The following is a 56,045-nucleotide window of genomic DNA, read 5'->3' on the forward strand; positions in this document are numbered from 1 at the left end:
GTAAGGTGTTCGATCAGGGTCATTGGGTTACCTCTCAGAAAGTGAGGTGCGATTAGATCACAGTAATTCAGCAGATTCAATCTTTGTTAACAAAGTGCGATCCCGCCCTGTGGATCAATGAGATGTTATTTTTTAATGTTCTCATTTTAATGTAATAAATAAAGGCCTTTTTTTATATTATTTCAATGAACTTAATATATTAAGTTTTATTCTATTTCTGTATTTTCGAACAAAGATATACATTGTTTAATAAAATGTTTTAGTTGTGTACGTTGTTTTAATTTAAAGGGTGTGAATGTTTATTTGGTTGCGTTTATTGTCTTTTAATATTTAAAAATAAAACAAACAAGAACAAGATTTTTGTCTTTATGAAAAATGACATAATAAAGAAGATAAAAATACGCTGTGTCGAAATTTTTGTTTTGATTGTTTTTACAGATTGCCCTATATTACCCCGTGGAAAAAATAAGGGCTTTAAATAGGGTTTTTAATGGATCTACAGCGTGTTTGTCTAGTGCTTTATTAATGTCGATGCTGAGCGGTTATTGCTTTAATCCTATTGAAAACAACATCTAAAGATAATCTTTCGATGTTTTTTTTGTATTTTTAATGGGAGCTTTACACTCTAGTGTAAATATTTTGTGTTTACTGTTGTTAATTACCTATAAGGAAATAAAGTAAATAACATTAAAGGTTAAAATAGATAAATAAAATGACACACCAAACAGCAATATACAGAAGTTATCTTTCTGTCCTTATTAGGTTTAGGTGTGCGTACTCTTAAAACTTTCTAATCGAGTTGTAAAATGAATATATGTAAAAAATATATTTTTTGGTTAACAATACCATTAACTATGCTATTAAGTGGTTGTAATATGGGGACCCTTGATCCAAAAGGTCAAGTGGGCGTCGATGAAAAATCACTGATTATTACTGCAACATTACTCATGTTAATTGTTGTGATCCCCGTTCTTGTTATGACCTTTGTTTTTGCTTGGAAATATCGAGAAAGTAATACCAAATCAACTTACTTACCGAATTGGTGTCATTCAAATAAGATTGAATTCTGGGTGTGGGGGATCCCTTGTGTCATTATTTTGATATTAGGCACAATTACTTGGCGTACAACTCATGAATTAGATCCATATAAACCCCTTGTGAGTGATGTGAAGCCGATAACGATTGAAGTGGTTGCATTGGATTGGAAGTGGTTATTTATTTATCCAGAACAGCAGATTGCCACGATTAATCACATTGAGTTTCCTGAAAATGTGCCGATTAATTTTAAAATCACTTCTGATGCCCCGATGAACTCTTTCTTTATTCCAAGACTCGGAGGACAAATTTATGCCATGGCGGGAATGACCACCTTGTTGCATCTCATTGCTAATGAGCAGGGCACTTACCGTGGTTTGTCGGCCAATATTAGTGGGGAAGGCTTCTCTGATATGAAATTTACTGCTACCGCAACCTCTCAGCAAGGTTTTGATGATTGGGTGAATAAAGTGAAAGCCTCTGATCAGTATTTAGATAAAGCTAAATACAACACATTATTAAATAAGAGTATTGCAGATCCTATTCAATATTTTTCTGATGTTGAACCGAATTTGTTTGGTCAAATTGTGCATAAGTACATGATGCCAGGCATGCAAGATGAAGATCATAAGTTTATTTTAAGGCAGGAATAACATGTTTGGTAAATTAACCTGGGATTCTATCCCTTGGGATAATCCGCTACCGATGGGCGCAGTCGCGATGATGGTTGCGGTTGTAGTGATCATTGGTGTGCTTATTACACGTGCGGGTAAATGGAGCTATCTCTGGCATGAATGGATAACCTCAGTCGATCATAAAAAAATCGGTATCATGTATATGCTCGTGGCGTTTGTCATGATGCTGCGTGGTTTCTCTGATGCCATTATGATGCGTCTGCAACTGGCGATAGCTTCTGGTAATGAAGGTTATCTGCCGCCAGAGCATTATGATCAAATCTTTACCGCCCATGGCGTGATCATGATTTTCTTTGTGGCAATGCCACTGGTGATCGGACTGATCAATATTGTTGTTCCACAGCAAATTGGTGCACGCGATGTGGCTTTCCCATTCCTTAACTCTTTAAGCTTTTGGTTATTCTTTGTCGGTATGGCATTGGTTAACATTTCTTTAGGTGTGGGGGAATTTGCAAAAACCGGTTGGTTAGCGTATCCACCTTTATCAGAACTCGGTACGAGTCCGGGAGTGGGGGTCGATTACTACATTTGGAGTTTGCAAATAGCCGGTGTGGGGACCTTGATGACGGGGATTAACTTCTTTGTCACCATTATGAAGATGCGTTGTCCTGGCATGACATTAATGCGTATGCCTATTTTCACTTGGACGGCATTATTTACTAACATCCTCATTATTGCGGCATTCCCAGTACTGACCGTGACATTAGCCTTATTAGCATTAGATCGTTACATCGGTACGCATTTCTTTACTGCTACCGCTGGCGGTGACCAAATGATGTACGTTAATCTGATTTGGATTTGGGGTCACCCAGAAGTTTATATCTTAATCTTGCCTGCTTTTGGTGTTTTTTCCGAAGTAGTCAGTACTTTCTCTCGTAAGAAACTCTTTGGTTATACCTCTATGGTGTATGCCTCGGCTGTGATCGCGATACTTGCTTTTAGTGTGTGGTTACATCATTTCTTTACCATGGGATCGGGGGCCAACGTTAACGCCTTCTTTGGTATAGCCACTATGATTATTTCCATTCCAACCGGGGTGAAAATATTCAACTGGCTATTTACTATTTTTCGTGGCCGTTTGAAAATCAATCTGCCTATCATGTGGACACTGGCGTTCTTATCCACCTTTACTATTGGGGGAATGACAGGGGTATTATTATCCGTTCCTGGCGCAGATTTCTTATTACACAACAGTTTATTCCTTATTGCTCACTTCCATAATGTGATTATTGGTGGTGTGGTGTTTGGTATGTTTGCGGGTTACAGCTACTGGTTTCCGAAAGCGATGGGTTACACGCTGGATGAGAAATGGGGTAAACGTGCGTTCTGGTTATGGGTTTCGGGCTTCTACTTAGCCTTTATACCATTGTATGCACTTGGCTTTATGGGCATGACGCGCCGTTTAAGTCACTATGATCCATCAACGGGTTGGCAGCCATTGTTATTGGTTGCATTATCAGGTGCAGTATTGATCTTATTTGGCGTTCTTTGCCAAGTGACTCAATTGTACGTCAGTATTCGTGACCGTCATATCAATCAAGATGTCACAGGCGATCCATGGGATGGTCGTACGCTTGAGTGGGCCACGAGTTCACCGCCAGCAAACTATAACTTCCCTTTCACCCCTGTGGTTGAGGATCGTGATTGTTTCTGGAGCGAAAAAGAGAAAAATAATGGACAACGTCCTAAAGAGACACGCGAATATGTTGACATTCATATGCCGCGTAACACGGGTGCGGGTGTCATTATTTCAGCGTTCTCTTTGGTGTTTGGTTTTGCCATGATTTGGCACATCTGGTGGCTCGCAGGGTTGGGTTTACTGGGGATGTTTGTGAGCTTTATACGACGTTGTTTTGAAACGGATGTGGATTACTACATTCCAGCAGCTGAAGTTGAAGCGACTGAAAAATTGAGGGTACATAATGTCTAGTGTAGCAGTGGACACACAACAGCATCAAAGTGATCATGACCATGATCACGAACATGATGAAAGTTCAAGCACCGTTTTTGGTTTTTGGATTTACATCATGAGTGACTGTATTTTGTTTGCAACCTTGTTTGCAACCTATGCCGTACTGAGCAGCAACACCTTTGGTGGGCCTGCGGGTCATGAAATCTTTAGCATGCCTTTTGTGTTGGTTGAAACCTTTTTATTGTTAACCAGTAGCTTTACTTATGGTTTAGCCATGCTGGCCATGCATAAAGATAAATCTAAGCAAGTGGTGAGTTGGCTGGTTGTGACCTTTATTTTGGGCTTCGGCTTTATCGGCATGGAGCTGTATGAGTTTCATGAGTTGATCACAGAAGGTCACAGTTGGCAAACCAGTGGTTTCTTATCGGCTTTCTTTGGATTAGTCGCGACCCATGGTTTACATGTGAGTTTAGGTCTTATCTGGATGGTTGTGATGATGTATAGCGTATTACGTTATGGTCTGACTAAGCAGGTTAAGACGCGTCTGACATGCTTGAGCTTATTTTGGCATTTCCTTGATATCGTTTGGATTTGTGTTTTCACTGTTGTTTATCTGATGGGGGCGATTACATGAGCAAGTCAAATGTCACCAGTAGCGGCGCCGATCATGGCACCTTAAAATCCTATATTATTGGGTTTATGCTGTCTATTTTGTTGACCGTTATTCCTTATTATTTGGTCGTAGAGAAAAGTGTACCGACGGTGACACTGATTTTATTAGTGGTTGCTTTTGGGCTTGTTCAGCTGTTAGTGCAATTGGTTTTCTTCTTGCACTTAAACACTAAATCTGAAAAAGGCTGGAATTTTCAATCGTTTGTGTTTACCGCGTTGGTTGTTGTCATTCTACTAGCAGGCTCATTATGGATCATGTACAACCTCAGAATAAACATGATGCATTAAAATTAAGCTCACTTATTTCAGTGACTAAGCCCGGGATTATCTTGGGCAATCTTATCACTGTCATAGGCTGTTTTTTTCTTGCATCAAAAGGAGAGTGGCACGGTGATCTCCTGTTTAAAGTCATTATAGGGATAAGCTTGGTCATTGCTTCTGGCTGTGTATTTAATAATTACATAGACAAAGACATTGATAAGCTTATGGAGCGAACGCAGGGCCGTGTTATGGTGCTAGGTTTGTTGCCTGATTGGTTTGCGTTGAGCTACGGTCTGTTACTGGGGGGATTGGGCTTTGCTTTTTTAGCGAGTATTAACGTGTTAACACTCGTTATGGGAGCCATTGGCTTTATTTTCTATGTAGGGATTTATAGCCTGTGGGCAAAGCGCCATACTGAATACGGTACGGTGATCGGGGCAGTATCGGGTGCGATGCCGATGGCAGTGGGTTATTGCGCGGTCAGTAACCATTTAGATGCGGGGGTATTAACCTTGATTGTGATCAGCATCTTATGGCAAATACCTCACTCTTACGCCATTGGTGTGTTTCGCTCAAAGGATTATCGCAGTGCGAGTATTCCTATTTTATCGGTGACTCGGGCTATTTCGACGGTAAAAGTGCATAGTTTGGCGTATATTGTTGCCTTCAGTGTCGCCTGTGTCGCGCTTTATGTCTTAGGTTATGCAGGAGTTATATACTTAACCTCGATGCTGCTATTGAGTGCTTGGTGGATGAAGTTGGCTTGGGCTGGCTTTTCAGCTGAAGATGATAAAAAATGGGCGAAGAAGATGTTTTTCTTTTCCATCATTATTATCAGTATTTTCAGTTTGCTCATTGGGTTGGGTTTATAAGGTTAAATCGTATCGATTAGCTCCATTAAAGCCGATTAAAAAAGGAATGAAGTTCATCACTTCATTCCTTTTTTATTATTTGCGATTGTTTGACTCAAAATATCAATTATATAGTCGTTAATTTGCGTATGAATTAAATACACTTAGCGGGTTTGGGTAGGCCAGCAATTTTCGTGGCTTGCTTAGCGGGCCCGAGGGGGAAAAGGGTATATAAGTATTTAGAATTGCCTTTTTCACTGCCTAAGGTTTGACCAATGGCTTTGACCAGTACCCGTATTGCAGGGCTGGTTTTATATTCAAGGTAAAAATCACGTACAAAATTAACCACTTCCCAATGCGCATCCGTAAGCAGAATATCTTCTTGCTTGGCAATGATCTCACCTAGCTCAGGGCACCAATCGGCCACATTGATTAAATAACCTTGATGATCGACGGTAATATGTTGGTTGTTAAATTCAATATGGTTTACCACGTGATGACCTTTTCATGTGTAAGTGTTTGACTGATAAATTCATCATAATCGATCATCTTAAAGGCTGATAATCGTGATGATAACCCTCTTGCCATGACATCTTCTTTTAATAAATACAGGCTATAGCCCGTTAATTGGACTTGCCAAGCGGGGAGTAAGAGTGAGTAAAGTCCATTACCACTTAACAAGATGCTGTCTTTGCTGGCAGCGTAGCGAAGGCAAGTGCCGAGGGCGTTGTCTTCACTGGCTGAATGTTGAATGTGATGTAAAATCATTAAAATACCCAAACTTGATCGGCAGATTGCAGTTGTTGTTGAATGACATCGGCTGCACAGAGTGTGATGGGAATGATGAAATCTTCAGGGACTAAGCCAAGCGCTTGCATGGCGTCTTGGCAGACAAAGACCGAATCGATATCGTATAAAGGCAGGGCTTTAAAAGTGGCGATATAATCTTTACAGCCAATACGTTCAGGTGCTTGGTTTGAGAGTAAGTTAAATAGGCCATCAGCCGTGAAAACTAAGCTGACTTCTTGCTCATAGCTGGCACTGAGCAGGGCAAGATCGAGTCCTTCTCTTCCGGCGGCATTGTCGTGGGGACCGCGTCTAAAAATAATGGTCACTTTTTTCATGATTTTTCCTAAAAACGTCCTTGACTCGCTGTTGCAGATGCGTTGCTGGTTACAGATTGATCTGATCGTGGTGCTGTTAAATTTAGATGTCTTTTTTAGAAGCTCAGCAGTCTATCTGCTGCGTCAAGACCCGTGACTAATTCCCCTAGGCCTGCCATGGTAAAAGGGGGCTGCATGTTCCAGTTGTCATAGCCATTTTCTTTCGCTTCGGTTTCAGACTGTACGCCACGTCTGAGGGCCGCAGAAGCGCAATTGACCAAAGGAATCGCATATTCTTGGGCTAATGCTTGCCAAGCCGCATTGAGGTCAAATTCGTCATTAGCGGGAGAGTTAAGCTGGTTACTGTTAAGGACACCGTCTTGATAAAAAAAGACGTGTATGACCTCATGTCCGGCCGCTAATACGGCTTGGGTGCAGCGATAAGCACGATAGCTGCTGCTGGTACTGTAAGCAGAGGTATTGACCTGAATGATAAATTTGCTCATGAATAAACAGTTTGCTTAAAAATAATCTGTCTATGGTAACGCAAAATACGCAATGAGGGGGGGTTTTTGCAGCCTGAGCCCCTCATTGTTGATATCCAGCGCTGTTATTATTGATAACGATTGAGCTTCAACGATTGATCGCTTTCTTGCTATTGTTAACGGCGTCAGTAATATTCTCGACTTCTGCGGGCATGAGCTTACCTAAATGAATAGTGCCTACGCGAATGCGAATGAGCCTCAAGGTCGGAAAACCGACTGCTGCAGTCATTTTACGTATTTGTCGATTTTTACCTTCACTAATACAGATTTTTATCCAACTGATGGGGCCGTGTCTGGCATCGCGGATGTTACGTCCTCTTGGCGGCAACTCAGGCTCTGTGTTTAGTTTTTGGACATGGCAAGGTCGGGTGAGGTATTTTTCGCCTTTAATGCCTATTTCTACGCCGGTTTGCAATGCAGTGAGTGCTTCTTGGTCAATCGTACCATCGAGCTGCGCGACATACTCTTTTTCTACGTGTTTTCCGCAGATATTATAACTGTACATGCCATCGGTGGTCAGCAGTAATAACCCTTCCGAGTCATGATCGAGCCGTCCAACGGCCATGGTGTTAGCCGGAAAAGGATAGAGATCGCCTAATACTTGTTTGCGTCTTTTGGCTTCTTGTACAAACTGGCTCAGGCAGCCATAGGGTTTAAACAGTTTAAAATACTGATGATCGTGCGGGCTGGTTGGCTTTTTATGTGAGAGCTCTGAGCTAGATAGGTCTGTTAAAGGGTTAGGCATGGATATCACAAGAGGTCAGTTTGAAGGAAGGTGAGATAGGGCAAAATAAAAAAGGCCCACTGAAGGGCCCTTTAAAGGGGATCCAAGCCCATGGAAGATTGCTCTTCAACGGGTAGAATACTAAACGATAATTAGTCGTTATTACCGATCCCCATTAAGTTAAGCAGGGCGATAAATAGATTGATAAAATCTAAGTATAAAGAAACCGTTGCACGAATATAGTTGGTCTCGCCGCCGTTAACAATTCGGCTAGTATCGTATAAGATAAAACCGGTCATTAATAAGGCAATGCCAGCGTTCATTGCCATGAATACCGGGCCACTACCGAGGAAAATATTAACGATTGAACCGACGATGACAATCACAAGACCTGCGACTAAAAAGCCTCTCATGAAAGAGAAGTCTTTTTTAGTGGTGATCGCATAACCTGATAGTGTGATAAAAATGAGTGAGGTTAACCCTAAGGCTTGCATGATAAGCTGCGGCCCATTGGCCATGCCCGCATAGTGATTAAGGATGTAACCCAGTGAAGCACCTTGCATCCCCGTAAAGGCAAACACCCAAAAAATACCCGATTGTGAATCGGCTTTCTTTAATGTGACAAAAAGTAATACTAATCCACCAATCGATAAGCCCAGTGATAACATCGGCCCTATCTGCATTGCCATGGCCAAACCTGCACAAACGGCTGAAAAGGCCAGTGTCATTGACAATAACATATAGGTATTTTTTAAAAGTTTGTTTACTTGCGTTCTTGACTGATCAGCAGAATAAACCGTTTGTTGTGACATATCTTTCTCCAAAAAACAGATTGATTAAGCAAGGACTGTGCATTAATACAACGTGGACGCGTCCTAAAACGTTGTTATTTTGCAAAATCACCCGCTAATTAGTTAAATCATACCTTAGCCAGCGACAAGGTTAAAGAGAACTTGATTAAAGTCTATACAAAAATGGCAGAAAAAGCGGCTTTGTTGCAATGAAAGTGTGTTAAATTTCAATTTTAAGCCGCTATAGGCTCTGTGCTTGTCTTTAATTTAGCCAATCTTTATGGAGTTTTTTACTGTCGCCTAAGTAATTTAATACCCAAGCCATGGCGGGGGATTGATTGGTGGCATTCCATGCTAAGCAGCAGGGACTCGGCGCTTTTGGCCGCTCTAATTGTTTTTCGATTAATGCACCGGTTTTAATGAAGGGTGCGGCAAAATGCATCGGCATATAACCGATCCCTAAGCCTTCACGAAAACAATTAATGGCTCTGATCCAATCGGGTACGACTAAGCGGCGTTGATTTTCCAGTAACCACGTCATGCGTTTCGGGATTTCTCTGGAGGTATCTTCTAAACAAATGGAAGGATAGGGGCGCATTTCATCATCAAGCAATGGGCGATGAACATGGGCTAATGGATGATTATGGCTGACAAGAAAAGCCCACTTGATTTCGCCCATGTCTTTAAAATGAAAGTCGCCTCCGACGGGGATTGCGGTGGTTGCGCCAATGGCTATATCGCTGCGTTTTGTCGCAATAGACTCCCAAACACCATTGAAGACTTCAATGCGAATAATGAGCTCGATATTTTTAAACGTACGATAAAAATCAGCGATTAACGTGCTGATTTTGTCGGCTCTGACAATATTGTCAAAGGCGATCGCTAAGGTCGGTTGCCAGCCATTAGCAATGCGTTTGGTATCACTGCGCATTTCAGCCATATTGGTGAGTAAACTGCGTGAGTGCTTCACAAAATACTCGCCCGCAGCCGTTAAGCTGACGCTGCGATGGTGGCGCTCAAATAATATCACGCCTAATTCTTCTTCGACTTGTTTAACGGCATAACTGACCGCAGAGGGGACTTTGTGTAATTTATTCGCAGCAGCGGTGAAACTACCGACACGAGCGACCATATCGATAAGTTGTAGTGACTGTTCTGAGAGCATTATCGGCAATTCCTTGCTATGAGATTATTTGATAGCTAAGTTCAAAAATAAACGTTTCACAAGCTTTTAGCAAATGATTAAACTACGACGCTATATTCCTTTGTGTTGATTTTTTAGTTTATGAATTCAGTTATCGATGTTAAATACATATTGTTTCTCGCTTATCTTGCATTACTGAGCATGTTAGGTTTTATTGCTACCGACATGTATTTACCTGCATTTAAAGCAATAGAAACCACTTTTACCGCCACTCCAGGCAACGTGGCGATGTCGCTGACCAGTTTTTTAGCCGGATTGGCTTTGGGTCAATTACTTTATGGCCCGCTGGTACAACGTATGGGTAAACGGGGTGCATTAATTCTAGGATTAGTGATTTTTGGCGCCGCAAGTCTTTGGTTAGCCAACAGTGAAACAATCTTAAGTTTTAATATAGCACGTTTTTTCCAAGCATTGGGCGCGTGCAGTGCCGGTGTGATTTGGCAAGCGATTGTCATTGAAAAATATGATGCCGAACAAGCTCAAGGTGTGTTTGCTAATGTGATGCCGTTAGTGGCCTTATCACCTGCGCTGGCGCCGATTTTAGGGGCTTTTTTGTTAAATATTACGGGTTGGGAGGGGATTTTTCTGACGCTAACAGGTTTAGCGGTTGCCCTTATTCTCCTCACTTGGGTATTAGTGCCTAGCGATAAACATGTAAAAGGCGCGGTAAAACCGCAACGTATTTCCTATTTTTCGATTTTAAAAAATAATCGTTACTTGGGTAACGTGCTAATTTTTGGTGCGTGTTCTGGTGCTTTCTTTGCTTACTTAACCCTTTGGCCGATAGTGATGGAGCTGCATGGGTTCGCGGCGACAGAAATTGGCTTAAGCTTTATTCCACAAACCATTATGTTTATTGTGGGCGGCTATGCCAGCAAAATCATTATTCGCAAATTGGGTGCAGAAAAGGCATTAAAAGTATTATTAAGCTTATTTGCACTCTGTGTTGCTGGGATTGCAATCTGTACTTTAGTGTTTCAAGGATTAAGCTTGTATCCGCTATTGATTATTTTCTCGGTATTGGCGGCGGCGAATGGCGGTATTTATCCCATTGTGGTGAACAGTGCCCTGCAAGAGTTTCGTCATAACGCTGCTAAGGCGGCAGGGTTACAAAACTTTATCCAGATCAGCATTGCATTTGGTGCCTCTAGCATTGTAGCCATGTGGGCAGCGAAAGGGGAGATGGCGATTGGCGCGGGCATTACTATTTGTGGTTTACTGGTGCTCGCGGCCTATAAGCTTCGAGGCTATAAAAGTCAAAGCCAAGATAAAGACGGGCCGTCGTTAGCGGTAAACCAAGAGAGCTAAAGCGGTTGAGCGTATATGGCGATTGGCGCGGGCATTCCCCTTTGTGGTTTGCTGGTGCTCGCGGCTTTTAAGCTTCGATGTTCTCAAAGAAAAGTCAAAGCCAAGATAAAGACGGGCCGTCGTTAGCGGTAAACCAAGAGAGCTAAAGCGGTTGAGCGTATATGGTGATTGGCGCGGGCATTCCCCTTTGTGGTTTGCTGGTGCTCGCGGCTTTTAAGCTTCGATGTTCTCAACGAAAAGTCAAAGCCAAGATAAAGACGGGCCGTCGTTAGCGGTCAACCAAGAGAGCTAAAGCGGTTGAGCGTAATATGGCGATTGGCGCGGGCATTCCCCTTTGTGGCTTACTGGTGCTCGCGGCTTTTAAGCTTCGATGTTCTCAAAGAAAAGTCAAAGCCAAGATAAAGACAGGCCGTCGTTAGCGGTAAACCAAGAGAGCTAAAGCGGTTGAGCGTATATGGCGATTGGCGCGGGCATTCCCCTTTGTGGCTTACTGGTGCTCGCGGCTTTTAAGCTTCGATGTTCTCAAAGAAAAGTCAAAGCCAAGATAAAGACGGGCCGTCGTTAGCGGTAAACCAAGAGAGCTAAAGCGGTTGGGCGTAATATGGCGATTGGCGCGGGCATTCCCTTTGTGGTTTGCTGGTGCTCGCGGCCTATAGGCTTCGATGTTCTCAAAGAAAAGTCAAAGCCAAGATAAAGACAGGCAGTCGTTAGCGGCCAACCAAGAGAGCTAAAGCGGTTGAGTGAATATGGCGATGGGCTCATGCTGACGGTAAAAAGAGAATAGATTAACGGCTCTAAAAGGTTATTAATGTGAATAATTAAGTAAAGTGATGATAAAGTCATCACTTAAATCTTTTTTGAACGTTTTGGCTTTACAAGGTGTCACTGAGCTTATATTATTCGCTCCATTGGAGAGATGGCAGAGTGGTCGAATGCACCGGTCTTGAAAACCGGCATGGGTTTATAGCCCATCTAGGGTTCAAATCCCTATCTCTCCGCCAAATAAAGAGAAATACCGTTGAGAAATCAACGGTATTTTTTTGTCTGTACTCCAATCGCATTGACATGGGTTTATAGCGTGTTGATGTAGGGTCAAATCCCTATCTCTGTGCCAAATAAATAAAAAAACCGCTAATTTTATTAGCGGTTTTTTTATGCCTGAATGTCCAATAAGATAGGTATGGGTTTATAGCATGTCGATGTAGGGTTCAAATCCCTATCTCTCCGCCATATAATACAAAAAAGCCCATCAGCAATGATGGGCTTTTTTTACATGGTTCAAATCAAGTGAACACTTTTGTCACGCCATCAGACTTCGGATGAGGCACATCTAGTGTGGTTAGATCACCATCATTAAGCTAAAATCCGGAACTAACATTTTTATTGATCAACTCAAGAGCAGTACATGCAAAAACGTCTATCCCCAGAATGTCAGGCAGTCGATTAGCCAGCAAGCTATCTCCGGAAGCAACATATATTATATAGCTAAGCAACTAGCGTTTGTCGCAACATATCGATGCAGTTCGATGGTTGAGAACGTTAACAGAGGACTCCGCCCCTACCTATGTGCTCGTAAGTAGATCACCTCTGAGAGTCTCGATCTCATCTGCTTTTACCTGAATCATCAGCTCTTTCTCAGAAGCCTGCACGACGACATACAAGGCAAACCCTAACGGGATCAGGCTATCCAAATTAGTTGGATATGCTCGGATTTTGGCGCTTCAAGAGAGTCGATCTAGTCGCTTGATCTAGCTTTGATCTAGCTTTGATCATTATAGGATTAATATGGAAAGGTTGGGAAGTATATTATTTAGTCACTATTTTTAGATGATTATCTCGTTGGACCCAGTTGGCTAACGGATCCTTTTAGTCCCCCCCCCCCAACTTTCCGATAATGGATATTAACGTGTGATTAATAGGTTACGCTGGTAACAGACATATCATCTTTTTTGTTGAGATCATACTTTAGCTGAGCAGAATGTGAGCTGATTAATATTCGTGGTATGAGTTGTAAATTAGAATTGGCGGCTGTCACGAATCGAAAACATGAAAGAGGTGATGTGTGGATAACCCGTTGCTGAGTTTTTGTTGTACTCAATATGGATTGAAAAGCTCCAATGATCACCTCTCATCCTATTATTTTAACAAGCTAAAACATTACAGTCCCTTTGGTTGGTTTTATACGGCTGGGCAATTTATTGCCCAGATCGAGCAATAAGTTGCCCAGTTGGGCAATAAATTGCCCGCAAGCTGAGTATGAAAATAATACAAACCCTTTTAAATCAATTGAATAAAAATTGGCACGTTTCGTGCTGTTAATTATACGTAATTAAATGACTTATTAGGTTAATAAAGAGATGCTAATGAGTTTTAAATGTTTACTTTTTGAGTTGGTGCTCAAAGGGTCGACAGAAAATACCTATCATTATTGACGACAAAAGGAATTAAATAATGCCAACACCATGTTATATCTCAATCGAAGGCCAAACACAGGGTAATCTTACAGCAGGTGCATTCACTTCTGATTCAGTCGGTGACATCTTTGTTGAAGGTCACGAAGATGAGATGCTGGTTCAAGAATTTAAGCATGTAGTCACTGTCCCAACGGATCCACAATCAGGCCAACCTTCTGGTCAGCGTGTGCATAAACCGTTCATTTTCACCGTGGCATTAAACAAAGCGGTACCGTTAATGTATAACGCATTGTCTACGGGCGAAAAGTTAAACAAGGTTGTACTGAACTGGTATCGCACCTCTATTGAAGGCAAGCAAGAGCACTTCTTCTCAACCTCATTAGAAGGCGCTACCATTGTTGATATCAATTGTCATATGCCGCATTGCCAAGACCCGACTCAGTCTGATTTCACTCAATTAGTTCAAGTGTCATTGGCCTATCGTAAAATTGATTGGGATCACACAAGTGCAGGCACATCAGGTTCTGATGATTGGCGTAAACCGACAGAAGCTTAAGTGATCACTTAAGTTTTAAAGCTTGCTCGAAGCCATGAGTTATCAGCTCTGCTTTGAGCGAGTTTTTTATTGATGGGCTGTTATACCTAAGCCAGTGAATAGACGGGCTTTAGCTGGCTTAGGTATAACTTTCCTGTATACGGAATAATAAAAAAGGATTTGAGTATGACACTTGCAGGCTCTGGATTACGTTATCAATTTACCAGTAAAGGGCTAGATGAAGACAGTTTTGATGTGGTGAATTTTCATTTTACAGAAGCGCTCTCTACTCCCTTTATGGTTGAATTAGTGTTATTGAGTCGCAAGAGTGATCTGACCCCTGAGTCCATTGTGGATCAGTCTGGATTATTATCTTGGGCGATCAATGGCGAAATCACCCGCCAAATTAATGGGATTGTGAGTCAATTCACTAAAGGCGACACCGGTCATCATCACACCCAATATAAAGTGACCCTCGTTCCCGCGTTGTCTCGACTTAAGCTCAGGCATAACAGCCGCATCTTTCAAGCGCAAAGCAGCTTGGCGATTATTAAGACCTTACTCACCGAGATGGGCATTACGGATCATGCCTTTAATTGCGATCCCAGTTTAGACAAAAGGCTGCGCGAATATTGCGTGCAGTATCGTGAATCTGATTTTGACTTTATCAGTCGCTTAGCCGCAGAAGAAGGGCTGATTTACCATTTTGAACATGAAAAAACCAAACACACCTTAGTGTTCAGCGATAGCACTAAAAAGCTGAGTAAATTAGGCCTGCCTTTTCCTTATAACGTCATCAGTGGCGGGGTCTCGGATGTGCCTTTTGTTAATCACTTTGAGCTTCAACATCAAGTTAGAGTGGCTAAAGTGGCGCTCAAAGATGCCAGCTTTAAAAAGCCTCAGTACAGCTTCTTACAAGAAAGTACCGCAACTGATATGGAGTATCAAGCGCAAAGCTACCAACATTTTGACTTTCCCGGTCGCTATAAAGACGATGAATCCGGTAAGCCTTTTACTCAAACGAGGCTGGAGTATTTAAGGCGTGATGCCCTCGATGCCAGCGGTTCGAGTAATATCATGGCGGCCAGTGTGGGGTATAAATTTGACCTGATGGAGCATATCGATCAAAGCTTTAATCGCGATTGGTTACTCACCCAAGTCACGCATAGGGGAGTCCAAGGGGCCAGTGCCGAAGAGGCCAACTCGACGACGCCGACGACATACAATAATACCTTTCATGTTATTCCCGCCAATACACCGTGGCAGGCCGCGCCCAAGACCAAGACTAAGCCATTAGTGAGCGGGCCACAGTCGGCAGTGGTGGTGGGGCCCAAAGGGGAAGAGATTTTTTGCGATGAACATGGACGCGTGAAGCTGCAATTTCCTTGGGACCGTGAAGGGAAAAGTGACGAACAAGCCAGTTGCTGGGTACAAGTGAGTCAAGGCTGGGCGGGGGCACAATATGGAATGACGGCGCTTCCGCGTATTGGTCATCAGGTCATAGTGAGTTTTTTAGAAGGGGATCCGGATCAACCCATCATCACCGGCCGCACTTTTCACGCCACCAATGTACCGCCGTATGTATTGCCGTCTCATAAAACCCGTACGGTGATTAAAACGCAAACCCATAAAGGTGAAGGCTTTAATGAACTCAGGTTTGAAGATGAAGCCAGCCGTGAACAAGTGTTTGTCCATGGTCAAAAAGATCTCGACATTATTGTGCGCAATACGCGCCGTGAGAATACCGGCATGGATCATCATTTAACGGTCGAAAATGAGCAGTTTGCCATCGTTAAGCAAAGTAAGCACAGTACGGTGGGTAAGGATTTAATTGAAGAAGTACGTGGTGATAAACACCAAGCCATTGGTAAAAATTTCATCCAAAAAGTCACTGCGGGGCTAAAACGCATCATCGGTGGCGGCATGGTGACGCAAGTCGATGGGGCCCATAGCATGTCGATAGTGGCTTCTGAAGAAAAAACCATTGGCGGCGATCAAAAAATAGAAGTCAATAAAGACAGTTACTTAAAAGCCAGCAACATCGTTTTAGAGGCGGGAACAGCATTGACGATTAAAGGCCCTGGCGGTTTTATCAAAATCGATTCTGGTGGCGTGACCATTTCGGGTAGCAAGGTCAAAATCAATGAAGGGGGTTCGCCCGGTAAAGGCAGTGCGCCTAAAGCGGCTAAGCCGGAAGAGCCAAACAAGCCAACACTGCCAGAGCCAGCAGATAAGCGCTAAGCCTGCCGATAAGTGTTAGGGGTTGGCACTACAGCATGAAAAATAATAAAAGCATAAAGCGTTAGCAAGGTTAAAGAGGGGAGGAACTGATTAGTGTTCCCCCCAATGACCCTGCACATGGATAAGCAGAATAAAGAAAAGGAACCAGTATGCCAAAAGCGGCGAGATTTGGGGACACGGCCGCAGGTCACGGCTGTATGCCAGCTACGCCTATTTTAGCGGGCAGTGGTGATGTGAGTATTAATGGAAAGCCGGCAGCGCGAGAAGGTGACATGGTGCTGCTGCATATGTGTCCGTGTCCAAACATGCCTCATGGCATTCATATGCGTAGCATTAAAGCAGGCTCATCCAATGTCAGCATTAATGGCAAACCTGCTGCTCGCGTTGATGATGCGATTGATTGTGGCGGTAAAGTGGCCGCAGGCTCACCCGATGTACTCATTGGTGATACGCCTTATCAATCGCCAGCGCACAAATGCGCCGAAGGCGCGGCTAAATCCCATGCGCCTATGCTGCAGTTTGAGCCCATGCTGGCGCCGCTAGCGGGTACGTTTGGAGCGGGATTAGATTTTATTGAGCAAGGGACACAGACTGATACAAAGAAAACCAAGGACACGATTGCCAAGGAAAAAAATGCTACTGAGCCAGTCGTGAAGGCGACTCAGTGTGAGGGCGATCCTATCGATATGGCCACTGGCAATGTGGTGGAGTGGCGTACCGACTTCACTTTGTCTGGATTAGCACCGCTTATTCATAAACGTTTTTACCATTCTGACCAAGATAAAATGACGGGTTTGCTGGGCCATACGTGGCGCAGTTATTGGGATATGTGCCTAGAGGTTGATAATGGCATCGTTACTTTTATCGATGATAAAGGCGCCAAAGCCCATTATCCCTTGCCTGCCGATGGTGAGGAAAAGCGTGCAGCCCATATGCCAGCATGGCGCTTAATGCGTCAAACCGGGCAGCTTGTCATGCGTCACCTCGATGGCACGTATTTGGGGTTTGATAGCGAGCAGCCGATTTATCCAGTTGAGGATGAAGATGATGACAGCGATATCAATACACTTGCTGAGAGTGGGACTGTTGAAACATTAGAAAAGCACCACTTATCACTGAGCCATATTCGTGATAGCTATGGCCATGAACTGTGCTTTATTTATGATAATGGCAAGCTGGAGTGGGTTAAACTCAGTGATAACAAACAACAGGTTAACGTCGAGTCACAAGATGGCCTTATCACCAAGCTCATTTTATGTGATGAAAACCAGCAACCGTTAAAAACCTTAACCCGTTTTAACTATAACCGTGCAGGGCAACTCATATCGGTACGTAGCGATGCGGGTAATAATTTTGATTATGAGTACGACAAGCAAGATAACTTACTTAAGTGGTCTGATTTAGGGGAAACCTGGGTAGAGCATACTTATGATGAGTTCAATCGCGCCTTAAGCACGCGAGCAAGCAACGGTCGCTGGCAAGATCAAATTCGCTATGACGATGACAATGCAATTGTTTATTATAAAAACCCGCATAAAGGTATTCAGTGCTATTACCGCGATGAGCGCAATAACATTGTTAAACATATCGATGCTAAAGGGTATGTGACCTTATCCCAGTGGCAAAACAATCAACTGATCAGTGAAACCAATGCGCTGGATGAGCGCACTGAATATGTTTATGATGACTGGGGGCAAGTCAGCAGTATTATCGCTGCCGATGGCAGTGAGCATGTGTATGAATATGATGATAATGGTCAGCTCATTAGTGTCACTAACCCCTTAGGGGCTCGTTGGCAATATGAATACGATACACAGCAAAACCTGATCAAATCAAGTGATCCTCTCGGGCGTCGTTGGCAGTTTGAGTACGACAAGCAAGGCCAGTTAACCCGACAAACCCAGCCCGATGGCCTGCAAACGCAGTTTAGTTTTAATGAAAACGGGCAAATGAGCCAAGTGATCCCCCCATTTGGCCATCGTTTGCGTTTTCAATACGATGTATTAGGGCGCTTAACAGAACGCAGCACTCACTTATCCGACCCAGAGCCTTCAGCTGCTCTTAATGAAGCAGCGTCTCAGCAAACCTTAGTTAGGCGCTGGCATTACGAACAGGATAAGCTTCAGCCGAGTCATGTGGTGTTTGAAGATGGCAGTGAGCAGCGTTTTGATTATGACGTTGAAGGCAACCTCATTAAGGTGGTCGATCCCTTAGGCCAAGTTTATGGTTATGAGTATGGTGCCTTTGACAGTTTAATGGCCACAACGGATCCACTTGGGCATACCACGCGTTATCTGTATAACGGTGAAGGGCAGTTTGCCGGTGTTATTAATAGCCAAAACCACCAATGGCGCTACCATTACAACGAATTAGGTCAAATAACGGAAGAGCGGCATTTTGATGGCCGCAAGACACAGTTTGAATACGATCCCTTAGGCCGAGTGGAAAAACGCATTGCCCCCGATGGTGCACAACTGCTTTTTTATTACGATGTCCTTGGTCGCCTAACGCAAAAGCAAGCGCTGCAATTGCAAAATACGCATAAATTGGCTAGCAATAACAAAGTTGCAGCAAGCCAGTTAGCACTTGAAAGTGAGTATCGGATTACCAGCAATACCTTTTTTGAATACGATGACGCCTCGCAGCTGATCAAGGCCACGGTGGATGATAGTCGCTATAAAGGTGCCACAGCTTCTGAAAGAAACGCTCCACAAATAGAGACTGGTCCATTAGAGGCTGAAAAAAGTAAAAAAGTGGTCGTTGAGTATGAATACAATCTTGGGGGGCAACGTATTCTCGAACGGATCAACGGTCAAACCATCAGCAGTGAATATAGTGCCAGTGGTGAGCGTGTCGCGATCAACAGCCTTGAGCGGCCCTTAGATAATGACAGCCCTGAGCGTTCACTCATAAACAGCCCCTATCAAATGCAACTCACGCATCAACAAGGCTTACTCACTGGTGTACAAATTAGCGATCATCAAGCGTTGCAATTTAAACACAACAGTCAAGGCTTTGAAGTGTCCAGACAAAACCAGCAAGGCTTTCATTTAGCCCAAGCGTGGAGTCTGGGCGGCGACTTACTCACTCAGGAATTGGCCACGCAGCAATTGGTGGCGGGAGGCTCTGAGGCCAACAAGTTCGCAGAACAAGCTGATGCCTATTATTTAGGGCCAACCAAGCCCCAAGGTGCGCGGACATTACAGCGCCACTATCAATACGACGCATTGGCACGCATCAGCGCCATAGATGAAACCCATTGGGGCAGCAGTCAATTTACCCACAACGCTAATGGCCAAATTACCCACCAAGCAAGCATGCCAGAAGCGGCGACGGCACAAAGTGCAGCGCCACTCGATTCTGTAGAGTCCTCAGCGGCTCTTAGAAATAAAGAGCCCTCAGCCCAGTCAATAGTCGTTAAGCAATTTGACTATGATGCGGCGCAGAACTTAATTGAAGTTAACCAGCTCACGCCTACTGATAAAACCGTTCAGCAAGCATCAAATAACATTATTGATTTCGCATCCAAACGGCTTGAAAAGCAGCTTAAGTATCAAAAGGGTGGCCGCGTCGAAACGATAGGCGAGCACACTTATCATTACGATATTTGTGGCAGAGTGTTTGAAAAAGTGACCAATAAGAAAGGTTTCAGGCCCCAAGTCACCCAGTATCTATGGGATGAAGAAGACAGGCTTATCAGAGCGACACTGCCAGGTGGGGATAGTTGGCATTATCAGTATGATGCTTTCGGCAGGCGAGTGGCCAAAGCTAAACAGCAAAGCAACCAAGCCATCAAACAAGGATCAACACAAGAGCAGCAAGCCGCCAAAGAGAGGATCAATAAACCGGCTCAAATACAGTACCTGTGGGATGGTAATAACCTTGTTGAGCAGCAGCAATACTATGCAGATGGTCGTTTAGCCGATAACACCCAATGGTATTATGAACCCGACTCTTTCAGGCCTCTGGCACAAAGACAAGTTAACGTTTCTTCTATAGAGCCAGCGCATGAAGATGAAGCCAGTCGAGAATTGGCGCCCCAGCTACACTACATCATAGCCGATCATGCCGGCACACCACGCGAGCTGTGCAGCGAGGATGGTCAAGTCAAATGGCGCGGCCAGCAAAGCCTCTGGGGGGCGTTTAAGCAGTTTAATGAGCAAGACACGCCGTTGACGCGGTTGGATAGCCGCGATGAACAAGCCTTGTTTACGCCTGAGTCCAATAAACAGCAAGCCGCCAACGATCCTGTGTTTTGTGACTTACGCTATCAAGGCCAGATTTTTGATGCTGAAACAGGGCTTTACTATAACCGCCACCGATATTATGATCCTGATTCCTGTCAGTATCTAACCCCCGATCCTATTGGGATGGTTGGAGGGAACAGACCCAACTCATACGTGAATAATCCCATGGAATGGGTGGATCCGTTGGGGTTGGTTAAAGAAGCTTGTAAAAAAACAAATTTAGGTCGAGTTGATGGGAATTTCTCTGCAATAGAACCTGGACCTTTACCTGACCATATGGCTGAAACGTTTTCTGGTGGTAAATATAAAGTCATTACACTTGAAAAGGATACTGTTTTACATCGTGCAGGTACGGCAGATCAGCCTTTAGGTCAATTCTTTGCTTTAGAAGCACCTTCGGGAGTTTTACAAACCCGTGTAGATAAAGCTGTATTACCAGTTTGGCCTAATGGAGCAAAATCTCCGATAGACACAGCATTTGAAATAAAAATCCCTAAAGGTACTCAGGTTTATGTTGGGGAAGTCGGGTCTCAGGGTGGTTTTTTTATTGGCGGTACTGAACAGGTAGTCGTACAGAAACCTTGGACTATTGAAGGGGTTGAAGTTTTAAATGGGAAACCTTTGTAATGAATGATTTAAAAAATATTGAACAAATATTAATTCGGATGACCAATTTACTTAGATTGAGTAATGTCGAAGGTTGGGCTGAAGTATTAGATGAATGTAATCGAAAGTTATCCGTTCAGCCCGTTGAATCCACAATAAAAATATTGTCTTTATATGGAGGGATGGGGTCATTGAATGATGTAATTCTTTATAAAAATGGACAACCATTATTTCAAGAAAATTCAGAATTTGATGATTTACGGGGAAATCTTTATCAGCTATGTAAAAAAATAAAGTGATAATTGATTACTTGTTAACTTTAGAGGGCTGCTTAGCCTTTTTTAGGGCGTTTTTGATGTGAACACCGTTAATAGTAGCTTTGCTCGACAAAAAATTGATATTAAAAAACAGTTACAAATAACGATTAAATCTTTAAGAGAAAAGTATGGTGTTGATAAAGAAGATACTGTAATTGACGACATTAAACGTTATTCTGATTGTCTTGCTGATTTTGATGCGATTTTAAGTATTGATGATTTAAAACAATGCCTTAATCCTTTGTTGAATTGTGCAAGAGGATATATGGAGACTTCAAGCCAATATGAACAATCTTTTTTATATGAAATGGGGAAAACTGAAAAGTTAATCAAACATTTATGATAGAGCCATTTTGTGCTTGTTTCTTATCGGTATAGCGTTTTGACCCCTTTAGAGGAAAAGTTGCATTTGGAGATGAGTAAATGTTTTTAGATAATATCATTAAAAAATGTCAGATTGTTGCTGACATACTAGAAAATGATGGTTTGAGTCGTCAAGCCGAGAGAATAAATAAAACAATTCGAATGTTGTCACAATTGACTTCACTTACAGATATAGAGGCTCAAAAAAAATTATCAACCAAACCTTATAGAACAGAAATAACATTTTTATTGAGTGCTGTGACTGATATCAAAGGGTTGAAAGACATGTGTCCAACTCAGCTATCTTATGATGACTGGAGAGCTGCTTTATCTGTTCTAAAAGTTGCTTTAGATGATATTAAATAACATAAAAATAGTTAGACAAACAAAAGAGCCAATTAAATCACGATCAACATAAGCTGCTGATTTTGTTGTATTTAAAGCTAGTGAGCACAATTGGGTTATGTCTTAGATATATTGGAAGGGAATACCATGGATCGTAGTAAATTGAGTGAATTAATAGCATATGTTACTAAAGCAGATAGTAAAGTAGTTAGAGTAAAGGTTATTAAAGACACTATTGTCGTGGACTTAAAAAAATTAGGGTTTGTTTTTGATCAAGCGTTGAGTGAATTTTATCTTCAACTTTCTAATAATACAGAAAAAGGTGAGTTATTTTCTAAGTTGAGGGGGATTAATATATGCTTTTCATCTGGAAAAGAATGGACTCCCGCTGAGGTTTTTCAATTTTTAAGGGAAAATAAGTTCGTGTCTGGTAAATATCAACGAGTTAGTTGGAGCCAACCCAATGTTTTTCACATTGTTACAGAGTAAGTTACAATTATAGCTTCGTTTTTTTATTGAAAGATTATCTTTTTAATAGGGATTATTTAACTGTGTTATGAGTGATTTAAAAAATATTGCACAGATAATAATGCGGATGAGCAATTTACTTAGATTGAGTAATGTTGAAGGTTGGGCTGAAATATTTGATGGATGATGTTTTAAGTTTGCGCGAATAGCGGATATTATTTGAGCTTCCTAAGCCAATAGATGAGTAAAAAGGAGGGAGTAAAGCATGGTGAGTAGGCTATGGAAGGAGTAAAAAATGGATAGGCAAGCAGTAACACAAGTGTTAGCAAAGACTCACAACAATGACTATTGGCTAGAGCGCATAAAGCGGGGTGGCTGTTTTATATTAGCCGAAGCGGTGAGCAATGAACTTATCTTGAGTATTGCCGATGATCTCAGTGATGGCCGTGCGGAGGCGTGCCGTTTGTATTGGGGAGATGCGGGTCGCACTCATGCCTCTATTTCACCTTATTTACTGCCGATCACTCTTGATAATTGGCCACAAATCGAAGACGAAATATGTAGCCAAGCAAACTGGGGGGTGGCTATTGTACTTGACGACAAAATGGCCTATTTCACCCCTACGCAGCAGTTTAGTCTTTTACTTACGCACTTACGGCAGTGGACCTTGATAGAGACGACGGATGGCCAGCAAGTGTTACGTCTATCTGATTGGTCTGTTTTGTCGACCTTAGTGCAGGCGAGTCAAGCACAAGAATTGTCAGCCTTGTTTGGTCACATTGAGCAATTTATGTTTATTGCGCCAGAGGCCGATGTGAACGCTGAGCCAGAAGAACCTAATGAAGAAGCGGATAATGTGGCTGCTAATGTGGCATTAGTGCAATGGCAAGCCATGCAAGTGATAAATAAGCAGACGGTTGTTGATGAGGACCCCTCGTCTCGAAGCTTGAGTCAGCCTCAGCAATGGGCTTTAGATAACATGGCTAAGCTTGAGCAGCATAAAGACAGTCGTGAGTATTTACATCAGCACCATAAAGATAGCCTTGTTTGGAGTGACGATAAAATCCTCCGTTTTATCGAGCAGCACACCACGCTGGCTCAATCGCATGGCTTTAATAATGCTCAAGATAAGGTGCGTTTTTTAAGTTTAGCGGTCATTTTTGGCGATCGCTTTGTTAATGAGCCATGGGCGCTGAAGGTGTTAAAAAAGAAAGAGACATCGGGCAGTGATGGCAAAATGGATAAGTTACACGAAGCGGCTATGGCGCAATTAGGCTAGCGAAACACCGTAAACGAAAACGGTGATAGAAAAATGGACCACTTGTATCGAAAGGAAACGCGTCATTATGGACAGTGATAATAATAATCAAAGCAACAACACTCAGCCAAGTAACAGTCAAAGCAGTAACCAAAATAAAAAAGCCGAGCTCATTTCAAGCTCAGAGGCCGCAAAAAAAAACTTCAGCACCAATAATACCTTATCCGGAGGGTGTACTGTTTGTGGTTGCAGTGCGCTGATTTATTATCATTATGACGATGGTAAACCGGTTCCCAACGCCCCGTTTGAACTCACTGACAGTAACAACACTAAAGTCACAGGTAAGACCGATGATAAGGGCCTGTGTTTAATCGAAGACATGGGCTGTGGCAGCTTTGATTTAACGCTCGAAGAGGGCAGTGATGAGTTTAAAGCGCCCGAGACCCAAATTAATAATCCCGTACTGCAAACTAACCCTGAATACGCGGCGATAGCGGGCGAGTATTTTAGTTTGTTTGTGATTTTAAGAGACAAAGGTTATCTGGTTTATGATGCCGATGACAGCAACGATTCAAACGTCGATGTGGATGACAGCAGTCTGTTTTTAAATATTCCCGATGACTATGAACCAGCATATCAACGTTTCTGGGAACTGAATAAACACATCAATGCTGGCTCGCGTGAATTAAGGTTGGCTGTTAATAAAATTCATACCAGTTTACCCGCCGAGGTGAGCAGTGATGCCAACGATAGCGCCTCCATTTTACTCTTTTGTGAAATTGCGCTGGGTTTTGTGCCTGTGGTGGGTCAAGCCATGGATTTGTATGATGTTGGGCAGTGGGGATGGGTGACTTATAGCGAAGAGAACAGTCGCAGCGATCCGCTGCATTGGGCGATGGGCACCTTGGCACTGGTGGGTTTTGTGCCAGGCCTTGGTGATGCGCTTAAAAAAACCGGCCATGTGGTGATTGAGGCGCTGAAGAAAAGTGATGCTAAGTCCATTCAAGCGGGCATTAAAATGCTGCGCAGTCTCTCAAATGGTAATGTGGTTAAATTTCTCGGCAATTTTGCCAGCAAAATAAAAGAATACGGCAAGAAAGCCCTCGATTTACTCAATCAAATCATTGCGGGGCTGAAGAAAGCGCTCAATAATGCGGCTAAGAGTAATTGGATTGTCAAACTGCTCAAAGATGGCTTCGATGGCATGATAAAAGCCATGGAAATGTTGTCTAAGAAAGTCGATGAAATGCTGGATTGGATTGCTAAAAAGGTTGATGAGTTCATCGGCAAGGTTTTCACTAAACTCTCTGGTACCCCGAGACCTAAAGGCACCAAAGATCCACTCGCGCCTGTTAATGCGGGTAAAGATAAGATAGCCAAAAACAAGCAGGAAACATTACTCAACGAAGATAAAAGTAAGAGCAACAATGCCAATAAAAAAACCGACAAGGCCACAGAGTGTGCCAGTGATCCGGTTGATATGGCCACGGGGAACGTGGTCGAGTGGCGTACCGACTTTAGCCTGCAAGGATTAGTGCCACTGATCCATAAACGCTTTTACCATTCTGGCCAAGACAAAATTCCCGGTTTACTGGGCCATACGTGGCGTAGCTACTGGGACATGAGCCTCACTGTTGAAGATGGCATGGCCATTTTTACCAATGATAAAGGCAGCGAAGCCCATTACGTTTTACCCGATGAGGGCGGCAGTGAGCGCGCCGCCCATATGCCACAGTGGCGCCTTGAGCGCAAAAAAGGCTGTTTGTATATGCGCCACCTCGATGGCACTTACTATGGTTTTAACCATAGCGGCTTTACGCAGTCAGCAGCGGGCAATAAAGACACTGACACCTCAGGGAAAAGTCAATTATTGCTCACCGATATACTTGACCATCAAGGCAATGGACTGCATTTTCTGTATGAGCGCACTCGGCTTAAGTGGATCATTCTCAGTGACGACAAGCAGCGGGTCAAGGTGGAGCTACGCTTCGGGCGCATGCAATCGCTTACCTTATGTGATGAGCAGCAACAGCCACTGAAACCCTTGGCGATCTTTAGCTATAACCGCGCAGGCCAGTTGGTGAAAGTCAGAGGGGATGCGGGGCATAATTTTGATTATGAATATGATAATAAAGACAACTTATTACGCTGGTCCGACTTAGGCAATACTTGGGTTGAGCATACTTATGATGACAAGGGGCGCGCCTTAAGCACCCGCGCCAGTGATGGTCGCTGGCAAGACCAAACTCGCTATGATGATGACAATAACGTTGTTTTTTATAAGAGTCCGCATAAAGGCGTTCAGTGTTATTACCGTGATGATCGCAATAATATCGTTAAACACATCGATGCTAATGGGCATACCACGTTATCCCAGTGGCAAGACAATCAGCTTGTCAGTGAAACCAATGCACTGGGTGAGAGCACCGAATATGCTTATGATGACTGGGGGCAAGTCAGCAGTATCATCGCCCCCGATGGCAGTGAGCAGCAGTATACGTTTGATGAAGACGGCTTACTGACCAGCGTGATTAATCCTTTAGGCGCGGCTTGGCAATATGCATACGATAAGCGCGGTAATTTACTCAAGGCGCAGGATCCCTTAGGCGTCACTTGGCACTATGAATACAATCGACAAGGGTTATTAATTGGGCGTACTCGTCCTGATGGCCTACAAACGCAGTTTAGTTACAACGAGCAAGGCCAGCTCAATGAGATCTTACCGCCATTAGGGCATAAAATTAGCTTTCATTATGATGAACTTGGCCGCCTCACCGATCGCCGTACGTTTATAACAGAGCCCTCAGCTGATCGAGAGTCCTCAACTGTTTTTAATAAAGAGAATGAGCCCTCAGCTGGTCGAGAGCCCTCAGCTGTTCCTAGTCAGGAGTTAGTCCGTCGTTGGCATTATGAAAAAACCTCGCCCAGCCCGAGTCATGTGGTGTTTGAAGACGGCAGTCAGCAACGCTTTGGCTATGATATTGAGGGAAATCTCACCAAGGTTATCGATCCCCTCGGCCAAGTCTATGGTTATGAATATGGCTCTTTTGATAACTTAAGAGTGAGTACCGATCCTTTAGGGCACCGTACCCAATATATGTACAACGCTGAGGGGCAATTTTCGGGGGTGATAAACAGTCAGCGTCACCAATGGCGTTATCATTACAATCAAGCGGGGCAGATTATTGAAGAGCGGCATTTTGATGGCCGCAAGACGCAATTTGACTATGACGCATTAGGGCGTGTTAGCAAACGGACCACACCCGATGGTGCTCAGCTGCGTTTTTATTACGACCCGCTTGGCAGGCTGATCCAAAAGCAAGCCTTTGCTTTAGCGAAGCCGTTAGCGGGTAACAAAGAGACGATGTCAGTGGACAAGCCGCGCTATATTGTCGCCTCGAATACCTATTTTGAATACGACGCCGCGTCCCAGCTGATCAAAGCGACAGTGGATGATAGTCGCCGTAAGCAAATTCATTCCAGTGACGGGACTATTGATAACAGCGCAGCGGCGGGGCAAAGCGCAGCGGCAGGTCAAGGTGCTACAGCGGGTAACAAAGTCATCGTCGAGTATGAATATGACTTAAGTGGCCGCCGTATTAAGGAGACCATCAACGGTCAAACGCTGAGTAGTGCATACGACGCCAGTGGTGAACGCATTGAAATTAACAGCGGCAGCCCTGAGCGGCCCTTAAAGAATGCAAGCCCATACCAAGTCCAACTCAATTACCAGCAAGGACTACTTAGCGGCGTACAAATTGCCGAACATCAAGCGTTGCAATTTGAGCGAAATAATCAAGGTTTTGAGACGTTCCGCTCCAACGGCCAAGGCTTTGACTTAGCCCAAGAATGGAGCCTAGGCGGCGACTTACTCAGCCAGCAATTACTCGGCTATCAGCACTCTCAGCATTCAGAAAATGCGGGTTTAATGTCTAATCTGGGATTAAGCAGCGGCAGCGATGCAAAAGGCCCCATCAAGCCCGACTCCTTTCAAGCCCTGCAACGCAGCTATCAGTATGATGCGTTAGCGCGGATCACCGAAATTGACGAATCCCACTGGGGTAAGAGTCAGTTTAAACACAACGCCAATGGCCAAATTACTCATCAAAAACAGGTGCAGCCGTGGACAGACGCTAAGGCCAGCATCAAACAGTTTGATTATGATGAAGCGCAAAACCTCGTAGAAGTGAATGTGCTGGGGAGTCGATCTGCTTCTACCCCAAATAACAAGGTCGTCGATCTCGCCGCTAAACGCCTCGAGAAACAACTTAAATACCAAAAAGGGGGTCGCGTCGAGCGCATTGGTGATTACACCTATCACTATGACCTCTGTGGCCGTGTGTTTGAAAAAATCACCAATAAGAAAGGCTTTAGGCCCCAAGTCACAAAATTTGAATGGAACGAAGAAGACAGGCTGATCAGGGCAACAGTCCCTAACGGTGACACTTGGTTCTACCAATATGATGCCTTTGGTAGGCGTATAGCCAAAATTAAGCAGGCTAAGCAAACTGGAGAAGAGCGAGCCAATAAACCTTCACAAATAAATTACCTTTGGGACGGTGATAATTTAGTAGAACAGCAACGCTGCTATGCCGACGGAAGTTTGTACGACACCACCCAATGGATGTACGAACCCGAGAGTTTCCGTCCATTAGCCCAAAGAGTACAGAAGGAAACCAATGAGAACCAAGCTGAATTAGCCCCTCAATTACACTACATTATTAACGACCATGCAGGCTCACCTAGAGAACTTTGCTCTGAAGAGGGGCATGTAGAGTGGCGTGGTAAGCAAACATTATGGGGAGACTTCAATAGCCTATCTCAAAGCAATAAACCTGATAGGCAATTTCTGGAGGAGGCGGCCAATGATCCCGTTATCTGTGACTTAAGATATCAGGGACAAGTATATGATAGTGAGACTAATCTTTACTATAACAGATATAGATATTATGATCCTGACAGCTGTCAGTATTTAACCCCCGATCCTATTGGTATGGCAGGTGGATTAAGACCTAGCTCCTATGTCCACAACCCCATGGAATGGGTGGATCCGCTGGGTTTGGTGTGTGATCCGGCTAAAGCAACACATATTACATATCAAGGTGTTAAAAATGGTAAGCCCTATGTTGGATATGCTAGTATGCCTGGGCTAAACAAAAGTGAGCAAGATGTATTAAAATATCGTTATGGTAATAATTTTGATGATTTTGATATAGACCCTCAACCTTTTTATGTCGGAAGTGCGCAGGCTGGTAAAGATACCGCTAGAGGCTTAGAGCAGCGGACATTTGAAGATTTAGGTGGATTAGAAAATACTGCTAATAAGCAAAACCCAGTGGGACCTAATAATGCTCGACGAGATATTTACTTAGCAGCAGCCGATGATCACAGGAAACCCAAAAAATGCCTAAAATAAAGAAAAAAGAATTAATGAATGGCGCAGTTTTTTCAATTCATGTTGAAGGGGAAGGTTATACCTTGGCACAATTAAGGGATGACTGCCAAATGGAGGTTTTTAATATTTTAAGAGAAGAAGATGTATGGGATAATATTGACTTAAATGAAGTTGAAGTTTTATTTTGTATAGTGGTTGCATCACACCGGTTATTGAAGTTATTTAGTCGAAATGTAACAAACGAGATTATTGTTAATAGTAGAAATAGGATATTATTGGGATTAAGTTATACACAAAGCTTGAGACATACAGGGTTGTTTGGATTTAATCTGATTGAATATGATAATCCATATAACTCTAATAATGAAAGAATCTTGATAGAAAATTTAGATCCTGTAGAACATAAGGATATACTATACTCTTATGAAAGTTTAGGCATGAATGGAAAACCTGATAAAATTAAAGATAGAATATCAAGATATTTTATGACAGGTATTAATTGGGATGTATCGAAAGAAGTATTATATCCTGAATTACAGCCACCATCAAAAGATTATAAAAAAACAATATATGAACCTTAAATACATTAGGTGTAACTAATTTATTTGAAAATAATTAAACCATCCATAATTATTCTTAATTTCCAAAGCCAAAGCAACTGTTGCTTTGGCTTTGTATAGCCGGATCAACATAAATTGCGATAGTCTAATTCATAGACACCCTTCATTAATGGCACTTCTACTTTGAACGTGGCTACGCTCTTTTACAAAAAATCAGCCCCAGTACTTAGAACAAGCCGCCAATGATCCCGTTGTCTGTAACTTGCCTTCTTGTTGATGAAGAGTCAAGGACAAGTGTTTGATAGTGAAACAGGGCCATTCTTTGGGTAAAGAGTTAATAGGCATCGTTATTACGATCCTGATTCGTGTCAATATTTAACCCCAGACCCTATTGGTATGGCGGGTGGTCTGCGTCCAAGCTCCTACGTCCAGCTAATATATAAATCCCATGGGCCATGGAATGGGTGGATCCGCTGGGACTGGCGGAGTGTACAGCGAGTCGTAAGCCTGGTGGTACAGGTGCTAATTATGATCAAGTTAATGGTCAAGGATTATATGTTTTACGAGACCCTATGACGAATGAAATAAAATATGTTGGTCGAGTCGATGCACCAGCAAGAGCAGTTGCGCATTCAGCATCAGATGACAAAGGCCATTTAGTGCAAGAAGTAGTGCATAATAACAATTTAACTAAAGCTGAAGCTAAACATCTAGAACAACGTTTGTTAGATAAATTAGGTGGTGCAAAATCAACCGACCCTGAAACTGAAATGTTAAACAAAATTCGCTCTTATAGCCCTTCCAATCCTAATGCACCTAAATATATAATAGCAGGGGAGTCGGAGTCACATGCAAATTTAATTTTCTCAGAGACAACAGCAAAACTTGGAATTTAATGCTCTTTAAGCTAGGAACCGTTTATGAAAGCAGAATTAGGTGATTTAATAGTGATACCCTTAGCAGGGAGAAATGCATTGGCTCATATTGTTTGGATTTCATCACAAATGAAGAATGTTTTTGGTTTTTGTATATTTAATGAATTATATATAGAAGGTTCTTTTGACATTGAGAAAATAACAGTTGGTGATTACTTGAAGATAAAAATGTTTTCGGGTGATGTTTCGGTGCTATATGGAGATATAAAAAATATTAAGAAAAACGTTTGGTCTAAAATAGGTCATGTTGATCTTCAAAGTTCTTATAAAGAAATGATAGTACATAATATTGGTGGTAGCCTTTACGAAGGGGATGTATTTTTGAGAACACTTTCTTCGTCAGAATATTCTTTATTCCCTAAGGTATTAAGTGCTGGGAATAAAGCTATAGAAAATATTCTAGCTCAATCATTTAAGTGATTTTTGTTTTACCAAAAGGGCTTTTAGCCCTTTTTTCTTATCTATAATTTTCCAGATCCATTACTTGTGGGATGGCGACAACTTGGTCGAGCAACAGTGCGCTTCTTATGAGGAATCAGGCCGATAGCACAGCGCGTGCTTAAAGAAACCAGTGAAAGCCAAACGAGTTTACCCGCTCAACTTCATTATGTGATTAACGATCATGCTAACTCTTGTTTACTGCATGGCCAAGAGAACTTTGTTCTGAGGAGGGTCCCTTTCTTTCATAAAGAGCCTAATGGCGTGGGCAGCAAACATTATGGGGGGACTTCAATAGCCTATCTCAAAGCAATAAACCCGATAGGCAATACCTCGAACAAGCAGCAAACGATCCCGTTGTCTGTGACTTGCCTTCTTGTTGATGAAGAGTCAGGAGCAAGTATTTGATAGTGAGACTGATTCATCCGTTGGGTAAAGAGTTAATAGGCATCGTTATTATGATCCTGATTCGTGTCAATATTTAACCCCCGACCCAATAGGCATGGCGGGTGGCCTGCGCCCAAGCTCCTACGTCCAGCTAATATATAAATCCCAGGGGCCATGGAATGGGTGGATCTGTTGGGACTGGCGAAATGTGTTAAAGATAAGAAGAAAATTAATGTAGGTTCTTCTGCTCATTATGTCCCAGCAGTTAGAAAAAGTAAAAATAGACCTTTTTAAGTATCAAGAACAGATAAAACTCGACCAACTTTGCATTTTAAAGGCGGATGGAAACCTGAAGTGAAGGCAGTATAATGTGGAGTGGGTTTAGAGAGGTGGCTCAAATTAAGTGGGCGGGTCCGTTATATGTTATCTATGGCTATCTTTAATAAAACGGGCGATTAATTGAGTGATGATCCCCGGATCGCCTAATAGTTTTGATAATAGAGCTGCACCATCGAGGCTGGCGATAAGCTGTTGTGATCTTAATGTCGCATCTTTTTTACCTGAAAAAATGGCCTTAGATAGCCAGCTGATATTATCAAGGAAAAATTGTTTTACTTCGGTTTGTATTTCGCTTGGTAGTACATCTATTTCTGCACCTAACATGGTACATGGGCATATTTTATTATCAAGAATGATGGCCCTTTCAAAAAAGCTAGCGTAGTGATATAAGCGCTCTTCTATGTTGGTATAGTCGCGCTCGATCTGCTCCAGAGCTTGGTTAACTTGATTGCGGTATCGGAAGACAACGGCAAAAGCTAGATCGGCTTTTTCGGGAAAGTGTTGCTGAATATTACTGTTTTTTATGTTTATTGCTGTCGCAATGTCATTAACGCTAAAACTATTATAGCCACCAATCCGGATTTGGCTTTCGGCGCTATCTAAGATCTGTTCTACAGTAGAGGTCATTTTAGGTTGTCCAATAGCAGATATAACAGAGTCAGTGTAACATATATATTAACCCGATCCTTAGTCGCTTTTAGGTCTTTTACAGAGGAGAGGAATGAATTAGGCAACCTTATACCCTCAAATATTACTGGTTAATGTACACTGATATAATCGTATGCATACTTGAAGTACCACATAACATTAAATTGGTAAAATTAATCATTTCTCTTTTTTGGCACCTAAAATATATTTTAACGCAACATAAAAGCAACGACATTCAGATCTTATGCTTTTATGTTGTTCTAATCCACTAAATAATTTGGAAAATATCTTCTTTCGCTAAACGTGATTTTGGTAGATTAGCATTATAGTCTTCATCTGGGTGGTGATATCCTATGGCTAGTGCAACATCGCATTGATAACCATTAAGTTCTGATGCGAAAATTTCACTGATCATCTCACTATCAACGCCTTCCATTGTGGTTGAATCGATCCCTAAGCGGGCTAATACATGCAAGGTGTTTCCTAGCGCCAAGTATGTCTGTGCTTTCGTCCATGCCGCATTGCTGCCTTTTTCATCCGTATTGAGATCAACAAAAGCAAAACCGCCAAAGGCTTGTTCTCGATTTTCTGATTTTACACGACGGTCAATAATGCTTTTATCGACCACTTTTGCATAATCCTCACGGGTATATTGGGGATTATAAGCAAACAAAATGACATGTGAACAGGATTTTATATGGGGTTGGTTAAATTGGAATTTTTTAATGAAAGAGTCATGCATACGTTGTTTGGCTTGCTCACTTTCAATAACGATAAACTTCCACGGTTGAGAGTTAATGGATGAAGCCGACAGCCTCATGGCCTCATAAATGACCAGCATCTCTTCTGTCGAGACGCGTTTTGATGGATCGTATCGTTTAGTGGTGTAGCGGTTATTGAGATCAGCAACTATCGAATGCGTCATTTTACTCTCCAAGTACAAATTGAGTACAAACTGAATATGAACGTTCGTGATTAATATTGTCGCTATGATAATATTGATCGCTAACGAAAAAAACAATTTAATATGATAATCATTATCAAATATTTATTGGTAATAAGGACGGTGTTGTGCGCAAGGAGTCCACAGAAAATGCATGTGGGCTCGTGACAAAACAGGTACTGGCGATGGGGCCGCTTAATCACTGAAGGTGAGATGCCTTAGTCTTGCTGATGTCGCTGCAATGGTATGTGGCTTTGCTTTATTGGGATGTTATACCCATGGTGTTTTGGTGCTAATTGAACGCGATGGAATACACACCTTACTGTTATGTTGTTATCTCAGAGCTATCAGTGTGGTGTGATTCCATCGCCGGTTTTATTGTTTATTGAGTCGCGATATTGCTCACTGGATCTTGCGTTAAACGGATTTGTTGCAGGTATGATAAACGCCTGACTAAAAGATAGAGGGCGGCAAATAGTGATAAATAAATCCAGCCCAGAGACAGTAATGAAGACCAATGCAATTGAGCCATCGTGGCGGTAATGAGGGCGGTACCTACCATTTGAAACATGCCTGAAAGCGCAGCGGCGGCACCAGATTGATGCGAAAATAAGGATAAAGAACCTGCCATCGCATTCACAAAAATGAGTGATACTGCCAGTCCGTTAAAGGCTAAGGTGATTAATATGGCAGTGAGTGAGGTGATGTGTAACCCGTTTTGTAAGAGAAAAGAGACGCCTACCAAGGCTAAAATGATCATGCCGACTTGGATTAACTGATTGTTGGTTACGGATGCGGGCAGTTTGTTTTGTATTAGATTACCGAGCAGAAAAAAACTGGGTTGCGCCAACATTAAATAGCCGACTTCTTTGGCGTTAAAGCCAAATTTTGTTGTCAATAAGAACGGGGTATTCTCTAGGCATAAAATCATCGCGAGATAGCCGATGAGTGTGGCGCTAGCGTAACAAATAAAGGTGTTGTTTTTCAGTACTAACTGATAATCAGCAAGAATGTTAGTGAATGTTAGCGATGATTTTTGCTCTTTCGTGTGATGACGGTTTTCGCTAGATACATCCTTATTGGTTTCAGCCATTTTAAAGAAAATAATCAATAATAATACACCACTGTATAGGGTCAATATGATGAAATTACTGCGCCAATCGAAGCTGTCTTGCATATACCCTCCAAGAGTCGGTGCAATCACGGGCGTAAAAGAAGCGGCGATGGCGAGCATATTGATGGCTTTTCGTAATGCTTGACCTTGAAAGAGATCCCTTAATATCGCCCGTCCAAGCACCGAGAGCCCACCGCCACCGAGCCCTTGAAGTAATCTGGCAAAAAGGAGTAGTTCAAAGCTATTGGCGTACACGGCGAGAATACTGCCGCAGGTCAGAATAGTGATACTGAGTAGGAGTAAAGGTTTTCGACCGACATGATCTGATAACGCACCATAAAATAATTGAGAAAGACCAAACGTTAAAAAGAATAAACTTAAGGTTAATTGGGTTTCTCCCACCGTCAGCTGCCATTCGTCGAGAATGGCCGGTAAAGAAGGTAAGTAGAGGCTCACGGCAAGTTGTGATGCGACAACGCCTAATATTACCAGTACAAAATTAGGGTTTCGATAAGTCTGATCCACTGTATATCACCTTTTATTATTGGAGAATATTGATTAGCGTGCTTTTTATTAACAAGCATTAACTGAAGAACTTCTCATGGGGGAATGTTATTAGAGAGCTTCTTACTCAAGATGCCTAAAGAATGCGCTTAGGGAGTGCTGATAAGAGAGCGCTATATTCGCTATTCGATAACCCATATATTATAATTTATTTCCCTCCAGTTGATAATATGGCAATATCGAAAAACATTACGTCCCAGCAGGACTAAATAGTACCATGGGATGCATGAAAAAGTAGAATGAGTCGCTGGCGTTTAAAGCGATAGAGATTCGAATCAATAAGGGGGTAAATCAGTATGGACTGGCATAAGTGTGGGCAGAGTTTCATTCAAATAGTTGAGGATCAGAGTTTTACTAAAGCGGCGACTAACCTGTATACCTCAAGTTCTTCCCTGAGTAAGCATATTAATTGGTTAGAAGAGCAATTAGGTGTTCAACTCTTGCAACGTACCACTCGTAAGCTTGATTTAACGGTGGAGGGGGAATATTTTTATGAACAAGCTAAGTTATTACTCAATGATTGGGAAGATCTTAAAGAAAAAGTGCGTAGTCAAAGTAATGAGCCCCGTGGGATATTAACGATAGGTATTTCTGTTATTTTCAGTAATTTGTATATTGCACCATTATTACCTTCTCTTTTAGCACTTTATCCAGAGCTTAAGATTAATGTTAGGACGTTAACTTACCCACTTTTGCATAATGTTGATCACCTTGACCTTTATTTTAGCCATAAATCGCCAGACTTTTTCTCTGTGAATATGGATCACCATGTGATTGGTCAGGCCTATTTGAAGATGTTTGCTTCACCGGATTACTTACTGAAAAATGGGACACCAAAAACACTGGAAGATTTGTCGACTCATAACTGTTTAATGAGTACAGGGAGTGACAGCCCCCATGCTTGGGAGTTTGAAAAGGGTGGTTCAATTCAAGTTACAGGCAATTTTATGTCTGATAATAGTAGTACCTTAGTGAAAGCCGCTGTGGCAGGGTTAGGGATCGTTTTCACCAGTCCCTTGGCGTTTAATGATGAACTTGAAGGTGCCTTAGTGCCTGTGTTACCCGAGCACCATTCTCGGGCTTGGACGATTTATGCGTATTATCCCAAATTGAAAACATTGCCGTTTAAAACGCAATCATTCTTGAATTATGTTGAAGATAAATTGAGAAGTGCATTGAAATAGTCTAAAGGTTTTTTATACCCATTTATGCTGTTTATGTTTAGGAGAAAATGATGACGTTAAATGTGTTGTTTATTCCAGGGCTTGGTGGTGATCCACTTATGTGGGAAGGGGTGGCGAATGATATGTTACTAAAGGTACAGCTGCATTATGCTGCCGTATTAAAGGGGGAGGGTGTTGCCGATCTTGCTCGTACTATTTTAATGGATGCACCCGATAGGTTTGTTGTTATTGGTTTTTCTTTAGGTGGCTGGGTTGCAATGAAGCTTGCTAGAATTGCCAAAGAAAGAAAGGGTATTGGGATTAGGACTGATAAGTACGACAGACGGTACTACGTCAAATCAAACGATAGCAGCAATGAAGGTATCACAAAAGCGAATTTATGAATAAGGTTTGGATAGTGTGATCCAACAGTCTCTTACTTATTATTTTACTGAGTCAGATCTCAAGCGTGGCGCGATGATTGAGACTTATAAGGCAATGATGTCAAGGGTCGGAGCTGAGGCCTGCATTAAGCAATATCAACTCGTTGACAGAAATCGGTATACCATGGATTGATATCCTTGCCTTGGTTAATGTACTGAACCACTTCATTAGACATAAATACACCATGTTGAGTGACTGTCATTTCTATGGCATAGATGCCTTTGATGAGATGAGTAATTTCGCTTGTCGCTAAATAGTTGGCATAAATGCCACCTTGTTGAGTGAGCAACGATAAAGGTATTATAATAAGTATTATCAATCTCTTGGGTTTGTTTTATGAGTCTTTGTGTGCCAACCTCAAATGAAAATGTGCCTGCTCTTAAGCCGCTACTTTTTCCATGGTCAATTAAATCAGGAATGAATATGTCATAATTTTTGAGTTGAGCCGAATGGGCGAAATCAAAATAATTTAAATGTGAATCACCACAGCCATGTAAAAAACCAGTAAGGTATGCCAGTTTTGTTTGCATGTGAGTGCAAATAAGTCGTAATGTGCAGTTTTAATGTAAGATTCGCTTATCATCATTTTTGTTTTGACATTGAATTGGATATGATGAGTATAGTGCTTACCTTTAAATACTGTTATGACATGTCCCTATAGTATCCTTAAGGGCATCATTTAATTTTAAAGATAAGCTTCACTCAAGTTCTGATTGGAATAATAAAATGGAATTACTTAATTATCTCAACACGCACTTTTTATCTGAACAAGCCATATTAAAAGAAGCGAATATAACTTTTGAGACACTTGAGCATTATCAGTCGCTGGGGATAATGCCCAAGGCGTCTTACCGATTAAATGTGACGTTACACTGCGATTCATTTTTTGGTTCCAAGGATGATACTCAACATTTGCGTTTTTATGCGACGGGCTATGTGTCTTGGTTGAAGTTGGTGGGAGCATTATTTGCTTCAAGTGTGATGGATCCTGATATGAACCATAAAGATGAGGTCTATGCTGTTTTTATGGTGCGTTACACTCAGACAATTAATAAACTTAAAGGGTTAGGTCACACATCAAACTCACCAAAAATTAATTCAGGGTTACATCAGCATATCGAGCAAGAGTGGATACATTTTTTAGACGGTACATATGGTTTATGTACGCTTTCAGGCTTGCCAGAAGATATAGCTGCAAAAGAGTTTGCTATTATTGAAATTAATGAACTTTCTTTGCTGGGCACATTAACAGTACCGCAAACGGTACAGCTCACCAGAGCGGTTAACTTATTAGATGATGCGAGCGCGTTATTTGCCCCTCATGAAAGAGAAAGAAGTACTCGCCAACGTTTAGTGAATGATATGAGAGAAAAATATCAATTATCAGCTTAGTCTTTCTGTTATACCCATTAATCATTCACTATGCTTATACCAATTCCAGTATATAGATGCTCAATTCAGAGCCTCTCAGGCTTTTCAATTTAAGGCGCATTGATTGATAAATGGTTATTCCCTTTAAAATGAATGCAACGCCGAAGTGAAATGCCTGAGAGGTTCACCTAGTGCGGGTTTCAACATACTTTATGCTACGTTAGATGCTTTCGGTATAGAATAAATATTAGCTTCAATCATCCGCGACCGCCATGGATGGCGGGACTGTCTGTTAATGCAGGAGCAATTAACGACCTTGCCTACAGTATGTTGAACTCCCGCTGAAAGATCACTTATATACTAGAATTGGTATTACTATAGGGTTTAATTGATTGAGAAAGTTATGGTTGAAAGCATTGTACTGTCTTGGTTATTGGTTGCAGGTTTAATGTTCTTGGCATGGTGTATTGGATTATTGAGCCGAAACCCGAGTGTGATTGATGTGTTTTGGCCGATCGCGATCCTCTTTGCCAGTTTGATGTTAAGTGGGGGGATCGCAACAGGGGTAGTATCAAGGTTATTGCAGTTATTACTGCTTATTTGGGCTGTTCGTTTAGCGGGGTATTTATTGTTTAAACGAGTGTTACATCGTCATGTGGATAAGCGTTATATCTATCTGAGTGACGCTTGGAGTGGCTCGAACCAGTTTGGTTTCTTTATCAATTTTCAGTTACAAGGTGTACTTGCTGTTGTTATTGCGATGCCTTTTTTGTTTATCGATCACCATTTATCATTGAATGTATTAAATGGGTTAGCCATCATTATCATTATCATCGGAATAATGGCTGAGAGTGTAGCAGACACTCAACTGATCAATGCAAAAGATCAAGCCATTACAGTCTGCAATACTGGCTTATGGCAATATTCAAGGCACCCTAATTACTTTTTTGAATGCCTGATTTGGTTGGGTTTTGGTTTAGCGGGCTGGAGTGCAAGTTTGCCGTCGAGTCTACGTGATGAGAGCATATTGCATTTTTCTTGGTTAAGTTTACTTTCACCTGTTTTACTCTTGTTTATTATATTAAAAATAACCATCCCCTTGACTGAAAAATTATCGATACAAGCGAAAGGGGCTGCGTATCGTCAATATCAACAACACACCTCAATGTTTATTCCTCTACCGCCTAAAAAATGATAAGTCTATGCATTAGCTTGGGATGTGATGATGGCGTTTAATTTTTCACTTAATAAACTGGGGTTTGAGAGCATAGCGCAATGATCAACATTGAGTCTATCAATGCTGCCTTTTAATTTTTTTGCGAACAAATTGGCTGTTTCAAGTGAAATACGTTGGTCTCGTTCACAGATAATATAATGTTTTTCAATGGCTAATTTTGCAGGGGTGGATTGGACAGGATCAAGAAAAGGGTTAAAAGGCTCAGGTGTTAATTTGTTAAAATACAATTTTGCGTGAGTTTCATTAATATCGGTAAAATAATACTTATGTGCATAATGATGATCGATATTCAGAGCATTATCAACAGATTGTGAGGCAAGCTGCGCATATTCCTGTGCATGTGCTGGGGAGATAATATCCATAATACTTTCTCCTTGATTGAGCACAAAACCAGCGATATAAATTAATCGAGTCACTTGGGAGTGTGCTTTAGCAAGATCGCCGAGGAGCATGCCCGCATTAGAGTGACCAATAAGCGTTAGTTCTTGCCACGCTAGAGCCTTAATTGCGTTTGAAACGGCATCTAAATAATCTTGCCGTGTTATGTGTGCCAGTGGGGTGTTGTCTTCTCCATGACCAGGAAGATCGATGCTATAGCATTCATGCCCCAATAAAGAGAGGGCTGATGAGACTTGAGCCCAACACCAAGCTCCCTGTGCACCGCCGTGAATGAATAAGATATTGGCCATTGTCTCTCCCTAAAGTCTTATCCGTTAAGTTAAGCAACCTCATTGAGGTTGCTTAAGATTAATGATAATCCCTAGTCAGTAAAATGCCAGTTTACTTCGGATGCTAAAATGCGTTCAGAGGCAATATAGTGAATAAAATGTCCTGACGTTAATTGGCGCTCTGCGGGGGGGTTGAGCTCGACATCATCACCAGACATCATGGTTGAAATCGCAATGAGCGTCGCATTATTGTCATTCTTCATTTGCTGCCATAATTGTCCAACAGTACAAGAGTCGACGTTTTCAGGGATCCTGAATGAAAACTGGGTGGCACCAGTTTGCGGGTTCAATAAATGGCTTATGACCCTTGATGAACCCGGATCTTGCATTGAGCGAGCAAGCAATTCTGCTGAGCGATTACTGCCTGATTCGATATTGGGGCAATGCTTATCCAGTAATGCTGCGTTTTGCTCATCATTGAAATAGGCGACGATATGGCAGCTTGGTTTGACGCGAGGGGCGATGGCTAATGCGGCCATTAAGGTTTGATCGTCGGTTTCGCCATAAATAATGACTCGGTTGGCTTGATCCACCGCAATACGGCTTAATGCTTCTTCATTAGAGAAAGAGAGCATTTTCGCAAAATCCACTTGATCATTATCAGGATAAGGGTGGATGAGATTGTCATCGTTGACACCAATGAGAATTTGCCCATTTTGTCTGCGTTTATCCGATAAAATACAATCAATGAGTTTACGGGTTCCTTTAGGGTGCCAACCGATAATAATGACATGATTGTTGTAATGTGAAAAATTTCTCATACCGTTGATATTCCGTTCAATTAATGCTTTTGCAGTGGCAATAAGTTTGGCCAAGACGGAACCAAAAATGCCGATGCTGGCAGGAATTTGGTACCACGCGACAAATTGTTGTCCGCCGGTTGTGATGGGAGACATATCACCGAAGCCGACGGTGCTGCCCACAACCGACATGAAGTAGAAAAATTGGGGCAGTTGCACCAATTGTTGCTCGCCTAATGCGCTGAGTGCTATCCAACAAATAAAATAATGCAGGATTGAACCTAGGAGTAGAGAGGGCCAACTGATTTTATGTAAGTGTACTGAGCATAAAAGATAAATACGTCTAAATAGGAACATTATAAGATTATCCGTATCACATGTGTTGAGAGGGTATTGTCCATTTTATCGATCTCTTTTAGTTATTATGGCTCACAAAGCGGGGGAGTTTAGATATAACATTATGCTTATAGTCCAAAATTTTGTAAACCACTGATAAAGAAGGACGCTGGGAAGTGGACTTGATTGTTGACTGGTTTAGATAAATATCATTTAGATTGAAATGGTTACAATATATTTACGCTATTTACCCACATTGATTACACCCTGAAATAAGCATAATACTCATGATGATCTCAACGAAACGGATCATTTTTGTGGGTTATTGATACAAGACGGAGCGTGTGTGGTGTCGTTATTCTCGACTTGGGTGCAAATGTCGTTCTCCCTTTCTCATCCATGGGGTCGTACTTGCGCCCAGCGCCTAACTTATTTAACCATTAGTGGGTCGTTGGCTCAACGCTTGCCACAGACAGCAACGACACCATGGGTTCACGGGCCGATTGATTCACTGAGGCTGTTTATTAATTTTTTCGATTTTATCCAGTGGCACTGAATGTGGAAAAGCAGTGGCGTTGTCATCGATGGCTGCGATAGAGGCCGTTTGTGTTTTGTGCTCAGAGCCAGAGAAGAGATAAGAGAGAAAGACAATGACGGTCATGCCAAAACCAATAATGTACATGTTGATGCCAATGGCCATGCCGATGACTGCTGCAGCCCATAAGGTTGCGGCGGCTGAGATCCCTCGCACGGCATTATTTCTATCTTGAAAAATGAGTCCGGCGCCTAAGAAACCAATGCCTGTCACCACACCCGCAATAATGTTAAAGGTATAGTCGACTTGATAGATATAGTAGAGATGGATCGCGATTTCACTGAATCCACAGGCACTTAAGGCGGTTATGCCAAAAATGCGAATACCATTGGGATGCGTTTTTCTGACTGAAAACCCGATAATTCCGCCTAATATTGAGGCCACTGCAATTTTAAAGAGGTAAATCACTTCAATCATGTCAAATACTGGGGTGAGGTTTTGCAGCTCTGAGGAGACAGCAGGCATTAGAAGGTCCTTTTTTGAGGATGGCTTAACCCTGTATTGAGTCTATTGAGCCAGATGAGAGTTTACTCTGTGGCGTGAGTGGCTAGAATATCGCAAGGCAATTTTCATGACTATTTGAATTGTTTGGTCGTTTTATCCACTAAGATGGATTTATTTTACGCGATCATTGTTTGTTTGATGGGTTTATTATGTGTTTTTTATGTTTAATAAAGTGCTGTAAAGTTTGATATACAGATTTGCTAATGAGAGAAAACAGATGTAAAGTCAGTTGCTTTGTTGATGACTGACAAGGTTAATAGCGTTACCTGAATGATTTAATCTGTTTAATGGGGCTCAATATGACGGTGAAACAACCTAGAACCCCATTATGAAAGCCGATTTTATGTTGGAAGACTATTTTGAGTAACAGATGGTTGAGAAACAGATGAGTCAGCTGTCATTGATCTACATTATTTTTACCTAGAGTATTATAAGGAATATTACGTGTTACATACTTTAATGGAGTCTAAAGATTTTCTGGCTTTTACGTTAGCCCAATCCAATACTGATGTAATGACCACTTCATTTTCATTTGAGTTAGGTCAACATACGCGGGTTGAGGTGTGGGATTGCGGTGTGATTGTCTTTGAACCTCATGGTGATACGAGTAAAGATATTGTCCTCTCATGTGCCGTCCACGGTAATGAAACGGCGCCCATCGAATTGTGTAATGACTTAATTAAGCGATTGTTACTGCAAACTATTCAGGCAGAGCAGCGATTAATGTTTCTCATCGGTAATCCTGAAGCGATAAAATTAAATCGTCGTTTTATTGATGAAAATTTGAATCGTTTGTTTAATGGCGGGCACTCAATCGGTGAGACTCAGAATCCTGAACGCGTCAGAGCGAAAGCCTTAGAGCAATATGTCGAGCGTTTTTATCTTAATCAAACTTATCAGAATCAAGTGATGAGTGGATCCATGCCTCGGCAGCGTATTCATTATGATTTACATACGGCCATTCGTGCGTCCAAACATGAAGAATTTGCTATTTATCCGTATTGCCCCGAAAAAAAATACAGTAGTGAGCAGATCATGTTTTTAGCCGGAGCGGGCATTGATACGATTTTATTTCATAATGAACCGACAACGACTTTTAGCTATTTTTCTTCTCATCACTTCCAAGCGGATGCTTTTACAGTAGAATTGGGTAAAGTTTATCCGATGGGACAAAATGACATGTCGCGTTTTTCGGCGTTGGATGAGCGACTTGTTGGCTTAATCACAGCAAACGATCTGCCTATTTTGCCTTTGGATATGAAGCGGGTGAATTTGTATCAAGTTGCCCGTTCGATTGATAAACGCTTTGAGGATTTTTGTTTTTCATTTGCTAATGATGTTGAAAACTTCACGGCTTTTCAGCGCGGAGAAGTACTGGCGACAGAAGGGGGAGAAGCGGTTATTGTTGAACACCCTATGGAAGTGATTGTGTTCCCCAATGCTAAGGTCCCCGTGGGTCAGCGCACCTTATTATGTTTGACGCCCGCCTCTGCTGATAATATTGAGTAGTGCAAAAGGGCTAATTGTAAACCATTATATACATAGTAAGGTGGGCTTAGTTATCATTTAATCGGCGACAAGTATTGATACACAGTTTACGTTAACGTAATGTTCTTCTCGCGTATGATAATAGACTGGCATTTGTATGGGTGAATGTACAGATGTGAGCAAATAACAAGAGCACAATATGAGCAACGCAAAAACCAAGACCGAAACGATCCATCGTGTCAGCTTTCTTGATAAAGACGCCATGTCGATCCCTATTCTTAAAATTCTCCAAGCCGATGGTACGGTTTACGATAAAGCCGTACTGCCGGTTATTGATCAAGCATTGGCTCGTAAAGTGCATGATACCTGTGTGTTTACCCGTGTACTCGATGAACGTATGTTGGGCGCACAGCGCCAAGGCCGCATTAGCTTTTACATGACCTGTACGGGGGAAGAAGCGGCGGTGATAGGCAGCGCAGCGGCGTTAGAAGCTGAAGATGTGATTTTAGCTCAGTACCGAGAGCATGCGGCTTTGCGTCATCGTGGTTTTACCACTGAGCAGTTTATGAATCAAATGTTCAGTAATGAAAAAGATTTAGGTAAAGGTCGTCAGATGCCTATCCATTATGGCACGGCGCAATTACATTATCAGACGGTGTCTTCGCCACTGGCGACCCAGATCCCCCAAGCCACAGGCGTCGCTTATGCGTTAAAAATGCAAGGCAAGCGCAATGTGGCGATTTGTTATTTTGGTGAAGGCGCGGCGTCGGAAGGTGATTTTCACGCGGGCTTAAATATGGCCGCAGTATTGAATGCGCCAGTGATTTTCTTTTGCCGTAATAACGGCTACGCGATTTCGACGCCGACGGAAGAGCAATATCAAGGCAATGGTATCGCCAGCAGAGGGGTGGGCTATGGGATGCATACCATTCGTGTGGATGGTAATGATATGCTGGCTGTGATGGCGGCGACCCAACAAGCGAGAGCGCATGCGATTCAACATAACGCGCCGGTTCTCATTGAAGCCATGACTTATCGCTTAGGCGCCCATTCATCATCTGATGATCCGTCTGGTTACCGCTCTAAAGAAGAAGAAGCGAAATGGCAACAGCATGATCCCGTGCAGCGTTATAAATTATGGTTGATTAATAAGGGCTGGCTTAAGGCTGATGAAGATACTCAACTCTATGAACATTATCGTCATGAAGTCTTATCTGAATTGAAACTGGCCGAAAAACGTCCGCAAGTGGGACTCGATTTTATGATTGAAGATGTGTTTGATAAGCCAACGCCACTGCTGAAGAAACAATTAGCTCACTTGAAGCAACATGTGAAAAAATACCCAAAAGCCTACCCTAAAAGTGCAGGAGAGCAATAATGATGGCTAAGATGAATATGTTACAAGCCATTAATTCAGCATTGATGGCTGAAATGGAAACAGACAAGAGCATGTTGGTGTTTGGTGAAGATGTGGGGCATTTCGGCGGTGTGTTTCGAGCCACATCAGGATTACAAGAAAAATTTGGCAAGCAGCGTTGTTTTAATACGCCATTAACAGAGCAGGGCATTGCAGGGTTTGCCAATGGTTTGGCGTCAAGTGGCATCACCACGGTGGCCGAAATTCAATTTGCCGATTATATTTTTCCGGCTTTTGATCAACTCGTCAACGAAACCGCGAAGTTTCGCTACCGCAGTGGTGCGCAATTTGATGTCGGTGGATTGACCTTGAGAACGCCTTACGGGGGGGGAATAGCGGGTGGGCATTATCATTCTCAATCACCTGAGGCTTATTTTACCCATACAGCAGGACTCAAAGTGGTGATCCCCAGAGATCCCTATCAAGCCAAAGGATTGTTATTAGCGTCCATTCGCGATAAGAACCCGGTGATCTTTTTTGAGCCGAAACGTTTGTATCGTGCATCCGTTGGAGAAGTGCCTAGTGATGATTATGAAATCGAAATTGGTAAAGCGGATGTGATGCAACAAGGCAGCGATATTACCTTATTAGCTTGGGGGGCTCAGATGGAAATCCTTCAACATGCCGCTGACTTAGCGGCTAAAGAAGGGGTATCAAGTGAGATCATCGACTTACGGACGTTAGCGCCTTGGGATGTGGATACTGTCGCGGCTTCGGTGAAAAAAACCGGACGATTATTGATTAATCATGAAGCGCCGTTGACGGGAGGCTTTGCGGGGGAAATTGCCGCGACCATTCAAGAAGAATGCTTCTTGTCTTTAGAATCACCGATTGCCCGTGTTTGTGGGCTCGACACACCTTATCCGCTTAATCATGAAAAAGAATATATGCCGGATGCGTTAAAGACCTTTGAAGCTATTATGGCTTCAGTGAAGTTTTAGGAGCTTGCAATGATTAAAGAATTTATTCTGCCGGATATTGGCGAAGGTGTGGTTGAGTGTGAGCTGGTTGAGTGGTTAGTCAAAGAAGGCGACAGAGTCATTGAAGATCAGCCCATTGCTGATGTGATGACCGATAAAGCCTTAGTACAAATTCCCGCCCCTCATGCCGGGATCATTAAACAGCTGCATTATGCAAAAGGCGACATTGCCAAGGTGCATGCGCCTTTATATTCTGTTGAAATGAATGAGAATGTGGCCGCTGAAGAGCTTGATTTTGTGGAAGAGGTGTCGTTAATTGAGGCCGTGAGTGAAGCTCCTGCTGTTGCAACGATTGCTGCCCCGCATATGGACAAGCCCCTATCGAGTGGGGTCTCTTGGCATATTGAAGAGTTCTTATTGCCGGATATCGGTGAAGGTATTGTGGAATGTGAGTTGGTCGAGTGGCTGGTGGAAGAAGGCGAGACGGTTGTTGAAGATCAGGCCGTTGCCGATGTGATGACAGATAAAGCCTTAGTGCAAATACCGGCAATGAAAAGTGGTCGAATTGCCACATTACATTACCGTAAAGGACAGTTAGCGAAAGTGCATGCGCCGTTATTTTCCATTGAAGTGGCCAGTGAAACCAGCACAGATGTTGCTGCTGACATTGTCGAGCAAGACGCTGAGCAAGACGTTAAGCAAGTCTCGACATCGTCTGAGAGTCAAGCCGTGCAGAGTGTGCAACGTCAGGCGCAAGGTAAAGCATTAGCGAGCCCCGCGGTCAGGCGTATGGCAAGGAGTTTAGATATTGATATTGCCAAGATCATGGGCAGTGGCAAAAATGGACGCGTGTATAAAGATGATATTAGTCGTCATCAACAAGCGTCGGTGGCGTCAATGACATCGGCTGAGAATAACCATCAGTCAGTGCCATCGGTTCAAGTAACCGCTGATGTCGCCTCTGTTGCCCCCGTTCAAGATAGAGTCGAGCCTATCCGCGGCGTGCGCGCCGTGATGGCGAAAATGATGATGGAGTCCGTGTCGACCATTCCGCATTTTACTTATTGTGATGAATTTGATCTCACCGCACTAGTGGCGCTGCGTGAAAGCATGAAAAAGAAGCACTCAACGGATGAGGTTAAACTCACCATGATGCCCTTTTTTATGAAAGCCCTGTCTCTGGCATTGAAAGATCACCCCGATTTGAACAGCCAAGTGAACAGTGATTGCAGCGAACAAACCTTTTTTGCTCGTCACAATATTGGCATGGCGGTGGATTCAGCGGTGGGTCTGCTGGTGCCTAATGTTAAGGATGTGCAAGATAAATCGATTTTAGCCATTGCGGCTGACATCACCCGTTTAACGACAGCGGCGCGCAGTGGACGAGTCCGTCCTGATGATTTGAAACACGGCACCATTTCGATTTCGAATATTGGCGCGTTAGGCGGCACCATTGCCACGCCTATTATCAATAAACCTGAAGTGGCGATTGTGGCCTTAGGTAAATTGCAAACCTTACCGCGTTTTAATGAACGAGGTGAAGTGGAAGCGCGTAAGATCATGCAAGTGAGCTGGTCTGGGGATCATCGTGTTATTGACGGCGGTACCATCGCGCGTTTCTGTAATTTGTGGAAACATTATTTAGAGCAACCACAAGAAATGTTACTCGCGATGCAGTGATGTAGAGTGATCCTCACGGGATGTTGGGGATCTTGTCGTCACATAATGGTCGGTGACAGTCAAAAATGCCACTTGGCATTTTTGACTGTTTGCAGATCGGCTTTGTTTTATTATCATTTTTAGCCTGAGTTTTATCCCTAAAAAGGGTATAAAATAGGTTCAGTATTCCGTATAATCCCGCTAATCTGTTAAGTACGTTGGATCCATAATGAGCCAGTTAGCCCCTATTGTTGAACCTATTCAGTATCCCTTTCCACCCAAACCTATGCCTTTATCTGATATTGAAAAAGCGGCAGCCAAAGCACGGATCAGGCAGTTGCTCATTGCAAAAGAAGCGGTGTTAGTCGCTCATTACTATACCGATCCTGAGATTCAAGCCTTAGCCGAAGCCACCGGCGGATGTGTCTCAGATTCGCTTGAAATGGCGCGATTTGGTCGCGATCATCCCGCCAAAACCTTGATTGTGGCTGGGGTGAAGTTTATGGGGGAAACGGCTAAAATATTAAGTCCTGAAAAAACGATTTTAATGCCGACACTTGACGCCACTTGCTCGTTGGACTTAGGCTGTCCGGCTGACAGTTTTAGTGCGTTTTGTGACGCGCATCCCGATCATACTGTGGTGGTGTATGCCAATACGTCTGCTGCGGTGAAAGCCCGAGCCGATTGGGTAGTGACCTCGAGTATCGCGCTTGAAATTGTCGAGCACTTAGACAGTGAAGGTAAAAAAATCATTTGGGGTCCAGACCGTCACTTAGGCAGTTATATTGCCAAAGAAACCGGCGCTGATATGTTAATGTGGCAGAGTGAGTGCATTGTCCATGATGAATTTAAAGCTAAGGCCTTACGTGAGCTAAAAGGGCAGTATCCCGATGCGGCAATATTAGTGCATCCTGAGTCACCTGCCAGTGTGGTCGCCCTTGCTGATGCGGTGGGCTCGACGAGCCAGTTGATTAAAGCGGCGCAAGTCATGGATAATGAGACGTTTATCGTGGCGACCGATAAAGGTATTTTTTATAAAATGCAGCAAGCCGCGCCGAGCAAAAATCTCATTGAAGCGCCAACAGGCGGTAATGGCGCCACGTGCCGCAGCTGCGCGCATTGTCCTTGGATGGCGATGAATGGTCTTCATGCCATCGAAAGTGCCCTTTTGGATGCGCTAGACGCCGCTGCAGAGACAGGCGCGATAACCGATGCTGTTAATGTTTCAGCTGTGACGGTGTCATCACATGAAATTTTTGTCGACGAAAGTCTGCGTTTAGAGGCCTTAAAGCCATTAGATCGCATGCTCAATTTTGCACAAACGCTCAATATGAAAGTCAAAGGTAACGCTTAATCCTTTATTCGCTGAGGCTTTTACGCTGCTTTAATGGCACGGAATAGACCATATTGAGGACAAAAGCACAGTATTTGATTAGCAAATGTGCAACCGATTGAAAGCAGTGTTTTTTAACTTGACCCTAGCGCTGATTTTGCGTAAAGTACGGCTCCGTTGGCAAGGGGTTATTACTCATATTATACATGAGTCTGACTGGTTACCTAAGAGTGACAAGCTCAACAACAAAAAGTGAATAAAAAATGGTGAGGTGTCTGAGTGGCTTAAGGAGCACGCCTGGAAAGTGTGTGATGGGTTAAACCATCCGAGGGTTCGAATCCCTCCCTCACCGCCATATTAAGTTAATGATGTATATCGATTTTTGAGTATTTCATTAAAACGTTGGTCTACTGGTGGTCTAATCGGATGTGAAAATCCAAACATTTGTGAGACCATCGACCCCATGGCGGGCGCTTCGTCCGTCATCCAAGTTCCATAGTGGTCATCTATCATTTTAGTCGAAGTATGCCCCATCTGGTTAGCAATCCATTCTTTCGGAACACCACGCGTTAATAACTGACTTGCAAAAGTATGCCTAGCTTGATTAGGTCCTCTGTATCGTACCCCCGCTTTTTTACAATGAGTCGAGAAGAATCGCTCTCGAAAAATTTTGTCACTTTGGATCGGTTTCTTTCTCAAACTATGATGAACTAGAAATTGACATCGTTCTGTCAACATTGTTTTATTGTCACGCTGTAATACATCAATTGCCACTATCGGCATATCTTGTACATTAATAAGTAGTTGTTCAATGACCCATCTTGCTTGATGCAGTAAATCGATGGTGCGTTCGCGAGATTTCTCTTTTGGGATTTTATAGCGTCCATTTACGTTTGCGCGACGAATGGTTAGGGTGTTTTTGCTTAGATCTATGTCATCGACTGCTATGGCTAATAATTCAGAAACAGATAACCCTGTCCAACATGCTAATTCAAATCCCAGTATTTCACTAACTCGTTTAGTTTCAAAAGTGGCAAGTTTTGCAATTTCTTCTTGCGTGAAAGGATCAGGTTTATCTTTTACCACGGTCAGATTTTGAATATGGATAATGGGATTAACACTTATAGCGTCATCGATAATGGCATCCCCAAGTACGCCGCGTAAAGGGATGAGTATTTCATTGATAGTTTTATTAGAGTAGGGTTGGTTTTTATCGTCATTATATAACTCAACATTTAACCAATGTTCTAGGCTGGATTTTTTTATCTCATCAATATAGTGATCTCCCCATTTAGGGCGAATATGGTTTTCTGATTTACTCTTGTACCCCCGATAGGTTTCGGGGGCGGTAGAGGCTAATTTAATGGCTAACCATCGATCGAGTGCGGTTGATATTGTCTCCCTGGCACTGACTCCTACGATGGTTTTTAATGCGTTTGAATTGGGAAACGTTTTAGCATAGTTGAATGAGCCTAATGCAATCTCATGAACAATGGTCGCTCTTTTACGTCAGGTTCGCACGAGTTAACAACAGGCCTTTCAGGGTTTCATTACGCTGTGTACCACGGTAAGAAAACCGGATCCTAATAGCCTTACCTCTAATTTCGATACCATCAAGCTTTTGTTCCTTGATGTACTGCTTAAGCTCATCCATTGTATTACCCCGCAGGCCTATAACTGTTTTCAAGCCATTCGTCGAATGCTTCAAAATGGTAGTAAATGACCCCGTCACCCGCTTTACGCCAATGATGACCTTCTTCAAGTAAAGGGCGTTTTTTCTTGAGTGCATCGTAAGTGATACCTTTTAATCTTTCGAGCATAACGGGCTTAACCCATCCAATTTTTACGCTGGTATTGTGAGTTTGCATGTTTTCACCTATATAGTTATGTTGATTAAAATAGTTATGTTGATTAAATTAAAATGGAACATCATCATCCCAATTGTCATCCAAGTCTGGCATTGGCCGTTGTTGGTATGGTTGGGATGCAGCCTGAGCATTTTTCTGCTTGGGAGCATAGGGTGATTGTTGTGAGTGTGGGTAACCTCCTTGTTGTGGGGCAGGTTGATGATGGTTTTGTTCACGACTGTCTAGCATTTGCATTTCGTGAGCGTTGATTTCAGTTTTATAGCGATCTTGCCCGGTATGTATATCTTTCCACTTGCTTGTCTGTAGCTTACCTTCAAGATAAACCTTGGATCCTTTGTTGAGATACTCTCCTGCGACTTCGGCTAAACGGCAATACATAATAATGTTGTGCCATTCGGTGCGCTCTTGCGGTTGGCCTTGCTGATCCTTCCATGTTTCACTAGTCGCCACAGTAAAGCTCGCGACAGGATTACCATTTGGCATGTAACGCACTTCGGGGGCTCTTCCTAAGTTACCTACGATGATGACTTTATTGACACCTGCCATGATGATTCCTTTTTAAATGGCTAAACGATTAACACTGTGTTGAATACCTATTGAACCCGTTTCCAACGAATTCCTTTTGCGATAACTTTCGATACCATCCGGCGTTCATAGCGAACGTCATTGATGAAACAAAATAGCTTAAAGATATTGATATACGGGTTAACCCAAAAGGCAACATGGGTTTTTACAATAGGCTTAGGTTTCATACGTCTACTTTCTCTTTTTTATTAAAATGCTCTAATTTGAGCGCAATAGTCTTGGCGTAGTCTGCTCGGCTTTGTATATTGACAGAATAGTGTTTATAGAAATCATCTGAATGCATACCTTGTTTCAGTTTGTCAGTCACGGCAATGAGGTTGCCTGTTCCTGATAGAAACTCTTTAAGCATGTTAAAACAATCTAAAGGGTTTTCTTGCTGAATACCTTTGAGAACGGCAGTTTGAATAAATATCAACTGATTGTGAAAGAACTCAGCATAAATAAGACGCTCGGTTGCTTGAGTGATCAACCATTCACGCTCAGCTTGATTATTTTCGATGTGGACTGCGTTATTTGTAGTTTTCATCGTCTCTATCCTTGGTGAAGATCGCGGTGAATTCGAGTGAATAGTTTTCCTAGCTCTTTTCGTTCTTCGGCTGAAATCTTGTGTGCTTTAACAGCTTCCGCTACTTGGGCTCCAGCATTGGTTAGTTCAGCTATTGTGGGGCTGTTTTCGATAGCTGTTTTTAATCCCTCATATTGATTGAGTTCTGGTTCAACCACGAGAGGCTCAGAAACTGGGATTTCGTTCGTGCTTGGCGTATTTAATATTTGGTTTAATGTCGAGGTCGCAGCTTTTTCCGGCTGAAGCCCTGGATTGATTTCACGCTCTTTTGAAGTCACGGGCTGAAGTTCATCGGTCGAATAGACGCCCATAATAACGGCGGGAGCATAAAGCCTTGCCCAATACTTCGTCGCTAGATAAGCGGCTTGTTGCTTAGGATTTGTTTTCCAAAGAGGCGAGTTTTTGGTGGTGATAGTAGATGGGTATAACGGTTCTCCCCATTGTATTTCAGTTTCTCCTGCAAGAGTTGCCCCGACACGAACCCAGCAATTAGGGCTGATTGTGGTACCTATGTTCACATTAACGCCTTTTTGAGCATTGGTCACAACACCAACACCTTCTCCCTCGATAGTCCAATCCCCACCGTATTCGTAATGAAAGCGACCTTGAATGGCTGTCGATGAGGAGATAACGGCATTTACCAATTGTGCTTCATATCCCAAGATCCCACTCACTAAGTGGGTTTTCTGCGCAACAATAAAAGGGTTCATTTTCCATTGGGCAGATTGCATGACAATAGCCATACAGTCAGAAGGTGAACCTTGGAGATGCACAGGCACTGTGACTTTGGCTTGGCTCATTAGCGTCGCAAGTTTATCCATCTGCTCCATCGCCTGTTGGTTGAGCACTAAATCAGTGGTGCTAGGCATTTCTTGATTACTCATTATTGAGGTGCTCATGCGACATGCTCCATTTGAATTTGATCTTCAAGTTGCTCAAGCTCTTCTTGCTCAAATTTATTAAGCTCGACGGTGACAGGCTCGTGAGTGTAGGCTGGCCAGATATTGCTTTGTAAGCAATGAGCCAGTTCTCGCATTGCTTTGCGGTACTTAAGGTAGCCAAGACGTTTAACATTGCTGTTTAGGATAATGGGAGCGGTGATCACAAAAGGGCGGCTTGATTCGATAACGAAGAACACAAATTCATCGGCTCCGGTAACATCGCTATAAAGCGCATCTTGAACGTGGTATCCCAGCTTTTTAGCTTTGGCACCAAAGAAGCGTGGATCGGCACTGGCATCTGATTTTAAGTCGACGATGAGGTTATCAATCTGATAATCAGGGCGGCATTTGATAATGAGGTTGGTTTCACTATCCCTTTTAAAGACGCTGCGCTCAGAAACGCCACCATGAGTGAGTGCTTGTGCTGTCGCATTTGATGCCAGGGATTGACGTAATATCGGCATGTCATCCCACTGCTCTTTGGTGAGTACAATTTGTCCTGCAGTATCGGCTTTATCTTTAAACTCATCCCACGCTTTACCGCGTCTTGTTTTTATTAACTCAGATTGACAAACGTAGCTTGAGTTAAAGAGGTGGGGCTCTAACACGACCGTGTGGATTGCGGAACCCATATCAAAGTAGGCTTTTTTAGGCTCAGGAATAATGCAATCAACGTATTTAGCTTGGTATTTTTGTGGGCATTCAATAAAGGTTTTGAGCTTGCTACAGCTAACACCAATACAGCCATGGTAAATATCGTTAGGTAAGTCATCAATAATCAGTGTTTCATTAATGGCTAACTTGTTTAGAGCGGTATTTAAACGCTCAATGGTCCATTTCGGATCCATGAACTGCTCAAACGGATCGACTTCTACTTCAGATGCTATTTCATTGCTGTCTTCGGTTTGAGGTTTAATAGCGTCTTCAAGCTTAGGTGCTTCTTCATTGGGTAACACATAAGGCTTAATGATGGCTTTTTTACGATAATGGCTACGAGTAAAGTCATTTTCTTCTAATAACTGCGTTGCTGGTGCTTCAGCTTCTTTAGGCGAGTTAGCATCAACAATATATTCGACGGTAAATAACTTTTTAGCGCGTGCCGTAGGGGTGAAGTTGACAGTAAATGCTTGAGTCTTCATGACTGGCTCCTATATTGGTTGTTCTTGATTGATTAATGAAGGCGCTAAATTGTTAGATATGTCGGCTAATTGCTTGTTGATAGCCATAATTAACATCAAGCTTTCGCCTGTTTGATAGAGAGAGACAATGAGTTGATTTATTTCATCAGATTCAAGTAGTTGCTCAACAACGGTTTCCATGCTGTGACCTTGAATTGTTTTACCTGTCGCAATAGCGGCTTCAATCCATTCGGCCTTGGTATCAATGGCCTCATTTAGCATTTCTTCCTGATGATTTCTGCTGGCACAAACATCGGTGCAATAGTCAGAAATTGAATTCATACTTCCAAACATAAAACCTCCTTGTGTTCGTTATTTAAGCAATTGATGTTTGTACGGCATATCAATTTGTATTAATAAATAAGGTGTATTCAATTACATATTTTTTAGCTTTTAATTTTCCTATCTATTCGTTATTCAGTCTGTTTTTAAATATGGTCACACAACTTTCCTGTTACTTTTTTAAGACTTATACATTAGTACTTACGGTCTATGTCGTGCTTGGTTGCCCGCCACAGTTGGATTAGGCGCTCCAGGCATTGCATTGTTTAGGGACGTCACACTTGCGTTGTTGGTAAAATGTTAATTTAAAAGAAGGTATTCTATTGAGTTTCGATGCTTAAATCGTTATTGTTGCGTGTTCATGTTTTTTATAACTACATGATGTTTATGCCTAACATTAGTTATTGAAGGCGTGTGAGCTTGGAAGTTAGGCGTAATGTGTAGTCTAAAGTTCTCTCCAAGATGGCCTGTTTGTTTCATATATGTTTCTTTAAACAGAAGGCTTGGAGAATGCGCTTTTAATTGTTATAAGAGGCTGGAAAGCCTTTTTTGTACACGTGGGCAGTGCATAGGGTTATCGTATCGAGATAAGAGACATGCGAAGTGTATTGAAAAAATTAAACGATATTCATTCCGTTGATGTGCTGTTGTAGGTTTAAACATGGTATTCGTGTCCTTGGTAAAATACAAGTAGAGCGTGTTGTATTTTTCGGTGTACAAAATGTACATCAATTATTACCGTTATGTACTTCAGTGTTAAATAAAAAGTACAAAATGTTGTTTTTAGGGTTTGTTATCGTTATAGTGATTTCTCTTTTTTGATAAAAAATAATAGATTGGGGGGCGGATGAATATCACAAATTCAGTTGGTTATAACTCAATTGAGTCTTTAAGGGCTGTTAAAGTTAGTAATGAAAGCAATGGGCAGTTAAATGACAGAGTGACTAAGTTAGAGTCTACATCAACAATTAGTATTAGTGATGAAGCTAAAAAGTTGTATCAGTTAAGCGTTCTTGCCGATAAGTCTTCTGATGTGGGGCCTTTAACTAATGGTAATGGCAATGAGCCTCCAAAAGTTAATATGGATAAGCTCTCAATAGCTGGAACATTAACAAATGGTAATGGTAATGAGCCACCATAGTTTAATATATTGCGTGAATATAATTTAGGGATGGATTAATTAAGGGAATGCATTAATGTGGGATTACCAATTATTTTTAAATGGAATTTATATTATTTTTGGCTACTTATTCTGTTGTTGTGTTTGGGCGTTGAAGGGATGCGAGTTTAAATCATCATTTTTTATTTGTTTTTCTACATGGGTGATTTGTAACACTATCATGCTGATTATAGAGTATGTATTGCCTAGATCTCAGCAATAAGCGACACACGTTTACCTGTTAAAAACTCATAAGGACTGAGAAAGTTTAACGCCTTTCTTGGCCTCATGTTAATTAAAAATTCAGCATTGGC

Annotated in this window: 50 protein-coding genes, 2 tRNA genes and 4 pseudogenes; 32 read left to right on the forward strand and 24 right to left on the reverse strand. The window is 42.4% G+C overall.

From position 1 onward, the window contains the following. Positions 1 to 806: 806 nt before the first annotated feature. The 5 genes from cyoA to cyoE are packed head-to-tail and all read left to right on the forward strand — an operon-like array spanning position 807 to position 5,447. Positions 807 to 1,688, forward strand: a complete 882-nt coding sequence (gene cyoA, locus L2764_RS08095) for a ubiquinol oxidase subunit II (RefSeq protein ID WP_283106949.1) — start codon at positions 807 to 809, stop codon at positions 1,686 to 1,688. 1 nt (position 1,689) lies between these two features. Beyond that, positions 1,690 to 3,660 carry a cytochrome o ubiquinol oxidase subunit I gene (gene cyoB / locus L2764_RS08100; RefSeq protein WP_248939720.1) on the forward strand — a complete coding sequence of 657 codons (1,971 nt, stop codon included), beginning with the start codon at positions 1,690 to 1,692 and terminating at the stop codon, positions 3,658 to 3,660. Beyond that, a complete protein-coding gene (gene cyoC / locus L2764_RS08105) occupies positions 3,653 to 4,276 on the forward strand; it encodes a cytochrome o ubiquinol oxidase subunit III (RefSeq protein ID WP_248939721.1) in 624 nt (207 codons plus the stop codon). Before cyoB ends, cyoC begins: the two co-directional genes overlap by 8 nt. Further along, positions 4,273 to 4,602, forward strand: coding sequence for a cytochrome o ubiquinol oxidase subunit IV (gene cyoD / locus L2764_RS08110; RefSeq protein ID WP_248939722.1), 330 nt, complete (start codon positions 4,273 to 4,275; stop codon positions 4,600 to 4,602). Before cyoC ends, cyoD begins: the two co-directional genes overlap by 4 nt. Continuing rightward, on the forward strand, positions 4,563 to 5,447 hold the full coding sequence (cyoE, locus tag L2764_RS08115; protein ID WP_248939723.1) for a heme o synthase: 885 nt from the start codon (positions 4,563 to 4,565) through the stop codon (positions 5,445 to 5,447). The genes cyoD and cyoE overlap by 40 nt, the downstream gene beginning before the upstream one ends. Before the next feature lie 133 nt (positions 5,448 to 5,580). On the opposite strand, the gene L2764_RS08120 is transcribed toward cyoE, so the two are convergent. The 7 genes from L2764_RS08120 to punR form a co-directional block, all read right to left on the reverse strand. Beyond that, on the reverse strand, positions 5,581 to 5,919 hold the full coding sequence (locus L2764_RS08120; protein WP_248939724.1) for a TusE/DsrC/DsvC family sulfur relay protein: 339 nt from the start codon (positions 5,917 to 5,919) through the stop codon (positions 5,581 to 5,583). After that, positions 5,913 to 6,194: a sulfurtransferase complex subunit TusB gene (gene tusB / locus L2764_RS08125; protein WP_248939725.1), complete on the reverse strand. Its 282-nt coding sequence runs from the start codon at positions 6,192 to 6,194 to the stop codon at positions 5,913 to 5,915. The genes L2764_RS08120 and tusB overlap by 7 nt, the downstream gene beginning before the upstream one ends. Further along, the gene (gene tusC, locus L2764_RS08130; RefSeq protein ID WP_248939726.1) at positions 6,194 to 6,550 is read right to left on the reverse strand and encodes a sulfurtransferase complex subunit TusC; all 357 of its coding nucleotides are present in this window, start codon (positions 6,548 to 6,550) and stop codon (positions 6,194 to 6,196) included. Before tusC ends, tusB begins: the two co-directional genes overlap by 1 nt. 95 nt (positions 6,551 to 6,645) lie before the next feature. Next, positions 6,646 to 7,035, reverse strand: coding sequence for a sulfurtransferase complex subunit TusD (tusD, locus tag L2764_RS08135; RefSeq protein ID WP_248939727.1), 390 nt, complete (start codon positions 7,033 to 7,035; stop codon positions 6,646 to 6,648). A 127-nt stretch (positions 7,036 to 7,162) separates the two neighbouring features. Beyond that, a complete protein-coding gene (locus L2764_RS08140; protein WP_248939728.1) occupies positions 7,163 to 7,819 on the reverse strand; it encodes a pseudouridine synthase in 657 nt (218 codons plus the stop codon). Between the two features lie 131 nt (positions 7,820 to 7,950). Then, positions 7,951 to 8,610 carry a Bax inhibitor-1/YccA family protein gene (locus tag L2764_RS08145; RefSeq protein ID WP_248939729.1) on the reverse strand — a complete coding sequence of 220 codons (660 nt, stop codon included), beginning with the start codon at positions 8,608 to 8,610 and terminating at the stop codon, positions 7,951 to 7,953. Between the two features lie 241 nt (positions 8,611 to 8,851). Then, entirely contained in the window at positions 8,852 to 9,754 is a 903-nt protein-coding gene (gene punR / locus L2764_RS08150) for a DNA-binding transcriptional activator PunR (protein ID WP_248939730.1), read from the reverse strand. A gap of 120 nt (positions 9,755 to 9,874) precedes the next feature. Here punR and punC point away from each other — a divergent pair, with 120 nt between their 5' ends. From punC to L2764_RS08225, 15 genes are all read left to right on the forward strand, one after another. Beyond that, positions 9,875 to 11,101: a purine nucleoside transporter PunC gene (gene punC / locus L2764_RS08155; protein WP_248939731.1), complete on the forward strand. Its 1,227-nt coding sequence runs from the start codon at positions 9,875 to 9,877 to the stop codon at positions 11,099 to 11,101. Positions 11,102 to 12,011: 910 nt separating this feature from the next. Further along, a tRNA-Ser gene (locus L2764_RS08160) sits at positions 12,012 to 12,102 on the forward strand. 1,450 nt (positions 12,103 to 13,552) lie between these two features. Further along, the gene (locus tag L2764_RS08165; protein ID WP_248939732.1) at positions 13,553 to 14,071 is read left to right on the forward strand and encodes an Hcp family type VI secretion system effector; all 519 of its coding nucleotides are present in this window, start codon (positions 13,553 to 13,555) and stop codon (positions 14,069 to 14,071) included. A 165-nt stretch (positions 14,072 to 14,236) separates the two neighbouring features. Next, entirely contained in the window at positions 14,237 to 16,291 is a 2,055-nt protein-coding gene (locus tag L2764_RS08170; RefSeq protein ID WP_248939733.1) for a type VI secretion system Vgr family protein, read from the forward strand. Positions 16,292 to 16,440: 149 nt separating this feature from the next. Beyond that, the gene (locus L2764_RS08175) at positions 16,441 to 21,165 is read left to right on the forward strand and encodes a DUF6531 domain-containing protein (protein WP_248939734.1); all 4,725 of its coding nucleotides are present in this window, start codon (positions 16,441 to 16,443) and stop codon (positions 21,163 to 21,165) included. Further along, positions 21,165 to 21,443: a DUF6966 domain-containing protein gene (locus tag L2764_RS08180; RefSeq protein ID WP_248939735.1), complete on the forward strand. Its 279-nt coding sequence runs from the start codon at positions 21,165 to 21,167 to the stop codon at positions 21,441 to 21,443. The genes L2764_RS08175 and L2764_RS08180 overlap by 1 nt, the downstream gene beginning before the upstream one ends. Positions 21,444 to 21,501: 58 nt before the next feature. After that, positions 21,502 to 21,804 (forward strand): hypothetical protein, encoded by a 303-nt coding sequence (locus L2764_RS08185; RefSeq protein WP_248939736.1) that lies wholly within the window; start codon positions 21,502 to 21,504, stop codon positions 21,802 to 21,804. Positions 21,805 to 21,884: 80 nt separating this feature from the next. Next, complete coding sequence (locus tag L2764_RS08190) at positions 21,885 to 22,190, forward strand: hypothetical protein (RefSeq protein WP_248939737.1); 306 nt, start codon at positions 21,885 to 21,887, stop codon at positions 22,188 to 22,190. Positions 22,191 to 22,316: 126 nt separating this feature from the next. Further along, positions 22,317 to 22,658, forward strand: a complete 342-nt coding sequence (locus L2764_RS08195) for a hypothetical protein (RefSeq protein WP_248939738.1) — start codon at positions 22,317 to 22,319, stop codon at positions 22,656 to 22,658. Positions 22,659 to 22,932: 274 nt separating this feature from the next. Further along, complete coding sequence (locus tag L2764_RS08200) at positions 22,933 to 23,916, forward strand: DUF4123 domain-containing protein (protein WP_248939739.1); 984 nt, start codon at positions 22,933 to 22,935, stop codon at positions 23,914 to 23,916. Positions 23,917 to 23,983: 67 nt separating this feature from the next. After that, on the forward strand, positions 23,984 to 29,311 hold the full coding sequence (locus tag L2764_RS08205; protein WP_248939740.1) for a DUF6531 domain-containing protein: 5,328 nt from the start codon (positions 23,984 to 23,986) through the stop codon (positions 29,309 to 29,311). After that, positions 29,299 to 29,871: a DUF8309 domain-containing protein gene (locus L2764_RS08210; RefSeq protein ID WP_248939741.1), complete on the forward strand. Its 573-nt coding sequence runs from the start codon at positions 29,299 to 29,301 to the stop codon at positions 29,869 to 29,871. The genes L2764_RS08205 and L2764_RS08210 overlap by 13 nt, the downstream gene beginning before the upstream one ends. 443 nt (positions 29,872 to 30,314) lie before the next feature. Beyond that, positions 30,315 to 30,746 carry a GIY-YIG nuclease family protein gene (locus L2764_RS08215; RefSeq protein WP_248939742.1) on the forward strand — a complete coding sequence of 144 codons (432 nt, stop codon included), beginning with the start codon at positions 30,315 to 30,317 and terminating at the stop codon, positions 30,744 to 30,746. Between the two features lie 24 nt (positions 30,747 to 30,770). Continuing rightward, the gene (locus L2764_RS08220) at positions 30,771 to 31,205 is read left to right on the forward strand and encodes a hypothetical protein (protein WP_248939743.1); all 435 of its coding nucleotides are present in this window, start codon (positions 30,771 to 30,773) and stop codon (positions 31,203 to 31,205) included. A 135-nt stretch (positions 31,206 to 31,340) separates the two neighbouring features. Continuing rightward, positions 31,341 to 31,631: a hypothetical protein gene (locus L2764_RS08225; RefSeq protein ID WP_248939744.1), complete on the forward strand. Its 291-nt coding sequence runs from the start codon at positions 31,341 to 31,343 to the stop codon at positions 31,629 to 31,631. Positions 31,632 to 32,033: 402 nt separating this feature from the next. Here L2764_RS08225 and L2764_RS08230 read toward each other — a convergent pair whose 3' ends face one another. The 3 genes from L2764_RS08230 to L2764_RS08240 form a co-directional block, all read right to left on the reverse strand. Further along, a complete protein-coding gene (locus L2764_RS08230) occupies positions 32,034 to 32,576 on the reverse strand; it encodes a TetR/AcrR family transcriptional regulator (protein ID WP_248939745.1) in 543 nt (180 codons plus the stop codon). Positions 32,577 to 32,865: 289 nt separating this feature from the next. After that, positions 32,866 to 33,522 carry an NAD(P)H-dependent oxidoreductase gene (locus L2764_RS08235; protein WP_248939746.1) on the reverse strand — a complete coding sequence of 219 codons (657 nt, stop codon included), beginning with the start codon at positions 33,520 to 33,522 and terminating at the stop codon, positions 32,866 to 32,868. 400 nt (positions 33,523 to 33,922) lie between these two features. Further along, positions 33,923 to 35,179 (reverse strand): multidrug effflux MFS transporter, encoded by a 1,257-nt coding sequence (locus L2764_RS08240; RefSeq protein WP_248939747.1) that lies wholly within the window; start codon positions 35,177 to 35,179, stop codon positions 33,923 to 33,925. A 335-nt stretch (positions 35,180 to 35,514) separates the two neighbouring features. Between L2764_RS08240 and L2764_RS08245 the strand changes: the two genes are divergently transcribed. Together L2764_RS08245 and L2764_RS08250 are read left to right on the forward strand one after the other, a co-directional pair. Further along, positions 35,515 to 36,402, forward strand: coding sequence for a LysR family transcriptional regulator (locus L2764_RS08245; RefSeq protein WP_248939748.1), 888 nt, complete (start codon positions 35,515 to 35,517; stop codon positions 36,400 to 36,402). A gap of 47 nt (positions 36,403 to 36,449) precedes the next feature. Beyond that, complete coding sequence (locus L2764_RS08250; RefSeq protein ID WP_248939749.1) at positions 36,450 to 36,785, forward strand: alpha/beta fold hydrolase; 336 nt, start codon at positions 36,450 to 36,452, stop codon at positions 36,783 to 36,785. 125 nt (positions 36,786 to 36,910) lie between these two features. Here L2764_RS08250 and L2764_RS08255 read toward each other — a convergent pair whose 3' ends face one another. Continuing rightward, the gene (locus tag L2764_RS08255) at positions 36,911 to 37,144 is read right to left on the reverse strand and encodes a hypothetical protein (protein WP_248939750.1); all 234 of its coding nucleotides are present in this window, start codon (positions 37,142 to 37,144) and stop codon (positions 36,911 to 36,913) included. Positions 37,145 to 37,551: 407 nt separating this feature from the next. Here L2764_RS08255 and L2764_RS08260 point away from each other — a divergent pair, with 407 nt between their 5' ends. Both L2764_RS08260 and L2764_RS08265 read left to right on the forward strand, forming a co-directional pair. Then, the gene (locus L2764_RS08260) at positions 37,552 to 38,217 is read left to right on the forward strand and encodes a DUF6058 family natural product biosynthesis protein (protein ID WP_248939751.1); all 666 of its coding nucleotides are present in this window, start codon (positions 37,552 to 37,554) and stop codon (positions 38,215 to 38,217) included. A 382-nt stretch (positions 38,218 to 38,599) separates the two neighbouring features. Beyond that, positions 38,600 to 39,391 carry a DUF1295 domain-containing protein gene (locus L2764_RS08265; RefSeq protein WP_248939752.1) on the forward strand — a complete coding sequence of 264 codons (792 nt, stop codon included), beginning with the start codon at positions 38,600 to 38,602 and terminating at the stop codon, positions 39,389 to 39,391. A gap of 5 nt (positions 39,392 to 39,396) precedes the next feature. Here L2764_RS08265 and L2764_RS08270 read toward each other — a convergent pair whose 3' ends face one another. From L2764_RS08270 to L2764_RS08280, 3 genes are all read right to left on the reverse strand, one after another. After that, a complete protein-coding gene (locus L2764_RS08270) occupies positions 39,397 to 40,122 on the reverse strand; it encodes an alpha/beta fold hydrolase (protein WP_248939753.1) in 726 nt (241 codons plus the stop codon). Positions 40,123 to 40,193: 71 nt separating this feature from the next. After that, a complete protein-coding gene (locus tag L2764_RS08275; RefSeq protein WP_248939754.1) occupies positions 40,194 to 41,258 on the reverse strand; it encodes a potassium channel family protein in 1,065 nt (354 codons plus the stop codon). Positions 41,259 to 41,745: 487 nt separating this feature from the next. After that, positions 41,746 to 42,297 (reverse strand): MgtC/SapB family protein, encoded by a 552-nt coding sequence (locus tag L2764_RS08280; RefSeq protein WP_248939755.1) that lies wholly within the window; start codon positions 42,295 to 42,297, stop codon positions 41,746 to 41,748. A 483-nt stretch (positions 42,298 to 42,780) separates the two neighbouring features. Here L2764_RS08280 and astE point away from each other — a divergent pair, with 483 nt between their 5' ends. The 7 genes and pseudogenes from astE to L2764_RS08310 all read left to right on the forward strand — a co-directional run bounded on the left by astE (position 42,781) and on the right by L2764_RS08310 (position 49,508). Next, positions 42,781 to 43,845 (forward strand): succinylglutamate desuccinylase, encoded by a 1,065-nt coding sequence (gene astE / locus L2764_RS08285; RefSeq protein WP_248939756.1) that lies wholly within the window; start codon positions 42,781 to 42,783, stop codon positions 43,843 to 43,845. A 178-nt stretch (positions 43,846 to 44,023) separates the two neighbouring features. Beyond that, on the forward strand, positions 44,024 to 45,202 hold the full coding sequence (locus tag L2764_RS08290; RefSeq protein ID WP_248939757.1) for a thiamine pyrophosphate-dependent dehydrogenase E1 component subunit alpha: 1,179 nt from the start codon (positions 44,024 to 44,026) through the stop codon (positions 45,200 to 45,202). A gap of 2 nt (positions 45,203 to 45,204) precedes the next feature. Then, a complete protein-coding gene (locus L2764_RS08295; RefSeq protein ID WP_248939766.1) occupies positions 45,205 to 46,182 on the forward strand; it encodes an alpha-ketoacid dehydrogenase subunit beta in 978 nt (325 codons plus the stop codon). Between the two features lie 9 nt (positions 46,183 to 46,191). Continuing rightward, positions 46,192 to 47,841 (forward strand): dihydrolipoyllysine-residue acetyltransferase, encoded by a 1,650-nt coding sequence (locus L2764_RS08300; protein WP_248939758.1) that lies wholly within the window; start codon positions 46,192 to 46,194, stop codon positions 47,839 to 47,841. 265 nt (positions 47,842 to 48,106) lie between these two features. Beyond that, a pseudogene (nadA, locus tag L2764_RS08305) lies at positions 48,107 to 49,075 on the forward strand (quinolinate synthase NadA); the annotation flags it as partial. Next, positions 49,064 to 49,174 (forward strand): annotated as a pseudogene (locus L2764_RS28590) (quinolinate synthase NadA); the annotation flags it as partial. The pseudogenes nadA and L2764_RS28590, both read left to right, overlap by 12 nt. A 244-nt stretch (positions 49,175 to 49,418) precedes the next feature. After that, a tRNA-Ser gene (locus L2764_RS08310) sits at positions 49,419 to 49,508 on the forward strand. Positions 49,509 to 49,510: 2 nt separating this feature from the next. Here L2764_RS08310 and L2764_RS08315 read toward each other — a convergent pair. The 9 genes and pseudogenes from L2764_RS08315 to L2764_RS08350 form a co-directional block, all read right to left on the reverse strand. Continuing rightward, positions 49,511 to 50,239 (reverse strand): site-specific integrase, encoded by a 729-nt coding sequence (locus tag L2764_RS08315; protein ID WP_248939767.1) that lies wholly within the window; start codon positions 50,237 to 50,239, stop codon positions 49,511 to 49,513. Between the two features lie 159 nt (positions 50,240 to 50,398). Then, positions 50,399 to 50,647: pseudogene (locus L2764_RS28180) on the reverse strand (tyrosine-type recombinase/integrase); the annotation flags it as partial. Positions 50,648 to 50,657: 10 nt separating this feature from the next. Beyond that, positions 50,658 to 50,807 (reverse strand): Arm DNA-binding domain-containing protein, encoded by a 150-nt coding sequence (locus L2764_RS08320; RefSeq protein ID WP_283106950.1) that lies wholly within the window; start codon positions 50,805 to 50,807, stop codon positions 50,658 to 50,660. A 4-nt stretch (positions 50,808 to 50,811) separates the two neighbouring features. Further along, positions 50,812 to 51,021, reverse strand: a complete 210-nt coding sequence (gene xisR, locus L2764_RS08325; RefSeq protein ID WP_248939760.1) for an excisionase family protein — start codon at positions 51,019 to 51,021, stop codon at positions 50,812 to 50,814. A 48-nt stretch (positions 51,022 to 51,069) separates the two neighbouring features. Continuing rightward, positions 51,070 to 51,573: a single-stranded DNA-binding protein gene (locus tag L2764_RS08330; RefSeq protein ID WP_312018347.1), complete on the reverse strand. Its 504-nt coding sequence runs from the start codon at positions 51,571 to 51,573 to the stop codon at positions 51,070 to 51,072. A gap of 196 nt (positions 51,574 to 51,769) precedes the next feature. Next, entirely contained in the window at positions 51,770 to 52,132 is a 363-nt protein-coding gene (locus L2764_RS08335; protein WP_248939761.1) for a hypothetical protein, read from the reverse strand. A 5-nt stretch (positions 52,133 to 52,137) separates the two neighbouring features. Next, the gene (locus L2764_RS08340) at positions 52,138 to 53,070 is read right to left on the reverse strand and encodes a RecT family recombinase (protein ID WP_248939762.1); all 933 of its coding nucleotides are present in this window, start codon (positions 53,068 to 53,070) and stop codon (positions 52,138 to 52,140) included. Next, on the reverse strand, positions 53,067 to 54,251 hold the full coding sequence (locus L2764_RS08345; protein WP_248939763.1) for a PD-(D/E)XK nuclease-like domain-containing protein: 1,185 nt from the start codon (positions 54,249 to 54,251) through the stop codon (positions 53,067 to 53,069). The genes L2764_RS08340 and L2764_RS08345 overlap by 4 nt, the downstream gene beginning before the upstream one ends. A 9-nt stretch (positions 54,252 to 54,260) precedes the next feature. Beyond that, on the reverse strand, positions 54,261 to 54,584 hold the full coding sequence (locus tag L2764_RS08350) for a hypothetical protein (RefSeq protein WP_248939764.1): 324 nt from the start codon (positions 54,582 to 54,584) through the stop codon (positions 54,261 to 54,263). 835 nt (positions 54,585 to 55,419) lie between these two features. Here L2764_RS08350 and L2764_RS08355 point away from each other — a divergent pair. Further along, a complete protein-coding gene (locus tag L2764_RS08355; protein ID WP_248939765.1) occupies positions 55,420 to 55,713 on the forward strand; it encodes a hypothetical protein in 294 nt (97 codons plus the stop codon). Positions 55,714 to 55,937: 224 nt separating this feature from the next. On the opposite strand, the pseudogene L2764_RS08360 reads toward L2764_RS08355, so the two are convergent. After that, positions 55,938 to 56,045: pseudogene (locus tag L2764_RS08360) on the reverse strand (IS30-like element ISVsa7 family transposase); the annotation flags it as partial.

It is taken from the genome of Shewanella surugensis (assembly GCF_023284005.1).
Classification (GTDB): Bacteria; Pseudomonadota; Gammaproteobacteria; order Enterobacterales; family Shewanellaceae; genus Shewanella; species Shewanella surugensis.

Excerpts from the sequence above, each read along its gene's own strand:
- cyoA (WP_283106949.1), top strand. The coding sequence starts at position 807 with ATGAATATATGTAAAAAATATATTTTTTGGTTAACAATACCATTAACT.
- cyoB (WP_248939720.1), top strand. The coding sequence starts at position 1,690 with ATGTTTGGTAAATTAACCTGGGATTCTATCCCTTGGGATAATCCGCTA.
- cyoC (WP_248939721.1), top strand. The coding sequence starts at position 3,653 with ATGTCTAGTGTAGCAGTGGACACACAACAGCATCAAAGTGATCATGAC.
- cyoD (WP_248939722.1), top strand. The coding sequence starts at position 4,273 with ATGAGCAAGTCAAATGTCACCAGTAGCGGCGCCGATCATGGCACCTTA.
- cyoE (WP_248939723.1), top strand. The coding sequence starts at position 4,563 with ATGGATCATGTACAACCTCAGAATAAACATGATGCATTAAAATTAAGC.
- tusB (WP_248939725.1), bottom strand. The coding sequence starts at position 6,194 with ATGATTTTACATCACATTCAACATTCAGCCAGTGAAGACAACGCCCTC.
- tusC (WP_248939726.1), bottom strand. The coding sequence starts at position 6,550 with ATGAAAAAAGTGACCATTATTTTTAGACGCGGTCCCCACGACAATGCC.
- tusD (WP_248939727.1), bottom strand. The coding sequence starts at position 7,035 with ATGAGCAAATTTATCATTCAGGTCAATACCTCTGCTTACAGTACCAGC.
- L2764_RS08140 (WP_248939728.1), bottom strand. The coding sequence starts at position 7,819 with ATGCCTAACCCTTTAACAGACCTATCTAGCTCAGAGCTCTCACATAAA.
- L2764_RS08145 (WP_248939729.1), bottom strand. The coding sequence starts at position 8,610 with ATGTCACAACAAACGGTTTATTCTGCTGATCAGTCAAGAACGCAAGTA.
- punR (WP_248939730.1), bottom strand. The coding sequence starts at position 9,754 with ATGCTCTCAGAACAGTCACTACAACTTATCGATATGGTCGCTCGTGTC.
- punC (WP_248939731.1), top strand. The coding sequence starts at position 9,875 with ATGAATTCAGTTATCGATGTTAAATACATATTGTTTCTCGCTTATCTT.
- L2764_RS08165 (WP_248939732.1), top strand. The coding sequence starts at position 13,553 with ATGCCAACACCATGTTATATCTCAATCGAAGGCCAAACACAGGGTAAT.
- L2764_RS08170 (WP_248939733.1), top strand. The coding sequence starts at position 14,237 with ATGACACTTGCAGGCTCTGGATTACGTTATCAATTTACCAGTAAAGGG.
- L2764_RS08175 (WP_248939734.1), top strand. The coding sequence starts at position 16,441 with ATGCCAAAAGCGGCGAGATTTGGGGACACGGCCGCAGGTCACGGCTGT.
- L2764_RS08180 (WP_248939735.1), top strand. The coding sequence starts at position 21,165 with ATGAATGATTTAAAAAATATTGAACAAATATTAATTCGGATGACCAAT.
- L2764_RS08190 (WP_248939737.1), top strand. The coding sequence starts at position 21,885 with ATGTTTTTAGATAATATCATTAAAAAATGTCAGATTGTTGCTGACATA.
- L2764_RS08195 (WP_248939738.1), top strand. The coding sequence starts at position 22,317 with ATGGATCGTAGTAAATTGAGTGAATTAATAGCATATGTTACTAAAGCA.
- L2764_RS08200 (WP_248939739.1), top strand. The coding sequence starts at position 22,933 with ATGGATAGGCAAGCAGTAACACAAGTGTTAGCAAAGACTCACAACAAT.
- L2764_RS08205 (WP_248939740.1), top strand. The coding sequence starts at position 23,984 with ATGGACAGTGATAATAATAATCAAAGCAACAACACTCAGCCAAGTAAC.
- L2764_RS08210 (WP_248939741.1), top strand. The coding sequence starts at position 29,299 with ATGCCTAAAATAAAGAAAAAAGAATTAATGAATGGCGCAGTTTTTTCA.
- L2764_RS08220 (WP_248939743.1), top strand. The coding sequence starts at position 30,771 with ATGAAAGCAGAATTAGGTGATTTAATAGTGATACCCTTAGCAGGGAGA.
- L2764_RS08230 (WP_248939745.1), bottom strand. The coding sequence starts at position 32,576 with ATGACCTCTACTGTAGAACAGATCTTAGATAGCGCCGAAAGCCAAATC.
- L2764_RS08235 (WP_248939746.1), bottom strand. The coding sequence starts at position 33,522 with ATGACGCATTCGATAGTTGCTGATCTCAATAACCGCTACACCACTAAA.
- L2764_RS08245 (WP_248939748.1), top strand. The coding sequence starts at position 35,515 with ATGGACTGGCATAAGTGTGGGCAGAGTTTCATTCAAATAGTTGAGGAT.
- L2764_RS08250 (WP_248939749.1), top strand. The coding sequence starts at position 36,450 with ATGATGACGTTAAATGTGTTGTTTATTCCAGGGCTTGGTGGTGATCCA.
- L2764_RS08260 (WP_248939751.1), top strand. The coding sequence starts at position 37,552 with ATGGAATTACTTAATTATCTCAACACGCACTTTTTATCTGAACAAGCC.
- L2764_RS08265 (WP_248939752.1), top strand. The coding sequence starts at position 38,600 with ATGGTTGAAAGCATTGTACTGTCTTGGTTATTGGTTGCAGGTTTAATG.
- L2764_RS08270 (WP_248939753.1), bottom strand. The coding sequence starts at position 40,122 with ATGGCCAATATCTTATTCATTCACGGCGGTGCACAGGGAGCTTGGTGT.
- L2764_RS08275 (WP_248939754.1), bottom strand. The coding sequence starts at position 41,258 with ATGTTCCTATTTAGACGTATTTATCTTTTATGCTCAGTACACTTACAT.
- L2764_RS08280 (WP_248939755.1), bottom strand. The coding sequence starts at position 42,297 with ATGCCTGCTGTCTCCTCAGAGCTGCAAAACCTCACCCCAGTATTTGAC.
- L2764_RS08290 (WP_248939757.1), top strand. The coding sequence starts at position 44,024 with ATGAGCAACGCAAAAACCAAGACCGAAACGATCCATCGTGTCAGCTTT.
- L2764_RS08295 (WP_248939766.1), top strand. The coding sequence starts at position 45,205 with ATGGCTAAGATGAATATGTTACAAGCCATTAATTCAGCATTGATGGCT.
- L2764_RS08300 (WP_248939758.1), top strand. The coding sequence starts at position 46,192 with ATGATTAAAGAATTTATTCTGCCGGATATTGGCGAAGGTGTGGTTGAG.
- L2764_RS08320 (WP_283106950.1), bottom strand. The coding sequence starts at position 50,807 with ATGGATGAGCTTAAGCAGTACATCAAGGAACAAAAGCTTGATGGTATC.
- xisR (WP_248939760.1), bottom strand. The coding sequence starts at position 51,021 with ATGCAAACTCACAATACCAGCGTAAAAATTGGATGGGTTAAGCCCGTT.
- L2764_RS08335 (WP_248939761.1), bottom strand. The coding sequence starts at position 52,132 with ATGAAAACTACAAATAACGCAGTCCACATCGAAAATAATCAAGCTGAG.
- L2764_RS08340 (WP_248939762.1), bottom strand. The coding sequence starts at position 53,070 with ATGAGCACCTCAATAATGAGTAATCAAGAAATGCCTAGCACCACTGAT.
- L2764_RS08345 (WP_248939763.1), bottom strand. The coding sequence starts at position 54,251 with ATGAAGACTCAAGCATTTACTGTCAACTTCACCCCTACGGCACGCGCT.
- L2764_RS08350 (WP_248939764.1), bottom strand. The coding sequence starts at position 54,584 with ATGTTTGGAAGTATGAATTCAATTTCTGACTATTGCACCGATGTTTGT.
- L2764_RS08355 (WP_248939765.1), top strand. The coding sequence starts at position 55,420 with ATGAATATCACAAATTCAGTTGGTTATAACTCAATTGAGTCTTTAAGG.